The following is a 56,578-nucleotide window of genomic DNA, read 5'->3' as shown; positions in this document are numbered from 1 at the left end:
CAAGGAGAAGAAGCTCACCAACATGCGCTCCTCGACCGGTGACGAGCTCGTCCGCCTCGTGCCGCCGCGCAAGCTCAGCCTCGAGCAGTCGCTGGAGTTCTGCCGCGAGGACGAGTGCGTCGAGGTGACGCCGACCGCCGTGCGCATCCGCAAGGTGATCCTCGACGCGACGACGCGCGGCCGCAACCGCGGGCGCCAGTCGAAGGCGAACGCCTGATTTCTCGCTCCGGCCTCGCGGCAGCGAGTGCCTGAGTCAAGCATCACCCGCGCGTGCAGGCCGTCGTCCTCAGTTGGGACGGCGGCCTGCCGACTTGCAGGCGTGGACAGCTCCTTCCTTCCGCCCGACCTGTCGGCGGCCGAGGTGACAGGGCTGGGCCGCGCCCGTGCCCTCGAGCTGCTCGGCGCCTACACGGTCGCCCTCGACCCCTACGCCCGCGAGTCCACGCTCCGCCGCGTCACCGACGACATCACCGGTGACCCGCGCGGCACGCTGGCCTTCGTCCGCGCGCTCGTCGAGTACGCCGCGACGCTGGCCGAGGCGGCGGCGGCCGCCTCCTGCAAGGACGGCGACATCGAGGCGTCCGACTTCGTGCGCACGCTCGCCCGCGTGGACCTCACCGTCCCCCGCGGCGACGGCCCCTGCGCCTCTCGCTAGCGCGCCGGCCAGACGAGCCATGACGAGGCCATGACGACGAACGGGCCCGCCCCCCTGCTGGGGAGCGGGCCCGTCGTCGGTCCTGCGCTGGTTCGCCCAGCGCCGGGTCAGCGGCTGGTCGTGATGAGGACCGGCGAGTTGCCGATCGTCACGGCCTGGCCGGCCTTGCGCGCCGCCTTCTTGCCCTGCAGGTCGAAGACGGCCGTGGTGGCCGCGGGGGCCTTGAAACGGACGTTCTTGCGCGGGGTGTCGGTCCACTTGACGTAGCCGAAGCCCTTGCCGCGCTTGAGCGTGCAGGTGTAGACCCCGGCCTTGTCGCGGGCGCACTTGTCCAGCGGGCTGCTCATCCAGCCGCGCGTCACGCTCCAGGCGGTGCCGGCGCGGGTGATGCTGACCTTGCCGGCCGCGTTGGCCGTCAGCTCGATGCCGAGCACGTTGGGCGAGACGTCCCAGGCGTACCAGAAGAGCTTGGCGATGCCGTTCGCCCGGGCGAGCATCAGCATCCGCGAGACGTACGCCGCCTGGTACTCGGGGGCGATGACCTCGGCCTTGTTCTGCGACCCGCCGACGGCGCCGCCGAAGCTGACCTCGGTCACCCAGATCGGCTTGGTGCCCAGCTTGTTGGCGGTGAGGTTCTTGCGGACCGTCGCCAGCTGGGTCATGGTCGACTCCGGCGTCTTGCCGGGGTTCGGGTAGAGGTGCAGGCCGATGACGTCGGCGAAGCGGGCGTTCTTCTGGGCGTAGTACTGCCGGATCCAGGAGATCTGGGCCGGGCGGCGGCTGATGAGGCCGGGGCTGACCAGGACCGCGCCGGGGTACTTCGCGACCTTGACCTTCCGCGTGACCGTCTTGCCCTTGACCTTGACCTTCTTGGCCTTGATCGTCGTGGCGTGGACGACCTGGTAGGCGGCCAGGTTGAGGTCGGCCATCTCCTTGACGCTGCCGGTCCAGTAGAAGCCGCCGTTGGGCTCGTTCCAGGTCTGGAAGGAGCGGACGCCCTTCTTGTAGTAGCGGTCGACGACGTACTTGACGTAGTTCGTCCAGTACGCGGTCGAGCGCGGGGCGACGCTCGAGCCGGCCGCGACGGGCGCCTGCAGCGTGGGGTTCTTGCTCGCCCACGTCGGCGTCTGGCCGAGCACGAGCAGCGGCGCGGCCTTGCGGGACTTGGCCTGGGCGACAGCGGTGTCGAGCTTCTTGACCGCGGCGGTGTTCCAGGTGCCCTGCTGGGGCTGGAGCTCGGCCCAGGTGGTGCCGATGTCCCACAGCCGGACCGAGCCCAGCGCGGCCTTCGTCGGGTACGCAGCCCCGGCCGAGCCGGCGCTGAGGACGTGCATGCCGAAGAAGTCGGCCGGGGTCGGCTTGGGGGCGGCGGAGGCGGTCCCGCCGGCCTGGGTCAGCGTGGCCGCCACCGTGACGGCGACGGCAGCCGCGCCGAGGCGGCCGATCCGGGTAACACGCATGAGTCGAGAGGTCCTTTCGCGGGGCAGCCGACGTTCCTCACTCGGGAGGAGACGCCGGAGGCTGCGGTCCGTTCAGTGGCGGGTGGGGTGGATGTGACTCGTGTGACGACCGCGAACGCGTCGTGGTGCCGCCGGGAGTCCTCCATCCGGGTGATGCATCGTCCGGAAGCGCAACGGCCTTGAGCGCCGTGCGCGTTCCCGTCGCGCCCCAGGCTAGCCCGATCGAGCCTCACCCGTCCGGGGCAATACCGGGCATGCCCCCCGCCGGGCCCGGGTGCCCGGTTTGGCGGAATGCGGCGGCGTGGTGCACCGTTGTCACGGGTGCCGCGCTGGGGCATGACCCCGGGCTCCATCATCAGCCGCTTCGAGCGGCCGTTCGCCGAGAGGCGTCTCCCAGCGCGGTACCTCTTGCGCTCACGCCCGCAGGGCGCGCGCCTCCAGCCGCAGGTCCTCGACGAGCGCGTCGACGTCGCGCCGCTCGCGGCGGCGGGCCAGCGCCAGCCGCAGCGCCCCGGCCGCCCGCACGAGCTCGTCGGCCTGGGCCAGGGCGCCCTGGGACCCCTGTCGGCGTACGTGCGGGTCACGCTCCCGGCCGAGGAGCGCGAGCTCGGCGTCCAGCGACGCGGCCGCGACCCGGAGCCGCGCGAGCAGCGAGGCCGTGTCGCCCACGGGGCGGGAGGCGGCGTCGCAGTGGCGCAGCAGGTCGGCGGTGGCCTCGACCTCGGCGGCCAGCCGGCGGCGGGCACGGGCCACGTCGCCGCGGGGGCCGGGGGTGAGCGACTCGGCCCGCAGCCGGGCGAGGTCGGCCGCGCGTCGGCAGCGGCGGGCGGCGCGGACCGTCAGGAGGTACGACCCCCAGCCGGCGGCGCCGGCGGCCGGCGCGGCGGCGGCGAGCACGACGAGCGGCTCCATCCCGTCACGGTACTGCCTGAGCCCGGTCGGCGCGTAGCCCCCGACGCGCGCGGCGCCGCCGCCGCGCCAGCGCCGCGGACTGCCGTCCGTGCGCCTCGGCGCTCGCCCGTCCGGGCTACTCCCAGCCGAGCTCGTGCAGCCGGTCGTCGTCGATGCCGAAGTGATGGGCGACCTCGTGCACCACGGTGACCAGGACCTCCTCCACCACCTCCTCGCGAGTGGCGCACATCCGCAGCAACGGCCCACGGAACACACTGATCTTGTCGGGGAGCACGCCTGTGTACCACTCACCGCGCTCGGTCAGCGGAGTGCCTTCGTACAGCCCGAGCAGCTCCGGGTCGTCCTCCGGCGGCTCCTCCTCGACGACGACCGCGACGTTGCGCATGAGCCGGCCGAGCTCCTCCGGGATCTGGTCCAGCGCGTCGGCGACGAGCTCCTCGAACTCGGCGGGCGTGACATCGACCACAGCGGGAGCCTACGGCGCCGGGCGCCGGCTCAGGGCGGGTAGGGGACGGCGCACATGATCTCCGAGCAGCCGACCTCCGAACAGCCGCGCCCCGTCCCGCGCTCGCGCCCCCTGCGGTGGGCCGGCGCCGTTCTGCGCTCGCGGGCCGCCCGGTGGGCCGGCGTGGTCCTCGTCGCGCTGGCCGGCGGGTGGCTCGGCCTGGCGGTGGCCGGGCACGTCGACGCCCCGGTGGGCCCGGCCGAGACCCGGATGGCCGTCGCGTGGAACGACCACGGGGACGTGGACGTGCGCATCCCGCCGCTCGGCTCGATCGAGCTGGACACCCACGACGGGCCGCTCGCCGTCGACGTCGACGTGCAGCGGCTCGACGCGGACGCGGCGAGGGCCATCGTCGACGACCCCACGAAGCTGGACGCGCTCCCGGAGCAGGCCACGGCCGACGTCCGCAGCGCCCTGCTACGGCTCGTCGCCGTGACGTGCGCCGCGGCGACCGTGGGGGCCGGGCTGCTCGGCCTGCTCGTCTACCGCCGCAGGCGGCGTGCGCTGGCCTGCGCCGGGCTCGCCCTCGTGGTCATGGCCGGGTCGCTGGGCACCGCCGCCCTGACCCTGCGGTCCGACGCCATCCGTGAGCCGAAGTACTCCGGGCTGCTCGCGAGCGCGCCCGGGGTCGTCGGCAGCGCCGAGGACATCGTCGGCGACTTCGGCCGCTACAGCCAGCAGCTGGGCAAGCTGGTCGGCAACGTCTCCAAGCTGTACGCCACCACGAGCACGCTGCCGGTGCTGAGCGACGACTCGGACGACCTGCGCATCCTCGTCGTCAGCGACATCCACCTGAACCCCTCGGCGTGGAACGTCATCCGCTCCACGGTCGAGCAGTTCTCCGTCGACCTGATCATCGACGCCGGCGATCTGAGCGACCACGGCAGCAAGCTCGAGAACGCCTTCGCCCGGCCGATCGGCAACCTCGGGGTGCCGTACATCTTCGTCAAGGGCAACCACGACTCCGAGACCACCGCAGCGGCCGTGGAGCGCCAGCACAACACCAAGGTCCTCACCGGCGAGCCCTTCGAGGTGGCCGGGCTGCGCCTGCTCGGAGCCGGGGACCCCCGGTTCACCCCGGACAAGGAGACCCGCGACGACTCCGTCGGCAAGGGCGAGCTCACCGCCGAGGACCCGGTCGTCGCCCTGGGCGACCAGCTCGCGGCGACGGCCAGGGCCGCGGTCCCGCCGATCGACATCGCGGTCGTCCACGACCCGGAGACCGCCCGCCGGCTCGACGGCGCCGTGCCGCTGGTCATCGCCGGGCACGTGCACAAGCGCTCCACGGAGGTGATGGAGCAGGGCACGCGCCTCTTCGTCGAGGGCTCCACCGGTGGGGCGGGCCTGCGCGGGCTCGAGGGCGAGGAGCCCACGCCGATCGAGCTGTCGGTGCTCTACGTGGACGAGGAGACCCGGCGGCTCACCGCCTGGGACGACATCAGCCTGGGCGGGCTGGGCCTGGCGTCGGCGACGGTCGAGCGGCACGTGGCCGAGGAGGCGCAGCCGGCCGACGCCGGGCGCGGTAGCGGCGCCGGCCGGGGCTCCCCGGCGCCTGCGGGCTCGGCCGAGCCACCGCGCTGAGCCCACGGCGGGGGCGCCGCCGGAGGGTGCGCGTGGCACCTGCCCGCCGGCGTCCCGTATCGTGATGAGCGCACCCCAGCGGGTGGCCAAGGCGAAGACTTGCCCTCATCGTCTAGAGGCCCAGGACACCGCCCTTTCAAGGCGGCAGCACGGGTTCGAATCCCGTTGGGGGCACGAGCGGTATCCGTATGGAATACTTCTCCTGCACGACGGCCGCAAGGCCGAGCAAGGCCCCGTAGCGCAGTTGGTTAGCGCGCCGCCCTGTCACGGCGGAGGCCGCGGGTTCGAGTCCCGTCGGGGTCGCCTCAGGCGAAGGCCCGGCACCGGTTCCCGGTGCCGGGCCTTCGTGCGTCCGGCCTCATCGCATCCGGGCTGCGTTCCCCGCCGCCGCCTCCGCATGACGACACGTGAGTTAGCGCACATCAGCCGGAGCGACAACGGATCGCCCTCGGCATCGCCTCAGCCCCGCCGCCCTCCGGCCGATGAGATGCCGTGACGTGCGTCGAGGAGGTGGGAACCGTGCCGGGCGAGCAGGAACGGCTCGAGGTGCTGCACGCGTACGGGATCCTCGACCGGCCCGCCGACGCCGAGCTGGACGCGGTCCTCCGGGTCGCCGCGTCCGTCGCCGGGGTGCCGACGGCCACCCTCAACCTCATCGACGAGAGCCGGCAGTGCCAGCTCACGACCGTCGGCTTCGCCGGGACCAACTCGGCCCGGTCGGACTCCATGTGCGCCGTGCGCTTCCTCGAGGGGCGGCCGGTCCACGTCCCCGACGCGAGCCTGCACCCGGACTACGCGGCGAACCCCTGGGTCACCGGCCGGCTCGCTGCCGTGCGGCTGTACGCCTCCTTCCCGCTGATCTCGCCGGACGGGCACGCCCTCGGCACGCTCTGCGTCTTCGACTCCGACCCCGGCGAGCTCACCCTGGGGCAGCTCGACCGCCTGCAGGACCTCGCGACCGTCGTCGTCGCGCTCTTCGAGCGCCGGCGCGAGGCCCGGCGCAGCGCCGAGCTCGCGGCCGAGGCCCAGGAGCAGCGCGACCTGGTCGAGCTGACCATGGGGGTCCTCGAGGAGCGGCAGGAGCTCACCGACGCGGTCCTCGACACCATCGACGTCGCGGTCGTGGCCGCGGACCCGAGCGGACGGCTGACGCTGTTCAACCGGGCCGCGCTGGACTGGCACGGCCTGCCGGCCGATTCCGGCGTCGCCCCCGCCGATCACGCCACGACCTACAACCTGCTGGCGGCGGACGGGACGACCCCGCTCGCGCCCGAGCAGGTGCCGCTGCATCGCGCGCTGGTCGAGGGGGCGGTGCGCGACGTCGAGATGGTGATCGCGCCGCCCGGCCAAGCAGCCACCCGCGTCCTGGTGTCGGGACGTGCCCTGACCCGCGCCGACGGCACGCCGCTGGGCGCGGTCGTCGCGCAGACCGACGTCACCGCCGATCGGAGGCAGCGGGAGGCTCTCGAGGAGGCGCACTCCAGGCTGGCCGAGCGGTCGGCCGAGCTCGAGCGGTCGAACCGCGAGCTCGCGCAGTTCGCCGCCGTCGCCAGCCACGACCTGCGCTCCCCGCTCGCCGTCATCGACGGCTACCTCGAGCTGCTGCTCGACGTCTACGGCGGGCAGCTGGACGAGGAGGCGCAGTCCTGGGTCGGGACGGCGCGCGGGGCCGGCGTCCGCATGCGGTGCCTGATCGACGCGCTTCTGGCGTACGCCCAGGCCGGCGGGAAGCCGTGCGCCCCCCAGCTCGTGGACACCGGCGAGGTGTACGCCCACGCGGTGCTCGACGTCGCGGCCGAGGCGGAGGCCGCCGGCGTCGCGGTCAGCGCCGTCCAGCCGCTGCCGAAGGCGCGCGTCGACGCGGTCCTGCTGCGGCAGTTGCTGCAGAACCTGCTGACGAACGCGATCCGCTACCGGGACCCGGCACGCCCGGGCACCGTCACCGTCTCCGGTGTCGCGACCGGGACCGGGTGGGAGTTCGCCGTCGCGGACAACGGCCTGGGCGTCGCCCCGGACAAGCGTGAGAAGGTCTTCGCCATGTTCGACACCGGGGCGGCGGGGCGCGGGCACGGCATCGGCCTCGCGACCTGTCACCGCATCGTGGAGCGCCACGGCGGCCGGATCTGGATCACGGAGACCCCCGGCGGCGGCACGACCGTCCGGTTCACGATCCCGGAGTGATTCGCGCATGGCGCTTCGCCGAAGTCCTTTTCGACGAAGGCAGAGACGTCAACCGGCGGTCGCGTCGATCGTCAGCGTCCGGCCGACGGCGCTGACGGCGTCGGGCACGAGGCGGTAGTAGACATTCATGCCGCGCCGCTCCTTGTCCACGAGCCCGGCGGCGTAGAGCTGCTTGAGGTGGTGGCTCACGGTCGGCTCGCTCAGCCCCACGGCGGGCGCGAGGTCGCAGGTGCACGCCTCCAGCCCGTCCTGGGCCAGCAGGAAGCTCACGAGCTGCACACGGACCGGGTCGGCCAGCGCCTTGAGGCGGACGGCGAGCGCGACGGCCTCGTCGTAGGACAACGTGCCGCGCGTGCTGCCCAACGGGCGGCAGCAGATCGGGCTCACGTCCTCGAGCACGGGCAGCGTCTTGGGCACGGCGCCAGTCTGCCACTTCCTTGACACACGTCGAAGACCTGCGCGACCCTGGTTCTTAGACACACGTCTAACCCTGGAGGCTCAGGTGCAGGAGACCACGCCCGTCGTCGTCATCGGGGCCGGCCCGGTGGGGCTGGCCGCGGCAGCGCACCTGCGCGCGTACGGGCTGCCGCACATCGTGCTCGAGTCCGGTGAGCAGGCCGGGGCGGCGGTGCGGGCCTGGGGACACGTGCGGACGTTCACGCCCTGGCGGTGGATCGTCGACGACGAGGCCGAGAAGCTCCTCTCCCCCACCGGCTGGGGCCGCCCCGACGGTGACGTCCCGCCCACGGGCGCCGAGATCGCCGACCGCTACCTGGCGCCGCTCGCAGCGGCGCTCGGCACGGTGCGTACGCGCTGCCGCGCCGTTGCCGTGACGCGGGACGGGCTGGACAAGACCCGGACGATCGGCCGGGAGGCCCGCGCCTTCGTGGTCCGCGTGGAGCACGCGGACGGCTCGGTCGAGGACCTGGCCGCACGCGCCGTGATCGACGCGTCGGGCACGTGGGGGCGGCGCAACCCCCTCGGTGCGTCCGGCCTGCCCGCCGTCGGCGAGGCGGAGGCCGCCGCAGCCGGCACGGTCGTGGCCGCGCTGCCGGACGTGCTCGGGGCCGACCGCGCCCGGTTCGCCGGCAAGCGCACCCTCGTGGTCGGCATGGGCCACTCGGCCGCCGGCACGCTGCGCGACCTGGCCCGGCTCGCCCGTGAGGTGCCGGGGACGCAGGCCATCTGGGCCATCCGCTCGCACACCGCCCGCCGGCTCTACGGCGGTGCCGGCGCGGACCAGCTGGCGGACCGGGGGCGCCTGGGGTCGGACCTGCAGCACCTCGTCGAGGCCGGGGAGGTCGAGCTGGTCGCAGGCTTCCGCACCACGCGGCTCGAGCTCCAGGAGCGGGACGGGGAGAGGACGGTGACCGTGACCGGCACGGTGGGCTCGGCCCGGGAGTCCATCGCGGGCGTGCACACCGTGGTCGCCGCGACCGGGTTCCGCCCGGACCTGGAGATGCTGTCCGAGCTCCGCCTCGACCTCGACCCTGGCCTGGAGTCCCCACGCCTGCTCGCGCCGCTCATCGACCCGCAGTTCCACTCCTGCGGCACCGTCCCGCCGCACGGCCACGCCGAGCTCGCGCACCCCGGCGAGCCCGGGTTCTACGTCGTCGGCGCGAAGTCCTACGGCCGTGCCCCGACCTTCCTCATCGCCACCGGCAACGAGCAGGCGCGCTCCGTCGTCGCCGCGATCGCCGGGGACGCGGCGGCGGCCGACGAGGTGCAGCTGGTGCTACCCGAGACCGGCGTCTGCTCCACGAGCGGCGCCGACGCCGGCAGCAGCACCGTTGCCGCTGACCCGGCAGCTTGCTGCGGCGCCAGCGGGCCCGCGACGGTGCAGGGCGCTGGAAGCACGAAGGGTCCCGCGGCCGGGCCGGGGCCCGGGCTCGCGCAGGGCTTCGCGACGGGACAGGGCGGCGGGCTGCTCGCCGGGCTCACCGTCCTCGGGGACACCGGCACCTCCTGCGCGAGCGACGGCGGCGGCTGCGGCTGAGACCCTGCTGCCCGTCACCCGCTCCGCAGCCCACCCCCGGAAGGCCCGACCGTGCCCCGCAAGCCCAGCGTCCTGTTCGTCTGCGTCCACAACGCCGGCCGCTCCCAGATGGCCGCCGGCTTCCTCACCGCCCTCGCCGGGAACGACGTGGAGGTCCGCTCTGCCGGCTCCGCACCCAAGGACGCCGTCAACCCGGCCGCCGTCGAGGCCATGGCCGAGGTCGGCATCGACATCTCCAGCCAGCAGCCGAAGATCCTCACCACCGACGCCGTGCATGCCTCCGACGTCGTCATCACCATGGGCTGCGGCGACACCTGCCCCGTCTTCCCGGGCAAGCGCTACCTGGACTGGGAGCTCGAGGACCCCGCGGGCAAGGGCGTCGAGGCTGTACGCCCGATCCGCGACGAGATCCGCGCCCGGGTTGAGCGGCTGCTCGCGGAGCTGTTGCCCGCCCGGTCGCGAGCGTCGCACAAAGAGCGTTGAGGTGGGTCGCCACGATGCCCCACCGAGACGGCGACGCGCAGGGCGGACCGGGTCGACGAGCCACCGCCGCCGGACCGTCTGAGCCGAAGGGGGCTCGGGGAGCGCCGCGCATGGCCCGCACCCCCGGCACGGCGAGGACGCGGCCCGCGGGCTTCATCGGGCGCGTCGGCACGGTCCAGCACAGGCAGGCCCGTTCCCTCGACCGGCGCGACTGACCGTCGGGGTGACGTGCCACCCCGTGCCGCAACCTCCTGCTGCTGCGGCCATCTGCCGACACGTGGCCCAGCACGGCCCCCCGTCCTCGAGGGCCGTTCCTGGTGCGAGTGAGAAGTACGCAGGGAGTGGTTGACCTGTACCCAGGCCGTAGTACATGCTCAACGCACATCACGATCAACGGGGGATCAACGATGATGTTCCGAAGAGCTCGTACTGGGTGCAGTTCTCCATCGAGCCGCCGCGAGTCGTACGCGTCCTGACCGTGACTCGCTTCATGAGCGCGTGCGCGAAGAATTCGGCTCCGCACCGCTAGGCAACTCGAAGAAACTCAACCCGCGGCCACCTGGTCCTCGTGCCGGGCCCTGCCATGGACCAGGGTTTGCCGAGCCGCCCTTCACGTCTGCCTTCGACGAGCCAACGCGCGTTGGCTCGCTGAATGCGGGTGGATCGAGCCGGGCTGTTCTGCTGATCGACGGCCGCGGCCGAGTTCCGCGTCTCATCACCCCGTTCGGTGGGACGAAGCTGCTGCCCTCGCGGTCGCGTCCGTGGTGGCGACAGGCGTGACTGTGGCGACTGCTCTGCCCGCGTCGGCGGGCGCCCATGTCGTCGGCTATTGCACCGGCGCTCAGGCATTCGTCGGGTATACCAACCCGACGTCTACGGCCGGTGTCGGCTCGGGCGGTGGCACTTACGAGGACGCCAGCGAGTGCAACACCGTGTACGTCGAGGTGCAGTACCAGACCGTTGGCGGAGCGGTGTGGTCGGCACGGGTGGGCAACGCTACGCACGCCGTGAAGAACCAGGTGAACACCTCGCGCAGTCGCCACTCCACCTCGCGCGGTGGAACCCCCACCTTGAGCTACCCCTGAGAACGTGCGTGCTGGGGGGGCCGAGTTCTCCCCCAGCACGCGTTCTTCATCACGGGAGCACGCACAGCGCCGATCTGATAAGGATGCACGATGACTATCTGGCAGTCGAAGCTGGCCGAACCGCGGACAGCCGGCACCGGCCCGTCAAGGCGCGCGCGCAGGTCACGCAGCGCGGCGGCCTCGTGTGTTGCGGCTGTCATCGTGGCGACGACCGGGTGCGGAGCAGATGGGGGCTCGACCGCGCAGGATCCGACAGCCGGCCTGTCTGATTCTTCAATGTCAGATGCGCAAAAATCTGAGCTGGCCGACAAGAAGGTGACGGCCGCAGAGTACGAGGCTGCCTTCCAGCGCCTTCAGGCGTGCTTCCGGGCGGCTGGGTTCGACGTGCTGAACGTGTCGAGAACCGCTTACATGAACGACTTCTCCGTCCCGGACGCAGCCATGCAGTCCGGGGTCTACGACGACTGCTACGCGCGAGAATACGGCGCCGTCGACACGGTCTGGCAGTTGGCGCACGAGGACGAGTCACCGACCAATCAGATGTACAAGGAGTGCTTGCGAAAGCGTGGCGTCGAGCCGGCACAGAAGTCGGAGGACGTGAAGAAGCAGATGGACGAGGCGGACCTGTCGGTCCAGGACTGCATCGAGATGGCCGCCGGGGGAACAGGTGGCTGAGCCCAGCCTGCGCCCGGAAGCGCGTCGAGTCTGATGGCGCTCGGTGAGTAGCAGGGAACGGGCTGCGGGTTGGCGGCTGCTGCCGCTCGTCGCCCTGTGGGCGGTGCCGGTAGCCGTCGCAGCGGTCATGCTGCCGACCGCCGGAGCGCGAGAGACCGAGAGCGTCGCGCCTGTTCTGCCGACCCTGGTCCCGGTGGGCAGTAGAAGCACGGACTACCGCACGTCCGTCAAGGTGGTCGCGCAGATGGGCCCCAGCGCCCAGGTGCGCACGCAAGCGAGTGGGATGCTGACCAGCACTCGTGGAGCGGGGCAGGCTGTCCGGCAGGGGCAGGAGCTGTTCACCGTCGACGAGGTGCCCGTCCTCGCCTATCGGGCGGCAGCTCCGCTGTTCCGCGACCTGCACGTGGGCGACAAGGGTGACGACGTCCTCGGGCTCGAACGCTACCTGTCCCGGCTGGGGAAGCTGCCCGCGGACGCGGTCGATGACACCTTCCGCGAGAAGACGGTCGCTGCAGTGAAGGCGCTGCAGGAAGAACGGCTAGGGGTGAGAGCAGACGGGACCTTCCGAGTCAGCTACGTCGCCTTCTTGCCGGAAGGTGTGACCTCGCTCGGCGAGCCAGTGGCGCCAGTAGGTTCTGCGGTGGCCGCCGGTGACCCGGTGCTCGAGACAGCACCCGCGCCCGTCAGCATCGAGTTCAGACCAGCCGACGACGGTGGCCCGTTGACGACGCTGGCTGGCGCCGGCTTGGTGCTGCTCGTCGGAGATGAACGAGTCCCCGTGAGCGGGCTGACGCCGACTGCCGAGGAGCTGGCGGGCCTGTACCGCACCGTCACCGAGGAAGTAGCCATCGGTCGCGCACAGCAGCTTCCGTCCGACATCGGAAGTACGCAGCAGTTCTCCGGGTTGCTGCTCGCCAGGGCCCAGGCCGAGACAAGAGGAGTCGTTCCTGCGACGGCAGTGCACGTTTCCGAGTCGGGAGGGCAGTGCGTCTTCGTCCGAGACGGCGACGGAGCACACGAGTCCTCCACCGCCGGCTTGTCCGCCCGTGCTCTGCCGAAGCTGGAGGTGGCGGTAGGCGAGCTGGGTGCTGCTTTCGTCGACGCGGAGCTCATCGGAGCGCAGGTCGTGCGTGACGCGGCCGCAGTGCCGGCACAGACGAGCGCATCGTGCAGCTAGACGTCCGCGACGCCACCCTGACGTTCGGGGCAGTGACGGTGTTCTCCGGGTTCTCTGCCCACTTCGAGAGCGGTCGGGTGACCGCGCTCGTCGGGCCGTCAGGGAGTGGGAAGTCCTCACTGCTGGCGGCGATGTCCGGGCATCAACCGTTGGCCTCCGGCACGATCGAGCTACGGGCCGCGCCGGACGGTCCTCCGACGGCGCCCTCGCCACAGCTCGTCGCGTGGGTACCGCAGGGCTCGAACGCTCTCGGTCGCCGCTCCGTGCTGGACAACGTCCTCATCGCCGCCCTCGGCGCCGGGCTGCGGTTGCGGGCTGCGGAGACGGCCGCCACGGAGGCCCTGACGATGGTCGGTTTGGCCGATCGCCTCGGGCAGCAGGCGCGCAAGCTGTCCGGCGGCGAGCTGCAGCGGGTGGCCCTCGCCCGGGCTCTGGCTTCAGGCAAAGAGCTCATCTTCGCGGACGAGCCGTCAGCGAACCTGGACGCCGCCAACACCGACCGCATCGCGGGCATCCTGTCGCGCTTGAGCGGCCGGGCGACCATCGTCGTCGCCACCCACGACCCGGTTCTGGTGGCTGCCGCTCACGCCGCCGTCCACATGCGCCGGGAAGCACGGCATGCAGCATGACGGCTGGCGCCTGGGCTACCTCGCTCGGGAAGCGACTCGCAACGTCCTCGGCCGAGGCTCGCGCCTGCTTCCTCTGCTGGCGCTCGCGATCCTGGCGGGTGTCGGCTCGAGCAGCTTCATCGCCTACGAGACGGTGCGCCTGCGCGACGAGATCGCTCAGCTGGACGTCCAGGGTCAGTACGTGCTGGTCTATCGGTCGACGTCGACGAGCGCGCCCGCTCAGATCAGCAGGGCCTCGTGCGAGTCGCTCGCAGGGCAGGACGGGGTGCGACATGCGGGACTGCTCACACCGGTGAGTGACATGGACCTGCTCCCGGTGGGAGTCGGTCTGCCTGCGCAACGCGCAAGCACCACGCTCGTCCCGGAGCTGAGTCGTGTCGACGTGTTGATCGGCCCCGTGCTCGCCGGGTCCGGCGCAGCCTCCGCCGACCGGTCTGCCTCAGCGTTCCGGGTCAAGACCGGCACGTCCGAGACGGCGACCGCTGTCGTTCCGACCGCACGGCCGGAGGCGCTCGCCACCGACTTCTCCGTCACCCTGCCCCTGCTTCCGGCCGACGTCGACGGCCCGCAGTGCGTCGTCGTGCTCCGCGCCTTGTCCGACCCCGCACGAGCCGGCGACCTGCACGGCGCTGCGCTGGCTGTCGAGGGCAACCCCGTCACCGCGACTCGTCCGTTCATCGCCACCAACGACCCGGTCGACACCTACCTCCACCGCCCGGGGCGCTGGCTGCCTCTGCTGCTCGCCCTCGTGGGCGCCCTCGCCACGGGCATCGCATCCCGGCTGCGAGCGAGCGAGATGGCCGTCTACCGGCTGTCCGGGACCTCCAGGACGTCGGTCCTCACCCTGCTCGCTCTGGAGACACTGCTCATTGCCGGGACGGCGGGCCTGTGCGCCGTGGCCGCTGCCCTGGCTCTTCGCGACCGCTACCTCGACCCGCTCATCCCCGTCACCTGGGGCCTCGCCATGGCGGGTGTCTGGGCCGTCGGGGGCCTGCTCGCCACGACCGATCTCGCGCTGCGTCGTCCGACGAACCTGGCCAAGGACCGCTAGCGGGCTCGCGAGGTCTGTGGGTCGGGCCCGTGCCCTGACCCGCCGTGAGCCGTCCCCGGAGGGCACGACGTGAAGGAAACCGGTGGAAGCCGGGAACCTGGCGGACCAGGTCCCCGGGACCACACGTGGTGGGCAGGGGCGGGGTCGAACCGCCGACCTTCCACTTTTCAGGCGGACGCTCGTACCAACTGAGCTACCTGCCCAGGCAGCGGTCCAACTATAACGGCACCGGGCAGCGGGCGTGCACCCCGACCGGGAAGCCGACGGGGCACCGGCCGCTTCATGCCTTCGGCAGCAGCGCGACGAGCGCGTCGGCGTAGCGCTCGACCGCCCCGTCGGAGTGCGGCAGGAACAGCTCGGGCTCGATGAGCTCCAGCTCCATGACCGCCGGCTCGGCGTCCAGCCGGACGAGGTCGACGCGGGCGTACGCCAGCTCGCCGGACGGAGCGACCCGCAGCGCCGCGGAAGCGACCTCCAGCTCGCGCGGGGACGGCTCGTGCGCGAGGACGCGCCCTCCGTAGAACTCCTGCACCCGGTAGTCGCCCTCTGCGGGGACCTTGCGGATCGCGTGGCTGAAGCGGCCGCCGAAGTAGATCAGCGACGCCTCGCCGGCCGACAGCACCGAGGGGTCGAACCGCTGCACCAGTACGTCCTCGTCGGCCGTCAGCGACCGCAGGTGGTCGGCCGCGGCCGCCGCCCCGGCGGGCGTCCGCAGCGCTCCCCACGCGCCCCCGGAGACGGCCGGCTTGATGACGACCTCGCCCGACAGCCGGCCGAGGGCGGCGGCCTGCTCGTCGTCGTCCGCGCCCTGCCGGACCAGCACCGTGTCCAGGACCGCGACGCCGGCCTTCTGCAGGTCGAGCAGGTAGCTCTTGTGGCTGTTCCACTCCAGCACGTCCGGCGGGTTCACGAGCCCCGTCACGCCGGCCGTGTCGTAGGCCCAGCGGACGAAGCCGTCGCGGTCGTCGAAGTAGTCCCACGGCGACTTCACCACGGCGAGCGGGACGTCGGCCCAGGCCGTGCCGCTCTCGCCCACGTCCCCCCACGGCTGGACGGCGACCTCCAGGCCGCGTCCCCGGAGGGCCTCGACGACGAGGGGGATCTCGGCGTCCGGCTTGGGCATGTCGTGTCCCGTGACGAGGACGATGTCCACGAGGAGCGGCTCCTGACGGCGGAAGCGGGTCTGCCGACGCACCCTAACGGCCTGCTCGGACCTCGGTCACCGCAATTCGTTGTATGCATACACTCGGCCCGTGCCCGGGACCCTCGATGACGTCGCGCGAGCGGCGGGGGTCTCTCGGATGACCGTGTCGAACGCGTACAACCGGCCGGAGAAGCTGGCGCCCGCGACGCTCGAGCGCGTCCTGCAGGCCGCCCGGGAGCTGGGGTACGGCGGCCCGAGCGCCGTCGGCCGCAGCCTGCGCCGCGGCCGCACGGGCGTGCTCGGCCTGCTCCTCAACGACGCCCTGCCCTACGCGTTCACCGACCCCGGCGCGGTCGCCTTCATGCGCGGCCTCGCCGTCGAGGCAGCGGCCCGCGACCTGTCGCTGCAGCTGATCGCCGCGACCGGGCCCGCCGCGGCGCGTGCCGTCGCCGACGCGGTCGTCGACGCCTTCGTGGCCCTCGCGCCGGCCGACGACGACCCGGCGCTCGCCACGGTGCTCGCCCGTCGGCTGCCGCTGGTGACCGCCGGCGCGCCGGCTCTGCCGGACGTCCCCTGCGTCACGATCGACAACGTCGCGGCCGCGCGCCGGGCCGCGGAGCACCTGCTCGCCCTCGGGCACACGCGGCTCGCGGTCGTCACCTGGCGGCTGCTCCCGGACGGCCACGCGGGCCCGGCCGGCCTCGACCGGCAGCACGGGTCCGCGTTCGGCGTACGCCGCGACCGGCTCGCCGGCTACCGGCAGGCCGTCGAGCGGGCGGGGCTGGCGTGGGAGGACGTGCGCGTCGAGGAGCGCCCCGGCAACAGCCGGGAGGACGGGTACGCGGCGGGCGACGCGGTCCTCGACGCGCTGGGGGCGCGCGGCCCCCTCGGCGTCCTGGCCAGCACCGACGTGCTCGCGCTCGGCGTGCTGCAGGCCGCCCGCGAGCGCGGCGCCCGCGTACCCGAGGACGTCAGCGTCGTCGGCCTCGACGACGTTCCCGAGGCCGCGGCCAGCACCCCGGCACTGACGACCGTTCACCAGGACCTGTTCGCGCAGGGGCGCGAGTGCGCGCGCCGGGCGGCGGGCGCGCTTCCCGGCCCCGTCCACCGCCACCCCAGCCGCTTGGTGGTCCGGGCGAGCACCGCCCCACCCGGCGGCGGTTGAGCCCGCCCGTCGCGCCCCCGGGCCGAGGGGAGGTGCCTGCGCTGCCGGCCCGGGTAGGACGCCTGCCATGAGGGGGCCGGCGCACGACGGGGACGCGCCGCGCTCCCGGCCCGCGCGCGCCACCGGTGAGCTGGTCGCCCGCGACCTGCGCCGGGTGGACCTGTCCCAGGTCGACCTGCTCGCGGCGGCGCGCGCCGCGTGCGGCGTCGTCGCCGTGCTCGTCGTCGGCCTGCTCGCCGGCTCCCCCGCGTCCGCGGTGAGCGCGGCCGCAGGCGCCTTCTCGGTCGGTATCGCGTCCTTCCAGGGGGTCTACGCCTCGCGGGTCCGCGCGACGCTGCTGACCAGTGCCGGCATGGCGGTCAGCACGCTCGTCGGGGCCACCGTGGTGCGGTCGGAGTGGCTGGCCGCCCCGGTCACCGCGCTCTGGGCGTTCGGCGCCGGGCTGGCCGTCGCGCTCGGGCCGGCGGCCACCGTGATCGGCCTGCAGTGCGGGGTCGCCCTGCTCATCGCCGGCGACTTCCCCATGACACCGCGCGAGGCGCTGACCCGGGCCGGCCTGGTCGCGGCGGGCGGCCTCGTGCAGACCGCGCTCGTGGTGCTCGTCTGGCCGCTGCGGATGTACGCCGCCGAGCGCGCATCGGTCGCCGCGGCGTACCGCGCCCTGGCCGAGTACGCCGACGACAGCGCGCACTCCGGCGACCCGCTGCTGCCGGACGCGACCGCCCTGCACACCGCGTCGGCCACGCTCGGGGACGCGAACCCGCTCGCCCGCGACCTGACGAGGGCGCGCTTCCGGGCACTGGTCGACCTCGCCGAGCGCATCCGGACCGAGCTCACGGCGCTCAGCCTCGCCCGGCGACGGGCCGTCTCCGAGCGGCGGTACGCCGAGGTCGGCCGGGCCGACATCGGCCTGCACGCAGCCGCCCAGCAGTTGCGCGAGGTCGCCGACCTCGTCGATCCCGCGCCGGCGCGCCGCTCCTCCCGGCGATGGCGAGCGGTCGACGACGAGCCTGCTCCCCCGCACCCGCTCGACCGGCTGGTCGCCGGCGCCGCGCTGCCCACGGGGGCGGGAGCCGCGCTGGATGCGCTGTCGTCCCACCTGCGCGCGGCCCGCCGGACGGCGGACCGGCTGCTGCAGGGCGAGGAGCCGGGCCAGGGAGCCGACCCGGCGGTGGTGCTCGCGGACTCCCGGCCCTCCCGGTCCGGCGCCCGCCCGGCCCTGCTCGACAGCGACGCGGTGCTCACGCTGCGGGCCAACCTCAACCTGCGCTCGGAGTCGTTCCGGCACGCGCTCCGGCTCGCGGCCGTGCTCGCCGTCGCGTCCGTGCTCTACCGCGTCGTCCCGCTGGACCGCGGCTACTGGGTCGGCCTCACGGCGCTCGTCGTCCTGCGCCCCGACTTCACCGGCACCCTCACCCGCGGGGTGAGCCGGACCGCCGGGACCGCCGTCGGGGCCGGCGCGGCCACCCTGCTCGCGGCCCAGCTGCGCCCCGGCGAGGCGGCGCTCGCGGCGCTCATCGGCGTCTGCACGCTCGCGGCGTACGCGCTGTTCCGCGCCAGCCAGCCGGCCTTCGCCACGTTCCTCACCGGCTACATCGTGTTCCTGCTGTCCCTGGTCGGGCTTCCGAGCGCGGGGGCCGGGTGGGACCGGCTGGTCGACACCGCCGTCGGCGGCCTGCTCGCGCTGGTCGCCTACCTCCTCTGGCCGACGTGGGAGGGGCGTCGCATCGCGGACAAGCTCGGTGACGTGCTGGAAGCGCAGGCCAGGTACGGCCGCGACGTGCTGGCCGCGTACGCCGCCCCGGAGGGCCGCGGAGTCGCGCCGCTGCGCGCGGAGATGGTCGCGGCCCGGCTCGCGCGCACGGAGGCGGAGGCCTCGGTCGAGCGGCTGCTGAACGAGCCGGCCCGCGAGCGGTTCTCGGCCACGGCGGCGAGCGCGGCGCTCGCCGGGGTGCAGCGCTACGCCCAGGCGATGCTGACCCTGCACGCGCGCCTCGGCGACGCCCAGCGCTCGGCCCCGGTGCCGGAGGCGGCCGCGTTCGGCGAGCAGGTCGCTGCGGCGCTCCGGTCGGCCGCGTCCGGCGTGCGAACCGGAGCGGCGCAGGAGCCGCGGCTCGACCGCCTGCAGGCCAGTGCCCGCGAGCTGCAGGACGCCGTCGCCGACCGGCCGGAGCGGCGCCTGCTCGCGGTCGAGGTCGAGGAGGTCGTCGAGGCGGTCGAGGCCATCGCCCACGCGGTGACGGCAGCGGGCTAGCGGCGGCGAGCCATCGGTGGCGTGCGTCGGCGGTCCCGGTCTTCAGGCCGCCGGCGGGCGGTGCGCGTGCCGGCGGGCGGCGAGCTGGGCCGCGCCACCGGCAGCGAGGACCGCGGCAGGCATCCACAGCGCCTCGACCGCCGCGACGGCGGCGACAGGGGCGTACACCAGCGGCAGCAACGAGGTGCGGTGCTTCACGGACATGACGGTCTCCTGGAGCTGCGGACTAAGCGTTGGTGCGCAGGCGTCGCACGGTGGCCCGACGGGAGTGGCCCGACGGCGGTGACGCCAGGTCGGTGACACGAGGGACGGGACGAGCGGCGGGGGCGGGCGGGGCCGGGCGCCGGCGGCGCGGCGACCGGCCCTGCCGCCCCGCCGGTCAGGTGAGGATGTCCTTGACCTTCTGCACGATCCCGCCGCCCGTGGACGGGGTGCCGTAGTACTGCGGCGGCGCGGGCGGGAGCACCGGCTCCGGCGCCATCGGCTGCGGGTTGTCGACGTAGTTGAACGTGCCCTTGCCGTCCGGGGTCGGGCCGGAGGCCCAGCGGCCCTCGCTCGACTGCGAGCCCTCGGAGAAGTTGAACAGCGTGTAGGCGTACTCGTTGTTCTGGTCGGACTCGGGGAACGCGCTCGGCGACGGGAGGGTCTCCAGGCCGTCGCTCTTGAGCTCCTCGCACGCGGCGAGCCACTGGTTCTGGTGCATCGTGTCGCGGGCGATGTTGAACTTCAGCATCTCGCGCACGCCGGGGTCGTCGGTCATGTTGAAGACGCGGGTGGCCTGCAGCCGGCCCTGCATCTCGACCGCTGCGTTGAGCGAGAAGTCGGCGAAGAGGTTGCCGCTCGCGATGATGTACTTGCCGCTCCACGCCTCGCCCGCGCTGTCGGCGAGCGCCGGGCCGAGGCCGGTCACGATCTTGTGCTGGGGGTTGGTGCCGCCCAGGATCGCGGCGGTCATCGGGTCCTTGGCGGCCTCGACGTACGCGTCCTCGGGGGCGCCCTCGAGCAGCCGGGCGATCATGGTGGCGATCATCTCGACGTGGGCGAGCTCCTCGGTCGCCGTGTCGAGGATGAGGTCCTTGTACTTGCCCGGGACGCGGCAGTTCCAGCCCTGGAAGAGGTACTGCATCGCGACCGTCATCTCGCCGACGGCGCCGCCGAGCAGCTCCTGCAGGTGCTTGGCGAGCACGGGGTCCGGCTTGTCGGGCTTGGCCTCGAACTGCAGTCCCTTGTAGTGGAAGAACACCGCGAGCGCTCCTTCGGTCGTGAATCGCTGACACAGCTGTTCTGCTCCCGGGATGTGACAACGCCGTCGGCAGGCCGTCGCCAGCCGCGTCGCTTCTGCCGTCACAGCTGCGTGACAGCCCCGTCAAACCGGTCGACACGCGTTCAGACCTCATCTGAGCGGGAAGCACGGCGCGAGTCGGCGGGAACGCCGGCCATCGGCGAGGCGTACGGAGGAGCACATGTCGAACCGCCTGAGCACTGCGCCTGCCACGGCAGGGACGTCCATCAACGTGCTCGGCGGGTTCGCGCTCACGGCGGAGGGTGGCCCGATCTCGCTGCCCGCGACGGCGGAGCGGCTGCTGGCCTACCTCGCCCTGGTCGGCAAGCCGGTACGCCGCCAGCAGCTGGCCGGCGCCCTGTGGCTGGAGAGCACGGACGACCGGGCGGCAGCGAGCCTGCGCTCGACCCTGTGGCGGCTGCCCCGGCCCGTACGCCCACTGATCCGCGCGGGCGCGACGCACGTCTCGCTGGCCGACGACGCCCGGGTCGACCTGTGGCGGGCCGAGGCGTCCATCCGGCAGGTCGGTGCGGCCCCCGAGGAGGCTGCGGACCTGCCGGACGAGGCGCTCGGCCTGCTCGACCAGGACGTGCTGCCCGGCTGGGGCGATGACTGGGTGCTGCTCGAGCGGGAGCGGCACCGCCAACGCCGGCTGCACGCGCTGGAACGACTGTGCGTGCTGCACCGGGACTCCGGCCGGTTCGACCTTGCCCTGCGGGCCGGGCTCGCGGCGGTCAGCGGCGAGCCACTGCGCGAGAGCGCGCACCGCCGGGTCATCGAGGTCCACCTCGCCGAGGGCAACCCCGGCGAGGCGCTCCGGCAGTACGAGCTGTTCCGCCGGCTCGTACGCACCGAGCTCGGGCTCAGCCCATCGCCGGCGATCCGCAGCCTCGTCGCAGGGCTGCTGGGGCGTCCGGCCGACGGAGGACGGTAGTGATCATGGTCGGATGCGAGCGTCGAGACAACGGCGCGGATGCCGGGTCGGTCCTGCTCATCCGGGCGTGGCTGGAGGCCGAGCCCTGCAGCGACACGACCGAGATACCCGTGTCAGGAACGGCTCCGCGACCGGACGATGCGGTGCGGGAACGCCGCCCGCGCGCACGGCTGCTCGGCGTCGACGTCGAGGGGGAGCCGTCCGACACCTTCACGACGGCCCAGGGCGTCGACGAGATCTGCCTGGCCGTCCGCGCCTGGCTGACCGGGCTGTCGTCGGACACGGACCCGGATCCGCGATAGTGCGTCCACGTTAGTACGCATGCAGTGGTGGAACACGCCGAGGGGCCCTGCCGCGCTGCGGCAGGGCCCCTCGAGCGTGGCGGCAGCTCCTAGCTGAGCTCGAAGATGCTCCGGTTGCCGGCGAGCGCCCCGACCGTCAGGGCGCCCTTGTCGTGCAGGAGGTACTTGCTCCCGTCACCGGCGAGCTGGAGCTGGTAGCCCTTCTTGGCCGGGATGCGGCGGAAGCTGGCCTGCCCCGCGTACGCGGCCCCCGCCTCGAACGGGTCGATCCGCACCTGCCCGGTCGCCGTGACCCGGACGTAGCGGTCGGGGTAGTTGACCGACTGGATCGACTCCGTGCCCGCACCGGCGAAGCCGGGCACGAACCGGAACTGCGTGTCGCCCAACGGCAGGTCGTCGGTGTCCTCGGCGACGCTGAGCACGAAGGCGAAGTGGCGGACGAAGGTGTGCTTGTCGTCGGTCGGCGACAGCCGCACGATCGGGCCACCCTTGCCGACGGGAACGCCGAACAGCGGCATCCCGTCCCGGCTCCAGTAGAGCTTCTGCACCCGCGCGTGCCGGTTGGGGTCGTAGAGCGGGTCCGAGCCGATGTAGCCGGTGTAGTCGCGGGCGTGGTAGACGAGGACGTCGGTGCCGTCCTCGGCCACCGTGAACGAGTTGTGCCCGGGGCCGTACTGCTTGGTCTGCTCGTTGGTGACGAACACGGGGTTCGGCGACTTGTTCCACGACATCTCGTCGAGCAGGTCGGCGTCCTCGTCGGCCCAGAGCAGGCCCATCGCGTAGCGGTGGTCGGTCGCGCTGGCGGAGTAGGTCATCCAGACCCGGCCGTTGCGGATGATGACCGCAGCCCCCTCGTTGACCGCGAAGCCCTGCCGCTCCCACGCCAGCGTGGGCGTCGAGATGCGGCGCGGCTCGCCCTTGATGGCCCACGGCGAGGCCATCTCGGCGATGTAGAGGCTGGTGTTGACCGAGATCTCCGGCTCGGCCTGCGCCCACACGTAGTAGCGCTTGCCCCGGTGGGCGAAGGTGGTCGCGTCGAGCTTGAACGACCCCCACGGCGTCGTGACCTCGCGCGGGGCGCCCCAGCCGGCCGGGTCGCGCGGGTCGGCCAGCGTCGACTCCATCGCATACATCTTGATGGCGAAGACGTTGTTGGAGTCCCCGGCGGCGAAGTAGATGTACCAGCGCCTGTCGATGCGGTGCAGCTCGGGCGCCCAGATGTGGCCGCCCATCGTGCCGGTCGTCGGACGCCGCCAGATGACCGACTCCGGCGCGTCGCTCAGGCCGGCGATCGTCGAGGAGCCGCGCACCACGAGGCGGTCGTACTCCGGCACGGAGCCGGTGAAGTAGTACATGCCGTCGGTCGGGACCGTGATGAACGGGTCGGCCCGGTTGAGGACGAGCGGGTTGGTGGTCGGAACGCCGTAGACCTCGGCGTCCGTCGGAAGCGGTGTGGCGGCGGTCGCGGAGTGCGCCACGAGCGGCACTCCCCCGAGCAGCGTCACGCCGCCCAGGCCGAGCCCGCCGCGCAGCAGCGCGCGACGACTGATCTCGAAGCTCATGTCGGCTGCCCCTACTTCTTCGGGATGCGGATGAAGGTGACGGAGTTCGGGTCGAACGTCCGGTAGAACTGCGACGGCACGTCGATCTGCGTCGTCACCGGGCGGATCGGCTGCGCCGACCGGGTGTTCTGCTGGCCCGGGTCCCCCGAGATGACGGTCATCGTCGCCTTCTTGGCGACCTTCAGCTTGCCCAGGTCGATCTTCGTCACGGCCGGGGTGTTCTGCGCGTTCACGACCTTGACGATCGTGTCGCCCGTGGCGTCGTCGTGCGTGACGACCTGGGCGAACGGCTCGATGACGGTGTTGTCGTCGAAGCTGAAGAACTCCTGGCCGTCGAGGAAGAGCGTCACCTTGGTGCCGCGTACCGAGATCTTGACGTCGTAGGCCTTGTTCGTGGTGATCGAGTGGCCCTCGCGCGCGACCAGGGTCTGCTTCGCGCCGCTCGTGGCCTTCTCGACGACGCTGCGGGTGTTGTTCCAGCCGCCGAGGTTCCACCAGTAGTAGTTGCCGGAGTCCTTGACCCCGAAGCCGATGAGGAAGCCCTCGGCGCCGGCGGTCTTCGTGGCCTTCATCGTCACGTCGTAGTCGGTCGCGGCCACCGCCGGCCCGGCGACGAGCGTGTCCTCCGCCGTCGTGTTGGTCTGGACGAACTGACCGTCGGTCACGGCCCACGTCCCGCGGTTGGCGAGCGGGCGCCACCCGTCGGCGTTGCCGTCATTGAAGTCGTCGCTGAACAGCGTCGTGCCGTCGGGCGACGTCACCTTGACGTCGTCGTACTTCGCGGCCGTGCGCCAGGTCGACAGGCCGACCGCGCCCGTGATCGGGGTCGGCTGCATGACCTTGCCCGAGGCCGTGCTCGGCACGACGCGGTCGCCGACGTTGTTCATGAACAGCTTCTGGACCTCGTAGCTCGTCGAGCCCCACGACTGGTGGTTGTCGAACCAGATCATGTCCGGCCGCCACTGCACGTTGTCCACGTTGGCCAGCAGCGGGGCGTACGACGCCAGCTTCACGATGTCGGCGTTGCGCTCGAGGCCCGTCATGTAGGCCGCCTCGGACAGCGAGTTGAACCACTTCGCGTCCTGCGAGGCGTACTCGCCGAGGAAGACCTTGGGCCCGTTGCGGTCGTAGGAGTCGTAGCGGTCATTGTTCTGCAGGAACCAGGTCGGGCTGTTGTAGTAGTGCTCGTCGACCATCTCGACGTTGTTGGCCCGGTTCTGCGCCCAGTGCTGCTCGAACGTCGTGCCCTCGTCGTCCGGGCCGCTGTTGCTGATGACCGTGATGTTCGGGTACTTCGCCTTGATCGCGTCGCGGAACTGGACGAAGTTCGTGATGAACTGCGCCGGGAAGTTCTCCTCGTTGCCGACGCCGATGTGCGTCAGGCCGAAGGGCGCCGGGTGGCCCATGTCGGCGCGCAGCTTGCCCCAGGTCGACGTGACCGGTCCGTTGGCGAACTCGATGAGGTCGAGCGTGTCCTGGATGTGGCGCTGCAGCTCGTTCTGCTCGTTGGCCCGGAAGCCCTGGCCGCAGCCGTTCAGCACTGCCGGCACGACGGGCAGCGGCATGGCGCCGATGTCCTCGGCAAACGTGAAGTACTCGTAGTAGCCGAGGCCGTAGGACTGGTTGTAGCCCCAGAAGTTGGCGTTGGTCGGGCGCGTCTCGACGGGGCCGACCGTCTCCTTCCACTGGTAGGACCGCGCCCGCGGGAAGTTGTTCGCCGCGGTGTAGGCCCGGTGGCTGTTGACGTTGACGATGCAGCCGCCGGGGAAGCGGACGAAGCCCGGGTCGAGGTCGGCGATCTTCTGCGCCAGGTCCTTGCGCAGGGTCGACAGCCCGTTCTTGCCGACCCAGCGGTCGTGCGGCATGAGCGAGATCATGTCCAGGCCCATGACCGACGCGGCCCCGCCCGTCACGGCGAGCCGCGCGTCGTTGACGGTCGCGTTGGCCGTGAGCGTCAGCTCGTACTTCTTCCAGGCGTCCGAGCCGTCGACGGCGACGGTGCCGCTCGCGTACGTGACGGTGCCGTTCGCGTTCGTGAGCGCGAACGTCACCGTCTGCGCGGTGGTCGAGCGCGCCCAGACCGAGCCGTCGTACGTCGCGCCGGCCTTGAGCGCGAACCCGGTGTTGTAGCCGAGGTTGCGCACGCCGTCGCCGGGGCCGTCGGAGGTGAGGCGCAGGTGGTTGCGGTTGTTCTCGTTGAGGCGCGTCGCGTCGTTGACGACCTGCGCCGTCGGCGCCGCGCCGCCGCCGTTCACGACCTGCCACGCGGTGAGGCCGGTGAAGCCGCTGGCGTCCGTCGAGTTGAACTCGAACGAGCGGTTGCGGACGAGCTCGGCGTAGAGGCCCCCGTCAGCGGCGTAGTTGATGTCCTCGAAGAAGACGCCGTACATCGTGTCGTCGATGGCGGCGCCCTGGGCGCTGTCGTCGACGGTGATGGTGTAGTCGGGGACGGGCTTGGCCGCGCCGGCGTCGGCCGCCATGCCCAAGGGCACGACGAGCAGAGCGGCTGCTGCCAGGCCCTTCATTGCACCTGGTCGGGACATGCATGTCTCCTCGGATACGGAAGAACGCAATAGGGGCGGACGAAGAGCCCCCGGGAGCACGTCACAAAGGACGGGCACGAAGAGCGGGCGGCGCGAGGTCCAGCGCGCGCTCGGGTGCACCCCGGTCTTTGTGAGCGATAACACGAGTAGTGTCGACGCGTGTGACAGAGGCGTCAAGGGCCGTCGATAACGGTTCGGTAGCGCCTTCTCGCGGCCGTTGTCGCCGTGGTTCCGGCCGGACACGACAGCGCCCGGGTGCTCGTCGAGCACCCGGGCGCCGCCGGCTCCGGTGCGCGTGCGCCGGAGCCGAGACCGGGGGCGGCCGCCTCTCGCGCAGCCGCCCCGGCCTCCGCTCAGCTGCCTGGTGACCGCCGGGCGAACACCAGCCGCTGCAGCAGGATGAACGCGAAGAGCAGCAGGCCGATCGTGATGCGGGTGAAGTACGACTCGAGGTTCGCGAAGGTGATGATCGTCTGGATCAGGCCGAGCACCAGCACGCCGATGACCGACCCGAGCACGAAGCCCGACCCGCCGATGAGCAGCGTGCCCCCGATGACCACCGCGGCGATGGCGTCGAGCTCCAGCCCGATCGCCGTGTTCGGCGAGCCGGACAGGGCGTAGAACGAGAAGAGGATGCCGCCGAGCGCCGCGCAGAAGCCGCTGATCGTGTAGACGGCGATCGTGGTCCTCGCGACCGGCAGGCCCATGAGCATGGCCGACTGCTTGCTGCCGCCCATCGCGTAGACGTTGCGGCCGAGCCGGGTGTAGTGCAGGACCATGTAGGCCACGAGCACGGCCGCCAGCGCGACGATGACGCTGTAGGTGATCACGACGCCACCGCCGAGCGGGATGGTCTTCAGCGCGATGTCGCTGTAGAGCCCGTCGGTGATGGACTGCGAGTCGGTGCTGATCACGTAGCAGAGGCCGCGTGCGAGGAACATGCCGGCGAGCGTGACGATGAACGGCTGGATCTCGTAGTAGTGGATGACCGCGCCCATCAGCCCACCGAGGGTGCACCCGATGAGAAGCACCACCGGGATGACGAGCAGGGCCGACCAGCCGCGGTCCTCCAGCAGCGTCGACGCCACCATCGTGGAGAGCCCGACGACGGCTCCCACCGAGAGGTCGATGCCCCCGGTGAGGATCACGAAGGTCATGCCGACCGCGACGACGATGAGGTACGAGTTGTCGATGAAGAGGTTCGCGACGCCCTGGCCGGAGGCGAAGCCCTCGTACTGGAAGGTCCCGAAGAGGTACATCAGGACGAGCAGGAGCAGCGTCGCCAGGACGGGGAAGTAGCGCTGGGAGACCCGCGGGAGCCCGGTCGGCCGCTTGTCGAGGACGGCGGTGCTCATGCGGGGACCCTCACGTGCTGCTCCTTGGAGGCGGGGGCCGCGGGCGGTGACGCCGGGCGTTGCCGTCGGCGGAAGACCTTCGCCCGGAAGGCCGGGGACTGGATGAGGCACATCACGAAGACGACGAAGGCCTTGAAGAGCAGGGTCGCGTTCGGGTTGATGCCGATGGTCAGGATCGTGGTCGTGAGCGTCTGGATCGTGAGCGCGCCGACCAGCGTCCCGACGAGGAAGTAGCGGCCGCCGATCAGCGCGGTGCCGCCGATGACGACGGCGAGGATCGCGTCGAGCTCGTAGAAGAGGCCGGTGTTGTTGGCGTCGGCGCTCGAGACGTTCGAGCTGATCATGAGGCCGGCGAGCCCGGCGCAGAAGCCGGAGAAGACGTACGCCAGCAGGATCAGCCCGCGCGAGCGGATGCCCGCCAGCCGGCTCGCCTCGGCGTTGCCGCCGACCGACTCGATCAGCATGCCGAGCGCGGACCGCCGGCTGATGACCGCGGCGAACACGAGCACGGCGATCGCGAGGAAGATCGCGAACGGCAGGGCGAGCTTGTAGCCGCCGCCGATGAGCTTGTAGGCCGGGCTGTTGACCGTGATGATCTGGCCGTCGGTGATCCACTGCGCCACGCCTCGACCGGCGACCATCAGGATGAGCGTGGCGATGATGGGTTGGATGCCGACGACGGCGACGAGGATGCCGTTCCACAACCCGAGAAGCAGACAGAACCCGAGTGCCATCCCGACGGCGGTGAGCACCCCGGCGGTGCTGTCCTGGTTGCTCAGCCCCGCGATGTGGTGCGTCGCGACCGCCCCGGAGATGGCCATCACCGCGCCGACCGAGAGGTCGATGCCGCCGGTGGCGATCACGAACGTCATGCCGACGGCCACGATCAGCAGCGGAGCGCCGTTGCGGACGATGTCGATGAGGCTGCCGTAGAGATGCCCGTCCTGCATGCGCAGGTTGAAGAAGGTGGGCGTGAAGAAGACGTTGCTGACGAGCAGCACGAGCAGGAGCACACCGGGGTAGAAGAGCCGGTGCCGGGTGATGCTCATGCGCGCACCTCCTCGCGGCTGTCGCCGGCGATCGTCTCCACGATCTTCTCCACGGTCATCCCTTCGTCGTTCGCGAGCTCGGCGATGATGCGGCGGTCGCGCAGCACCTCCACCTTGTGGCTCAGCCGGAGCACCTCCTCCAGCTCCGCGGAGATGAAGAGCACCGACATGCCCTCCTCCGACAGCGAGACCACGAGCTTCTGGATCTGGGCCTTGGCGCCGACGTCGATGCCACGCGTCGGCTCGTCGAGGATGAGCAGCTTGGGCCGGGTGATGAGCCAGCGGGCCAGCAGGACCTTCTGCTGGTTGCCGCCGCTGAGGTTGCGGACCTGCTGCTCGGGGTTGGCGGGGCGGATGTCGAGCGCCTTGATGTACTCGTCGACGAGCTCGTCCTGGCGCTTGCGCGAGATGGGCCGCGTCCAGCCGCGCGCGGCCTGCAGCGCGAGGATGATGTTCTCCCGGACCGTCAGCTCGCCGACGAGCCCCTCGGTGCGGCGGTTCTCCGACGTGAAGGCGATGCCCTGGCTCGTCGCCGCGCGCGGTGTGCGCAGGTGCGTCGGCTTGCCGTCGACGAGGAAGTCGCCGCTGTCGGCGCGGTCGGCACCGAACATCAGCCTTGCGACCTCGGTGCGGCCGGAGCCGAGCAGGCCGGCCAGGCCGACGACCTCGCCGGGGTAGACCGACAGGTCGAAGGGCTCGACGCTCCCCTTGCGGCCGACGCCCTTGGCCTGGATCACCGGGGTGGCGTTCTCCAGGGCGGTGAGCGTCCGCTTGTTCTCGCCCTCGAGCGCCTCGAGAGTCGCCAGGTCCCGGCCGATCATCTTCGACACCAGCTCGACCTGGGGCAGCTCGCTCGTCATCCACTCGCCGACGAGCTGGCCGTTGCGCAGCACCGTCATGCGGTCGGTGATCTCGTAGATCTGCTCGAGGAAGTGCGACACGAAGACGATCGCGAGCCCTTCGGCCTTCAGCTGGCGCATCACGCGGAAGAGCTGCTGCACCTCGCCCTGGTCCAGGCTCGAGGTCGGCTCGTCGAGGATGAGCACCTGGGCCGAGATGTCGACCGCTCGCGCGATCGCGACCATCTGCTGGATGGCGATGGAGTAGCTCGACAGCGGCTGCGACACGTCGATGTGCAGGTCGACGCGCTCGAGCGCCTCCCGGGCACGGCGGCGCATCTCGCGCCAGTTGATGGCCCCCATCCGGCGCGGCTCGCGGCCGATGAAGATGTTCTCGGCCACGGACAGGTTGGTGCAGAGGTTGACCTCTTGGTAGACCGTGCTCACACCGGCCTGCTGGGCCTGGAGCGGGCTGGAGAACAGCACGGGCTCGCCACCGAGCCGGATCTCGCCGCCGTCGATCGTGTAGACGCCGGTGAGGACCTTGATGAGGGTGGACTTGCCGGCCCCGTTCTCGCCCATGAGCGCGTGCACCTCACCGGCGAACAGGCGGAGATCGACGCCGTCAAGAGCCTTGACGCCGGGGAACTCCTTGCGGATGCCGGTCATCTGCACCACAGGACTGGATGCGGCAGACGCCATGGGACTGGGACCTCTCTTCGTCGCAGTGCTCGTACCGGCACGGGGCCGCTCCTGGAGTTGCGGAGCGGCCCCGTGCCACCTGCTGCAAAGGCTCAGTACGAGGCTGGGCTCAGTACTGGCGCGTGGGGAGCGCGGCCTTGGCCTGCTCCTGGGTGAACGTGGTCTCCTCGGTCTCGATCCGCGGCGGGATCTCCTCGCCGGCGACGACCTTCTTCACGGCGTCCATCAGCTGCGGGCCGAGGAGCGGGTTGCACTCGACGATGAAGTTGATCTTGCCGTCCGCGAGCGCCTGCATGCCGTCCTTGACCGCGTCGACCGTGATGATCTTGATGTCCTCGCCCGGCGTGAGGCCGGCCGCCTCGATGGCCTCGATCGCGCCCAGGCCCATGTCGTCGTTGTGGGCGTAGAGCACGTCGATGTCCTTGTGGGCCTGGAGGAAGGCCTCCATGACCTGCTTGCCACCGGCGCGGGTGAAGTCGCCGGTCTGCGAGGCGATCATCTTGAACTTCGACTCACCGGCGATGGCGTCGGCGAAGCCCTGCTGGCGGTCGATCGCCGGCGCGGCACCCGTGGTGCCCTGGAGCTCGACGATGTTGACCGGGCCGGCCTCGTCGGCGTACTCCTCCTTCAGCCACTCGCCGGCCTTCTGGCCCTCGAGGACGAAGTCGGAGCCGAGGAAGGTCTTGTAGAGGCTGGTGTCCTCGGAGTCGACCGCGCGGTCGGTGAGGATGACGGGGATGTTGGCGCGCTTGGCCTCGTTGAGCACCGCGTCCCAGCCGGACTCGATGACCGGCGAGAAGGCGATGACGTCGACCTTCTGCTGGATGAACGAGCGGATGGCACGGATCTGGTTCTCCTGCTTCTGCTGCGCGTCGGAGAACTGGAGCTCGATCCCGGCCTCCTCGGCCGACTTCTTGATCGAGTCGGTGTTGGCCGTGCGCCAGCCGCTCTCGGCGCCGACCTGGGCGAAGCCGAGCGTGATCTGCTCGCTGCTGCCGCCGCCTCCGCCACCGGCTGCGCTGCTCGACCCCGGGGATGCGGTGTCGTCCGAGTCGTCGCCGCACCCCGCCAGCAGCAGTGCCGCGGCGCTGGCGAAGGCGACGAGAGATGCCTTCTTGAACACGTAGAACTCCTTCTCTGCAGTCCACGGTCGGCATGACCGGGGTGTAGCTAGCCGGAAAGCTGGCACCACGGGAAGACGGGGAAGTCGATGGGTTCTCCCGAGGCCGGCAGGCCGCCGTCGACGGCGGCCGGCGTCGTTCGGAACGGGCGCCGGGACGGGGGTCGCACCCGCCCGCGAAATAGCGGCGACGGCCGGGCCCCGGCCCGCCCCGCTCCCTTCGGCATCCTTGCCAAAGCGCTTCTCCCCGCAACGTTCGAGGCGACCGGCCCCTCGTGGCGGGGGCTGCGTCACCGTCGATGTGAACGCTAACTTTCGCAGTCAGTCTCTGCCTGCCCACCAAGCCCGTCAAGAGGTCTTGGTAACGGTTCCATAGCAATGACGGACCCGAGACTTCCGAACGCGAAAGAGCATGCCGGAGTCCCCCGCGCTTCACAAGCGCCGGGGTGCTTCCGACCCGCAAAAGACGCGGGACAAGGCAGGAGCTCCGACCCGACCTGCCTGTTTTGTCCGGATACTTCAGTGGTACGCCGGGGCGGGCGCCGCGTACAGGCCCGCCCCACGCGGGGTTTTCTTCCTCGGTCACAACTTCGTCACGGACTCGCTGCGAGCCGTTCGCTCCCGCCGTCCCCGGCGGCCGTAGGCTGCCCGTCCGCCTTGCCGCCGGCGGCCGGCACCCCGTGACCGGCCGCCTGGCGACGGCCCGTGGCCTCAGAAGCCGCGGGCGAGCCGGTAGTACGCGGCGTTCCAGCGCAGCTCCTTGCTGAGCCCGCGCACGGTCGTGTCCGCGTCGATGAGGACGAGCTCGGTCGACACCATCTCGGCGAAGTCGGCCAGCGCCTCGACGTCGACCGCCGAGCTGAGCACGGTGTGGTGCGGGCCGCCGGCCGTCAGCCAGGCCTCGGTCGAGGTCTTCAGGCTCGGGCGCGGCTTCCACACCGCCCGGGCGACCGGGAGGTTCGGGAGCGGCTCGTCGGCGGGGACGACGTCGATCTCGTTGGCGACGAGCCGGAACCGGTCTCCGAGGTCGCTCCAGCCCACGACGAACGCGGGGCCGGGAGCGGCGTCGAACACCAGGCGGACCGGGTCCTCCCGGCCACCGATGCCGAGCGGGTGGATCTCGCAGCTCGGCGTGGCGCTCGTGATGGTCGGGCAGACCTCGAGCATGTGAGCGCCGAGGATCTTCGGCTCGCCCGGCCCGAGGTGGTAGGTGTAGTCCTCCATGAAGGACGTGCCGCCCGGCAGGCCCTCGCCGATGACCTTCATGATCCGCACGAGGGCCGAGGTCTTCCAGTCGCCCTCACCGCCGAAGCCGTAGCCGTCGGCCATGAGGCGCTGCACGGCGATGCCGGGCAGCTGGCGCAGGCCCCCCAGGTCCTCGAAGTTCGAGGTGAAGGCGTGGAAGCCGCCCTCCTCCAGGAACGAGCGCAGGCCGAGCTCGATGCGGGCCGCGTAGCGCAGGGACTCGCGGCGCTCGCCCCCCGGCCGCAGGGACGGGTCGACGTCGTAGGCCTCGTCGTACTCGGCCGCGAGCGCGTCCACCGCGTCGTCGGCCATCGCGTCCACCCGGGCCACCAGGTCGTTGACGCCGTAGGTGTTGACGGAGACGCCGAAGCGGATCTGCGCCTCGACCTTGTCGCCCTCGGTCACCGCGACGTCCCGCATGTTGTCGCCGAAGCGCGCGAGCTTGAGGGTGCGCGCCTCCTGGCGGCCGCGGGCGGCCCGAGCCCACGTCGCCACCCGGTCCGCGACCGCAGGGTCGGAGGCGTGCCCGGCGACGGTCGTACGGCTCACGCCCATCCGGCTCTCGATGTAGGCGTACTCGCGGTCACCGTGCGCGGCCTGGTTGAGGTTCATGAAGTCCATGTCGATCTCGGCCCAGGGCAGCGAGACGTTGGACTGGGTGTGCAGGTGGAGCAGCGGCTTCTGCAGGGCGTCGAGCCCGGCGATCCACATCTTCGCCGGCGAGAACGTGTGCATCCACGTGATGACGCCGATGCAGGTGTCGGAGGCGGAGGCGTCCAGGCACACCCGGCGGATCGCGTCGGCGGTGGTGAGCACCGGCTTCCACACGATGCGGACGGGGATCTGCTTCGAGCTCGCGAGCGTCTGGCAGATCTCCTCCGACTGCTCCGCGACCTGGCGCAGCGTGTCGTCGCCGTAGAGCGATTGACTGCCGGTGAGGAACCAGACCTCGTATCCCTCGAATGCCGACACCGTCATTGTGTTGGTCCTTTCACCTGCAGGAGGAGTCGCATGGCGGCGCCCGCGCGGACGGGCGCCCGGCTCAGCGCTGGCCGTAGACGTTCTGGTAGCGGTCGTAGAGTCGGTCGATGTCGCCCTGCGCGATCGGCAACGGTTCGCCCAGCTGGCGGGACACGTGCACGGTGCGGGCGACGTCCTCGCACATCACCGCCGCCTTGACCGCGGCGCGCGCGTTCTTGCCGATCGTGAAGACGCCGTGGTTCTGCATCAGCACCGCCGGGGAGCGGGAGCCGCGCAGGGTCGCGACGATGCCCTGGCCGATGGAGTCGTCGCCGATGAGGGCGAACGGCCCGACGGGGATGGGCCCGCCGAACTCGTCGGCCATCGCGGTCAGCACACAGGGGATCTCCTCGCCGCGCGCGGCCCACGCCGACGCGTACGTCGAGTGCGTGTGGACCACGCCACCGATCTCGGGCATCGCCCGGTAGACGTAGGCGTGGGCGGCCGTGTCGCTCGAGGGCGAGTGGTCGCCTTCGACGACGTTGCCGTCGAGGTCGCAGAGGATCATGTTCTCCGGCGCCAGGGCGTCGTAGTCGACGCCGCTCGGCTTGATGACGAAGAGGTCCTCGCCCGGCACCCGCCCGGACACGTTGCCGGCGGTCCACGCCACGAGGTTGTAGCGGACGAGCTCGGCGTGCAGCGTCGACACGTCCGCGCGCACCGCGTCGACGGCCTGCCGCGACGGGGCCGACAAGGTGGTCTCGGTCATCGCACAGCCTTCCGCTTGATGTCTCGCAGCCGGTGCATGACGTCGTTCTCGCCCCGGCCGAAGTAGTCGTGGAGCCGCGAGTACTCGGCGTAGAGCGCGTCGTAGGCCTGCGCGCGCTCCTCGTCCGGCACGTACGCCGCCTCCTCCTTGCGCCCCATCACCGCTGCCGCGGCGTGGATGTCCGGGTACGCCCCGGCCGCCACCGCCGCGTGGATCGACGAGCCGAGGGCCGGCCCCTGGGTCGAGCCGAGCAGGGACAGCGGGCGGCGCGTCACGTCCGCGTACATCTGCATGAGGAACGCGTTCTTGAGCAGGCCGCCCGCGACGACCAGCTCGGTCACCGGGACGCCGGCCGCCTCGAAGGACTCGATGATCTTGCGGGTGCCGAATGCGGTCGACTCCAGCAGCGCGCGGTAGACCTCCTCGGGCTTCGTCCCGAGCGTCAGGCCGAGGACGAGGCCGGAGAGCTCGTGGTCCACGAGGACGGAGCGGTTGCCGCTGTGCCAGTCCAGCGCGACGAGCCCGTGCTCCCCGACGGCCTGCTGGGAGGCGAGCTCGGTGAGGTACTGGTGCAGGTCGAGGCCGCGCTCGGCGGCCCGCTCCGCGTACGACGCCGGAACGCTGCTTCGCACGAACCAGGCGAAGATGTCACCGACGCCCGACTGCCCGGCCTCGTAGCCCCAGAGGCCCGGGGTGATGCCGTCGCGGACGACGCCGCACATGCCGGGGACCTCGCCGAGCTGGTCGCTGTTCATCACGTGGCACGTGGACGTGCCCATGACCGCGAGCATCTGGCCCGGGTCGACCGCCTTGGCCGCCGGGGAGGTGACGTGAGCGTCGACGTTGCCGACGGCGACGGCGATGCCCGCGGGCAGCCCGGTCCAGGCGGCGGCCTGCTCCGTCAGCCCCCCGGCGCGCGCGCCGAGCGGGGCGAGCGGCTGCTCCACCTTCGCCTCGAAGAAGTCCACGAACCGCTCGTCGAGGGCCGCGAGGAACTCCTTCGACGGGTAGGCCCCGTCCTGGTAGACCGCCTTGTAGCCGGCGGTGCAGGTGTTGCGCACGTAGGTGCCGCAGAGCTGCCAGATGATCCAGTCCGCGGCCTCGACCCAGTGGTCCATGCGCGCGTAGACCTCGGGGTCCTCCTCGAGCAGCTGGAGGCCCTTGGCGAGCTCCCACTCGGAGGAGAGCTTGCCTCCGTAGCGGGCGATCCACGGCTCGGACCGCTCGTGAGCGAGGGCGTTGATGCGGTCGGCCTGGCCCTGCGCGGCGTGGTGCTTCCACAGCTTCACGTAGGCGTGCGGCCGGTCGCGCAGCTCGTCGAGCTCGCAGAGCGGCGTCCCGTCGGCGGTCGTCGGCAGCACGGTGCAGGCGGTGAAGTCCGTCGCGATGCCGATGACGTCCTCGGGGCTCACCCCGCTGGCCGCGATGGCCTTCGGGACGGCGTCCTTGAGCACGTCGACGTAGTCCGAGGGCACCTGCAGGGCCCAGTCGTGCGGGAGCCGCTTGCCCGTCGCGGGCAGCACGTCCTCGAGGACCGCGTGCGAGTACTCATGAACGGCGCTTCCGAGCTCGGCTCCGTCGGAGACCCGCACGACCACGGCGCGCCCGGACAGGGTGCCGTAGTCGACCCCGATCACGACGCTGCGGTCGTCGGCCGAGCTCGTCGTCGCGGTCATCGCGCGCCTCCCGACCGGGCCGTCCAAGCCCCGTGCCGGGCCTGCTGCGGGCCGGTCCTTCGCTCCGCTGCGGGCCGCCAAAGCATCGCTCCGCACTCCTTCCGGGCCGTTCTCGAGGCCCCGCTCAAGCGCAATTCGTCCGACGCGGTGATGTTAACGTTCACACCTCAGCCGTCAAGAGGGCGTGGCTAAATCGTGACCCGCGGGCGGGCGCGGACGACCCGGAGTGACCCCCTCGTCGGGCGCCCACCCAGCGCCCGAGCGCCTGGCCCGGCGCGGCACCGGTGCGAGCGAGCTCTGTCGCACGACGAGCGTCGGCGGGAGGACCGCTGCGCCGCGACCGGCGGTGCCCGCCCCCTCCACCTGGTCCACGAGGGACCCGATGCTGTGCCTGCCGACGCCGGCGAAGTCCTGCCGCACGGACGTCAACGGGGGGCTGTAGAACGCTGCCTCCGGCACGTCGTCGTACCCCGCCACGAGGATGTCCTCCGGGACCCGGACGCCGGCCTCCGCGAACGCCCGCAGCAGCCCGAGCGCCATTCGGTCGTTGGCGACGAAGACCGAGCGCACGTCCCCGCGCCGGGCGAGGTCGAGCCCGGCGGCGTAGCCCGACGACGGGCTCCACGTGCCGGGCAGCGGATCCGGCGCTCGCACCCCTGCGTCGGCGAGCGCGGACCGCCATCCCACGACCCTCTGCTGCGCCTCGACCCAGTCGGCGGGACCGGTGACGTGCCAGACCGGTGCGCCGGCACCCTGCTCGAGCAGGTGCTCGGTCACCGCGCGCGCCCCTGCCACCTGGTCCACGCTCACCGAGGCGAGCCCCGTCGAGGTCGCGCCCTCGACGAACACGACCGGCATCTCCTCCCACAGCTCACCGAGCTTCGCCGCGGTCCCGAGGAGCGGGGCGAGGACGACAAGCCCCTCGACCGGCCCCTCCTCCAGCCAACGAAGCGCCTCCGTCAGCGCGTGGCGCTCGAAGCCGCTGATGGTGGCCACCCGCACGAAGTAGCCCGCCTCCTGCGCTGCGAGCTCGATCGCGTGCAGCGTGCTCGCCGGGCCGTACAGGGTCGCGGGCATCGTGATGACACCGAAGGTCCGCGAACGCCGCGTGACGAGCGCGCGCGCCGCCGAGTTGCGGCGGTATCCGAGCTCCTCGATCGCACTGAGCACCCGGTCCCTCGTGTCGGACCGAACAGCCGAAGCGTCGTTCAGCACTCGCGACACCGTCTGGTGCGACACGCCGGCTCGGCGGGCGACGTCGCGCATGTTGGGCGGCCGCACGGCCGAGGCGCCGTCCTCGTCGGACCGGCCGACCGGGACGGTGCTCACGACGTACGCCACCCGCTCGCGCGCCCCGATCCCGGCCGCAGCCGCGGGCCCGCAACTCCTCGCACGTCGGCTCCTGCACATTCTTCGGTCACGGACGGATAACGGGTCGGCCCCATTCCGTCAGCCAATCTGTGAGCGCTCACACTAGGCCGATCACCTGCGGTGAGGCAACGGGCGAGCGCTCCGGTCAGCCTCCGCCGGCGCTCGTCACGACCGCCGCCACACGTCTCCGAACGGATCTCTGGAGCCCCTGGCCCGGCGCATACAGCAGAAGACCACTGTGCGAACCACTGTTCGCCTGTTGCCGGAGCGGGTGGAGGCCGCCCTAGCGCTTGGCCGGACGGGAGCGCAGGTGCTGCCGCTGCATCGAGGAGCGCACCGAGCTCTGCCGGACGATGAGCTCGACCGGCACCACCGCGTGGCTCTCCGGGCCCGGCCCCTCGCCGATCTGCTCGAGGAGCAGCTCGATGCTCCGCCGGCCGACCTGGGCGAAGTCCTGGCGGACCGTCGTCAGCGGCGGGGTGTAGTAGGCGGCCTCGGGGACGTCGTCGAAGCCGGCGACCAGCACGTCCTGCGGGACACGGATGCCCTCCTCGTGAAAGGCCCGCAGGAGCCCGAGGGACATCTGGTCGTTGGCCACGAACACCGCCGACACGTCCTTCATGCGCGCCAGCTCGCGTCCCGCGGCGTAGCCGGACGACGGGCTCCACGCCCCCTGCAGCAGCTCCGGCGGCTCGAGGCCGGCCTGCGCCAGCTCCTCGCGCCACCCCGCGATCCGGCCCTCGGACTCGAGCCAGTCGGCCGGGCCCGACACGTGGTGGACGTTCTGCGCCCCTTGCTCGAGCAGGTGCCGGGTGGCGAGCCGCCCGCCGTCGACCTGGTCCACACTGACCGAAGCCAGGCCGGGCGCGCTGCCGCCTTCGACGACGACGACCGGCAGCTTGCCGCGCAGCTCGGCGAGCGCGTCGCCGGCCTCGCGCAGCGGGGCGATGACGACGAGGCCGTCGACGGACTGCTCGGCGAGCCGCTCGAGTGCGTCCCGCATGCTCACGACGTCGATGGACTTCAGGCTGGCGACGCTCACGAAGTAGCCGGCCTCGCGGGCGGACTGCTCGATGCCGTAGAGCGTGCTGGCGGGGCCGTACAACGTCGTGTCGAAGCTGACGACGCCGAGAGTCTGCGATTTGCGGGTGACGAGGGCTCGCGCGGCGGGGTTGCGCCGATAGCCCAGCTCGTCGATCGCGACGAGCACCCGCTCGCGCGTCGCCGGGCGCACGGACGGGGAGTCGTTGAGCACACGGGAGACCGTCTGGTGGGACACGCCCGCCGCCTTCGCGACGTCCCAGATGTTGGCCGGGCGACCGGAGACGCGGACGCTGTCGGCGGAGGAGTCACGGCCGCCGGAAGCGACCACGTGGACCACCTCCGCCTGCGCACGCCGTTGATCGCGCAGGCTATACCAAACGCTCGGCGCTGCGCCGGACCGTCCGCGCCGGCCGGCCGGTCGTCCCGCGGCGCCCGACCGGCGAGCTGGACTTCGCCCTACCCGGCACGCCCGGGCGAGCGGTCCAACCGGTCGAGCACCGCGGCCAGCACGGTCTCGACGGCGATGTCGGCCATGCACTGCGGCTCCTCGCCGAACGGGCAGCTCGCCTCCCACCAGCACTGCTGTTCGGTAATCGCCGACGGCAGCCGGACCGGGCACCCCGGCCACCCCTGCAGGCTGGTGCCGGTGTCGGGGCGGAGGCCATAGCGGCCGGCGGAGGTGGGACCGTACAACCCGACGGCAGGCGCTCCGACGGCGGCGCCGAGGCGTACCGGCCCGGTGTCCCCGCCGACCACGACCCCGCCGCGGCTGCCCACGGCCGCCAGCCGCGCCGCGAGCTCGCGCAGGCCGCCCGGAGGCAGTGGGCGCGTGCCCTCCACCGCCGGCGTCGTCCGGTCGACGGCCGACAGCACCGGATGCCCAGCGGCCGTGAGCGCCTCGGCCAGCCGCGCCCACCGCGTCGCGCCCCACTCCTTCACGGGCATGCCGGAGCCGGGGACCAGGACGACGGGCGGCCTGCCCCGGCCGGCTCCGCCGAGCACCGCGTCGACCGCCTCCCGGCCCGTCGAGAGCTCGGTCGCAGTGAGCTCCACGCGCAGCGGCGTCGCGACGTGCTCCGGCGCGACCACCCCCGCGTCTGCGAGGAGCCGCACGAACCGGCAGTCCACCAGCTCGCCGTCCGGAGCCCCCTGCCAGAGGTTGGTGACCGACCGCGGCGCACGCTCCCGGCACAGCTCGCCGATGCCGTCGTAGGTCGTGGTGGTCACGACGAGGTCGTACGCCGCCCCCTCCGCCTCCGCCGCGTCCAGCGCCGCCGCCACCGCCGCCCGCGGCGCGCCCTCCGAGTGGTCGCTGAGCGGCAGCACCCGGGCCACGAGCGGGTCCGCCGAGAGCAGCACGTCGCCCGGGGTGAAGGTGAGGACGTCGACGCGTGCGCCCGGCTGCGAGCGGGCCAACGCGTGCACGGCGGGGAGCGCGAGCAGCACGTCGCCGAACCCGCCGAGCAGCTCGACCACGAGCACCCGGGCGACCGGGGCGGTCATGCGCGCACCGGGTCGCCGGCGACGGACGCGTAGAGCTCCGCGTGGCGTGCCGCGAGGACGGGCCACGTGCGCCCCTCGGCCAGCGCGCGCCCACCGGCGGCCACGCGGCTGCGCAGCGCGTCGTCGTCGAGGGCACGGCGCAGCGCCACGGCGAGCGCTTCCCCGTCGCGCCGGGCAGCGACCGTCACGACGTTGACCCCGTCCACGAGCTCCGGGCTGCGGTCCGCGGGCCGCTCCGGCAGCGTCATGACCACCGGGGCGCCGTGGTCGAGGGCGGCCAGCAGCGCGCCGCTCTTCGCGGTCACGCCGTGGGTCAGCGGCAGCACCGCGAGGTCGGCGGCACGCAGCAGCCGGGACACCTCGCGGGCGGGCGTGTGGCCCAGGAAGGACACGGCGTCGGTCGTCCCGCGCTGCGCCGAGTGCTCCTCGAGCTCGGCGCGGAAGGCGCGCGCCTCGTCCTCGGGCAGCGCCAGTGAGGTGAAGCCGCCGGCCACGACCACGTGCAGGTCCGCGTATGCGGGCTCCGCCCGCAGCTGCGCGAGCGCGTCGATCAGGTAGCGGACCCCCTTCACGGGGTGGACGAAGCCGAAGAACACCAGCAGCCGCGCTCCGGCGGGCAGGCCGTAGCGGGCGGCGGCCTCCGCCCGGGCCGCGTCCCGCTCGTCCCCCGCGTCCTCGACGTTCGGCCCGAGCGGCACCACCTGCGCCTCGCGGCCCAGCCGCGAGCGGACGGTGGCCGCGTGACCGGCGTTCGTCGTGACGAGCGCCGCGCTGCGGGGCGCGAGCGCGAACGTCTCACGGTCCCAGGCCCGCGTCCGCTCGAGCGCCCGCCAGACGGTGGCCGGGACCCGGCGCGGCCACGACCACCAGCCGTACTCGTGCAGGGTCGTGACGACGGGCGCGGACGTGTGCCGGCGCAGGAGCAGCGGCAGCAGCCCGACCGCGGGCGACCAGCCGTAGGCGGAGGGCGCGAACTGCACGTGCACCACGTCCGGGGCGAGGCCGGCGATCGCCCGGGCGGCGGCGCGTACGCCCTGCAGGTCCCAGCGGTCGCAGACCCGCACGCACTCCGCGGTCGCCGTAGCCGCCGACACCACGACCGGCTCGACGCCGGGGACCGCCGCCAGGCCGGAGGCGAGCCGGGCCACGTAGTCGGCGACGCCGTCGCGGTCCGGGGAGAAGCTGCCGCAGACCAGCGCCACCCGCATGGGCATCCTTCCGCCGCCGTCGCCACCCCGGCGGCAGCGCGCAGCCGAGGGTACGGACCGCCGCGCCCGGCGGGCCGGGCAGCCCGAGCGGCGGGTCGCGCAGGGTTGATCGACAACGCGCCGGGGTAGCGCTGAGCGGTGCCGCGATCCCTGCCAGCTAGCGTGCCGTTCGTGGCCGGACCCTCGAACACGCCGCCGGAGCCCCGGCCCGCGCCGGGCCCTGCCCTCGGCGAGCACCCCGGCGCGCTCGCCGGCCTCCCGCTCGACTGGGCGGGGCTGCGCCGGGTCCTCGTGGTCCGCCCGGACAACGCCGGGGACGTGCTGATGCTCGGGCCGGCCCTGCGCCTGCTGCGGCACGCGGCCCCCGCGGCGCAGCTGGACCTGCTCGCCTCGCCGGGCGGCGCGGCGGCCGCGGCCCTGCTGCCCGAGCTGGCCGGCTCGATCGTCACGTCCCCGTCCTGGCAGCGCGCCGGCGTGGCCCCGCCGCCCGACCCCGCCGCGGAGCAGGAGCTCGTCGCCCGGGTCGCTGCGGGCGGCTACGACGCCGCAGTCGTCTTCACCTCCTTCTCCCAGTCGCCGTGGCCCCCGGCCTACGTGTGCTGGCTCGCCGGCGTGCCGGTGCGCCTGGGCATGTCGAAGGAGTTCGGCGGGGCGCTGCTCAGCACCTGGGTCCCGTCGCCCGAGGACGGCGTGCACCAGGTTGACCGCGCCCTGCACCTGCTCGAGCGCGCCGGGGCCGGCGTGTCCGACGGGCACGACCTGCGCGTACGCGTCCCCGCCGAGGCGGTCGAGTCGGCGCCGCGAGCGCTGCGGGCCGCCGGAGTCGACCCGCACGGGCCGTACGCCGTGGTGCTGCCCGGCGCGTCGTGCTCCTCGCGCCGGTGGGAGCCGGCCCGCTTCGCGGCGGCGTCGCGGCTGATGGCCGACGCCGGACTGCCGGTCCTCGTCGTGGGGACCGAGGGCGAGCGCGAGCTGGTCACCGAGGTGGCGTCGGCGGCCGGGCCGGGCGTCGTGCCGCTGGCCGGCGTGCTGTCGCTGACCGAGCTCGCCGCGGTCCTGCAGGCGTGCACGGTGGCCGTCACCAACAACTCCGGCGGCATGCACCTGGCGGACGCGGTGCGCGCGCCGCTCGTCGCGCTCTTCGCGGGGACCGAGGAGATCGGGCAGTACGCCCCCCGTTCGACGCGGGCCACGGTCCTCAACCGCCCGACGGCGTGCTCGCCGTGCCGGGCGTTCCGCTGCCCCTTCGCCCACGAGTGCCTTGACGTCGCGCCGGCCGAGGCCGCAGGGGCGGCGCTCGCCCTCGCCGAGAGGAGAGCCGCATGACCGGGCAGCGCTGGGAAGGGCTGCTCGCCCGGTTCGGGCAGCTGACCGTCGCCGTCGTCGGCGACTCGTGCCTCGACGTGTGGCTCGACGGCCCGGCCCGCGGGCTGGCCCGCGAGGGCGTCGTCCCGGTCGTCAAGGTCGAGCAGGAGGCGTACGCCCCCGGCGGCGGCGCGAACGCGGCCCGGGGCGTCGCGGCGCTCGGCGGCCGGGTCCGCTTCGTGTCCGTCGTCGGGGACGACGAGGAGGGCCGCCAGGCGCGGCGGCTGCTCCTCGCGCAGGGCGTGCCCGACGACCTGGTCGTGACGGCGCAGGACCGGCGCACGGTGGCGAAGCGGCGGCTCACCTGTCGCGGCCAGCTCGTCGCCCGCTTCGACTCCGGTGACACGGACCGGCTGTCCGAGGAGGCCGAGGAGCGGGTGGTCGAGGCCGTGCGCCGCGCGGTCGACGGCGCCGACGCCGTGCTGGCGGCGGACTACGCCTGCGGCCTGTTCACCCCCCGGGTGCGCGAGGAGCTGGCCCGGGCCGCCCGCGAGCAGGGGGCGCTGCTCGTCGTCGACGCGCACGACGTGCGCGACTGGGCGGGCCTGCACCCTGACGTCGTCACGCCCGACGCGGAGGAGATCGAGCTCGTCCTCGACCTCGACGGCAAGACCGCCTTCACCCGCGACCGGCTCGGCTTCCTCGAGGCGGCCTCGGCGCAGCTGCGCGGGCTCAGCGGCGCGGGCGCCGTCGTCGCCACGCTGGACCGCGACGGCGCCCTGGTGCTCCCCCGCGACGGCGCGCCCTGGCACGTGCCGACCGAGCCGGTGGCCGCGGCCGTCGGGGCCGGAGCGGGCGACGCCTTCGCCGCCGCGCTCGTGCTTTCGCTGGCCGCGGGGGCCCAGCTGCCGGACGCCGCCCAGGTCGGGTGCGCCGCCTCCGGCGTCGTCGTCCGCCGTCCGGGCACCCCGGTCTGCCGGGCGGTCGACCTGCGCGCGGCCCTGCAGCACGCGGCGCCGCTCCACCTCGGCCGGGAGCGGCTCGCCGCGCTCGTCGAGGACGCCCGCGCGCTCGGCAAGCGCATCGTCTTCACCAACGGCTGCTTCGACGTGCTCCATGCGGGCCACGTCGCCTACCTCGACGCAGCGCGCAAGCTCGGCGACCTGCTCATCGTCGGCGTCAACGGCGACGAGAGCGTCCGCCGGCTGAAGGGCCCGGACCGCCCGGTCAACGGGGTGGAGGACCGGGTCGCCGTGCTCGCCGGGCTCTCCGCGGTCGACTCCGTGGTCGTCTTCGACGGCGACAGCCCGACCGACCTGCTGCAGGTCATCCGCCCCGACGTCTACGCGAAGGGCGGCGACTACACCGAGGACATGCTGCGCGAGGCGCCACTCGTCCGGGAGCTCGGCGGGGAGGTCCGCATCGTGGACTACGTCGAGGACCGGTCGACGAGCGAGCTGCTCCGCCGCGTACGCCGCACCTCCCCGCCCTCGGCGGAGCAGGCGTGAGCGCTGCCGCGCCGGAGTGGGAGCGCCTACCGGTCGACGTCCTTCTCCCCACCGCAGGCCGTCCGGGGCCGTTGGCCGTGACGCTCGCGGGACTGCTCGCGCAGGGCCTGCGGTTCCGGCTCGTGGTGAGCGACCAGACCGACGGCGCCCCGGCGTACGAGAGCGAGGAGGCCGCGGCGACGCTGCGGGTGCTGCGCCTGCGCGGCATCGAGGTGGAGCTGCACTGGCGGCCCGAGCGCCGCGGCGTCGCCGAGCAGCGGGACTTCCTCTTGTCCTGCGCGCGCTCCGACTACGTCCTATTCCTCGACGACGACGTGCTCCTCGAGCCGGGGACGCTGCGCCGCATGACCGACGCGATTCAGGAATTGAGCTGCGGCTTCGTCGGCATGGCCCCGAGCGGGCTGACCCACCTCGAGGACGTCCGGCCGCACGAGCAGGAGGCCTTCGAGCTCTGGGACGACAAGGTCCTTCCCGAGCGCGTGCGCAAGGGAATGCCTGAATGGGAGCGCTGGCGTCTGCACAACGCGGCGAACGTCGTGCACCTCGGGCAGCGGGTCGACGTGCCGGACCGCGGATGGGTGGCCTACAAGGTCGCCTGGATCGCCGCGTGCGTGCTCTTCCGCACCGACGCGCTGCGGGCCGTGGGCGGCTACGGGTTCTGGCGTGAGCTGGGGGTCAACGGCGCCGGCGAGGACGTCGCCGTGCAGCTGCTGATGCTCGAGCGCTTCGGCGGCGCGGGGCTGCTGCCGTCCGGCGCGCACCACCTGCAGGTCGAGACGACGCTGCCGGAGCGGGACACCGACGGATACGCGCTCGTCGTGGAGGCGGCCGACCGCCGCTGACGGCTCCCAGCGACTGCCCAGCCAACGGGCAGGGCATCACCAGCGGCACGTCAGCTCCGGCTCAGGGGGCGGGGCGAGTCTTCTGGGCATGACGCCGATGACCTTTCCCGCCCCGGTTGCCGTCCTCGTCCAGGACGGCCGCACCGACCGCCTCCCGCTGCACGGCCAGAGCCAGGAGCCCCCCGTCCGCGCGAGCGTGACCGCCCTGCCGGCCGCGACCGCCGAGACCACCCGGGTCACGAGGTTCAGCTGGCGCGGCGACGGCCGCTACACCAGCCAGCCCGCGTGACGGACGCCCTTCCCGGCCCGGGAATCCGCGGGCTCGGCCGGCCGGTTGCCCAGGGCATGAGCCTTCTCTTCTCGCCGCTGACCCTGCGCGGGACGACACTGCGCAACCGCGCCTGGGTCGCCCCGATGTGCCAGTACTCCGCCGTCGACGGGATGCCGAACGACTGGCACCTCGTGCACCTGGGCGGGCTGGCCCGCGGGGGCGCGGGGCTCGTCATCAGCGAGGCGACCGCGGTGACGCCGGAAGGGCGCATCTCCCCCGCCGACACCGGGATCTGGAACGACGAGCAGGCCGCGGCGTGGCAGCGGGTCAACGCCTTCGTCCGCGAGCAGGGCGCCGTGCCGGGCATCCAGCTCGCGCACGCGGGCCGCAAGGCCTCGACGCAGCGCCCGTGGGAGGGCCGCGGCTACGTCGAGCCCGCGGACGGCGGCTGGCAGACCGTCGGTCCGTCGCCGCTCGCCTTCGGCGACTGGCCGGCCCCGCGCGAGCTCTCCCGCGAGGACATCGCCGACGTGGTGCGGGCCTTCGCGGAGGCTGCGCGGCGGGCCGACGCCGCGGGGTTCGAGGTCGCCGAGCTGCACGCCGCGCACGGCTACTTGCTCCACCAGTTCCTCTCACCGCTGTCGAACCAGCGCACCGACGAGTACGGCGGGAGCCTGGAGAACCGCAGCCGCATCGTGGTCGAGGCCGCCGACGCCGTACGCGCGGTGTGGCCCGAGTCGCGCCCGCTCCTCGTCCGGTTGTCCGCGACCGACTGGGCCGAGGGCGGCTGGACCGTGGAGGAGACCGTCCAGCTGTCCAAGGAGCTGGCGGCGCACGGCGTGGACCTCGTCGACGTGTCCAGCGGCGGGCTCGCCCCGCATCAGCGGATCGAGGTCGGGCCGGGCTACCAGGTGCCCTTCGCCCGAGCGGTGCGCGAGGGCAGCGGGCTCCCGACGGCGGCGGTCGGCCTCATCACCGAGCCGGCGCAGGCCGAGGCCGTGCTCGCCGAGGGCGCAGCGGACGCCGTCCTGCTCGCCCGCGCCGTCCTGCGCGACCCGCACTGGCCGCTGCGCGCCGCCGCCGAGCTCGGTGACGAGGTCGCCTGGCCGGTGCAGTACGAGCGGGCCAAGCCGGCCTGACCCGGCCTCGGCTCGCTCTCCCGACCGACGGGGCCGGCCCTCAGCCCTCCTCCATCGCGGCGCGCGCTCGCTCGAGCGCGCGCCGCGCGCGTTCGACGGCCGTACGTCCCTCCCGCAGCGCCGACTCGGCGGACCGGCCGTCCAGGCTCGCCTCGGCCGCACGCCGCTCCAGGTCGCGGACCTGCTCCCGGGCGCGGGCCAGCTCCTCGCCGAGCTCCTCGACGGTCCGGGCCGCCTCGGCGGCGGCCTCCTCCCGCCCGGCGAGCTCCTCCTCGGCGGCCGCGAGTGCGCGCTCGGCGCGGGCTACGGCTTCGGCCTGCCGGGCGGCTTCTGCGCGGCGGGCGGCCTCCTTTCGGTCCGCTTCCGCCTTTTGTGCGGCCGCCCTCGCCGGGTCTTCCGCCCTGGTCGCCGCGGATTTCTTCTGAGCCTTTCGGCCCGGCTCATTAGGGGAATTCGGCGCCGTCGCCCGCCCGGATGGGCCATGGCCGGATAATTCTTCCGGGGCCGGCCCGAAGCCCGCGTGCTGCAGGCCGTGCGCGAGCGTGCCGCGGCGTACCAGGTCTGCGGCGGCGGGGTCGGCGAGCGCGGCGGCCAGGGTGTCCTGCGCCTCGGACTCCGCGGTCGAGTCCACGCGCAGGCCCGCGGCGGCGGCGAGCCGGTGGGCCTGGGCGACCAGCGCCGAGAGCACGCGGTTGCGCTGGGCCGAGAGCGCGCGCAGGTCCTCGGCGGACAGCGTGGCCGCCGCCTCCTGCAGCGCGGGGCCGAGCGCCAGCAAGTTCTCAAGATCTTCTGCCCGCTCGCGGGCGAGGGCATTGACCATCCAGGCGCCCGCCGTCGGGCGGCGAAGGGCGGCCAATTGGCGGGCGAGCTCGCGGTCCTTCTCGCGCCGGGCCGTGGAGATCAATTCGTCACGCGCTGCGACGAAATTCGCCGGCAGGAGCGCGTAGAGCTGCTCGACGACTACGGAGCGCGTCGGGTCATCGACGGGGCCACCGGCCGTGTCCGAGCCGTCCGTACCGGTCGACGGGCCGTCGACGACCGCGCCGGCGGCCTCGCCACCCGCATCGCCCGACGCCGGCGCCGACCGGCTCCCAGGCCGGCGGCCGGGGTCCTTGCGCGCTGCCACGCACGCATCGTGCCGCACGCGCAGGCCTGGCGGTCCAGGCCCCGACCCGGACGCGGGCCGAAGGAGCAGGCCCCGGACGCAAGAGCGCCGCGCCCCTCGACGTGCCTCGGGGGCACACCAGGTGACGCGGCGCGACACGCAGCTGTCGGGAGAGGGGGTCAGCCCTCCGCGCGAGGCTGCGGGACGCTGCCGAGCAGCGCCCGGACCTCGGTCTCGCGGTAGCGGCGGTGGCCGCCGAGGGTGCGGATCGAGGTGAGCTTGCCGGCCTTGGCCCAGCGCGTGACCGTCTTGGGGTCCACGCGGAACATCGTCGCCACCTCGGCGGGGGTGAGCAACGGCTCGGACTCGGGCGTGCGAGCGGACATCCACGACCTCCTGTTTCCACGAGCCGACTTGCTCGACCCGCTAGATAGATAGTGCGCGCCGCGACGGATGTCCGAAATGGCTCGTCCGGACTATTTCGAAGACTACGCGACGGGCTACCCCGATCGAGTGGCAACGGAGCGGTCCGCCCGACAAGGTCCCGCTAGTTCGCCCGCTCCAGGGCCGAGACCGCCTCCCAGCGCCGTTCCAGCCGGGCGTACGCGGTGGCGGCGGACGCCCCGTCACCGGCCGCCAGCTGCCCGAGCACCTCGGCGGCGTCGCGGGCGGAGTGGTCGTCGGTCAGGGCGTCCGGGGGCAGCAGGTCGACCAGGCCGCAGTAGTCCAGCTCCACCCAGCTGCGCGGGTGGAACTCCTCCAGCCAGCGTGCCACGTCCTCCACGTCGGCACAGAGGTCCAGGTCGGCCGGGAGCGCCACGGGGCCGTCCTCCCCCGGCTCCCAGCGCCCGGCGGGCTCATCGGCGCGCAGCGTCGCCGCCCAGAGCTCGTCCGAGGTCCTGCGCAGCGTGCGCAGCGCCCGGGCGGCCGAGCGACGGGCGGCGGCCATGGGCGTGCGGTAGCGCAGGAAGCGGTCGGGCTCGAGGCTCAGCTCGCGGTCGGCGTCGGCGACCAGGACCAGCCAGGCCAGCGGGACCTGCCACCCGGCGGTGCGCACGTGCGGGCGGACGTCGGGGTGGACGGTCCGCCACCGCGCGTGGTCCCGCTCGGCCTGCTCGAGCACGAGGGGCGGGACGAACGCCTCGACCAGCCGCTGCGGATAGCCCGCGCGCAGCTCGGCCAGCGCCTCCCAGGCCCGCAGCCGGGGCTGCTCGGGGCAGACGTGGACCAGGCCGGAGAGCACGAGGACGTGCGCCTCGTCGGACTCGCGCGCGGGGACGACCACCGGCGGGGTAGCGGCCAGACCGGCCAGCCGCAGGGAGCGCCCGTCCGCCCGGGCGGCCTCCCGGGCGTCTGCGCTGCGGTCGGCGTACGCCGCCCAGCGCGAGCGCTCCGGCTCGGCGAAGGCCGCGAGCGGCTCGTAGACGCGCAGTGCCGCCGTTCGGGGTAGGGCGGCGCGCACGCGGGCATCCTGCGCCGGGTTGGAGCGGCGCGCAAGGGGGGCGCGCGTGATGATCGACAGCTGATCGAGTCGCTTCCGGTGCGGGTCGCCCTGTACCGTGGGAGCCACGACAGAGACGCACCTGCTGGGGCCGCTCCGAGGGGCCGCCCCGCCATCGCATGAGGGGGTCGAGCCATGGGGCGTGGCCGCGCCAAGGCCAAGCAGACCAAGGTTGCCCGGGAGCTGAAGTACTCGAGCCCCAACACCGACTACGACGCCCTCCAGCGAGAGCTGACAGGTGGAACGTCCTCGGTTGTGAGCGCGCCGACTACTGCTGCGCCGGACGACGACGACACCGACGAGTTCGACGACGACCGCTGGTCGACCGCTCGCTGAGCACCGCTTCTCCCTGGCCCGGCCCCTTCGGGGGCTGGGCCGGTGGCGTTGTGGCCACGGACAGGCCTGCCAGTGCGTCCGTGACTGACCCGCACCCGCAGCCCGATTCCGCCGGCTCGGTCGTCCGAAACGCTGCCCATGTGACCTGCGTCCGCCGCCGGTGACGCGGTTCAGCGCGGTGAGGGCCGCAACCTGCGCGCGTGCCCGGGCCGATCCTTCTCGGCGCCACGTCGCGCGCTGAGAACGCCGGGACGTGCCGGCTGTGGCGCGTGCTCCCGCAGGCCAGGTTCAGGAGCGCGCGCCGGAGCGGGCCGCGTCGTCACCCTCGCGGGAGCGCGCCGCGCCGCCGCACAGCCGCGCGCGAGCGCGGCGCCGGCGGATCCGACCGCGTCGCGCGCGCGAGCGCGTCACCGGCTAGCCGGAACGCGTCAGGACGCGTACGCGCCGACGAGCTCGGCCCGGGGAGCGGCCGGCCCATGCGCCGCCACGACCTCACCGGCGACCCAGGCGGACACGCCGCGGTCGGCGAGCAGCGCCACTGCAGCGTCCGCCGACTCCGCCGGGAGCAGCGCGACCATGCCCACGCCGGCGTTGAGCGTGCGCTCGAGCTCGGGCTGGGCGACCCCGCCGACCTCGCCCACCAGCGCGAAGACGGGCGGCAGCGTCCACGTCGACCGGTCCACTCGCGCCGTCAGCCCCGCGGGCATGACGCGCGCGAGGTTGGCCGCCAGCCCACCACCGGTGATGTGGGAGTAGGCGTGCACGGGCAGCGCCCGGGCCAGCGCGAGGCAGTCCAGGGAGTAGATCCGGGTGGGCTCGAGCAGCTCCTCGCCCAGCGTGCGGCCGAGCTCGGCCACCTCCGCGTCGAGGCTCAGCCCGGCCCGCTGCCCGGCCTCGCCGAGCAGCACGTGGCGCACGAGGCTGTAGCCGTTGGAGTGCAGCCCGCTGGACGCGATGGCCACGACGGCGTCGCCGGCCCGCACCCGCTCGGCGCCGAGCAGGGCGTCCGCCTCGACCACGCCGGTCGCCGCGCCCGCCACGTCGTACTCGTCCGGGGACAGCAGCCCCGGGTGCTCGGCGGTCTCGCCTCCGAGCAGCGCGCAGCCGGCCAGCACGCAGCCGTCGGCGATGCCCTTGACGATGGCGGCGATGCGCTCGGGCACGACCTTGCCGCAGGCGATGTAGTCGGTCAGGAAGAGCGGCTCGGCCCCGCACACGACCAGGTCGTCGACGACCATCGCCACCAGGTCCAGCCCGATGGTGTCGTGCTTGTCCAGGCGCTGGGCGATGGCGACCTTGGTGCCGACGCCGTCGGTGCTGGTGGCCAGCAACGGCCGCTTGTACGACGCAAGCGCGCTCGCGTCGAACAGCCCGGCGAAGCCGCCGATGCCGCCCACGACCTCCGGGCGCTGCGCCCGGCCCACCGACTCGCGCATCAGCTCGACCGCGCGGTCGCCCGCGGCGATGTCGACGCCGGCCGCGGCATAGGTCGAGCCGCTGACGCCGTCCGGCCCTGTCGTGACGAGGTCGTCAGCCGTGCCGCTCACGGGCGCGTCAGCGCGTCGGCCGCGCCCCCGGGCAGGCCGACGGGCACGCCCTCGACATCGGTGCGCGCCGCAGTCGAGCCGTCGCCGTCCCGACGCACGCGGGACGCGAGCCCCTCGAGCAGGTGCTTGCCCAGGCCGGACTCCTCCGGCAGCGGCACGGGGTACTCCCCGGTGAAGCAGGCGGTGCAGAGCCGCTCGGGCGCCTGCTCGGACGCCGCGATCATGCCCTCGAGGGAGACGTAGGCGAGGGAGTCGGCGCCGATGGACTGGCGCACCTCGTCGATCGACAGCCCGTTCGCGACGAGCTCGGCCGGGCTGGCGAAGTCGATACCGTAGAAGCACGGCCACTTCACCGGCGGGCTGGAGATGCGCACGTGCACCTCTGCCGCGCCGGCCTCGCGCAGCATCCGCACGAGCGCGCGCTGGGTGTTGCCGCGCACGATCGAGTCGTCGACGACGACGAGGCGCTGGCCGGCGATGACCTCGCGCAGCGGGTTGAGCTTGAGCCGGATGCCGAGCTGGCGGATCGTCTGGCTGGGCTGGATGAACGTGCGGCCGACGTAGGAGTTCTTGACCAGGCCGACGCCGTAGGGGATGCCGCTGCCCTGGGCGTAGCCGATCGCGGCCGGGGTGCCGGACTCGGGGACCGGGATGACCAGGTCGGCCTCGACCGGCGCCTCCTTGGCCAGCTGCTTGCCGAGCGCCACGCGCGCCGCGTGCACGCTGCGGCCGGCAATGCGGGTGTCCGGGCGGGCGAGGTAGACGTACTCGAAGACGCAGCCCTTGGGCTCGGCGGGGGCGAAGCGCGAGGAGCGCAGGCCGTGCTCGTCGATGACCAGCAGCTCGCCGGGCTCGACCTCGCGGACCAGGCTCGCGCCGACGATGTCCAGCGCGGCGGTCTCGCTCGCGACGACCCAGCCGCGGTCCAGCCGGCCCAGCACGAGCGGCCGGATGCCCTGCGGGTCGCGGGCGGCGTACAGCGTGGTCTCGTCCATGAAGACGAGGGAGTACGCCCCGCGCAGCTGCGGGAAGACGCGCGCCGCCGCCTCCTCGAGGGAGAGGTCGGGGTCGGACGCGAGCATCGCCGCGATCAGATCGGTGTCGTTGGTGGCCGAGATCGCCGTCTCGGGCCGGCGCGGGTCGGCGTCCGGCTGGGGCAGCCCCGACACCACACGGGCGAGCTCGGCGGTGTTGGTCAGGTTGCCGTTGTGCGCGAGCGCCAGGTGCCCGTCGGCGGTCGACCGGAAGGTCGGCTGCGCGTTGGCCCAGGTGCTGCCGCCCGTCGTCGAGTAGCGCGTGTGCCCCACCGCCAGGTGGCCGCGCAGCGTCTCGAGGTCGGACTCCTTGAAGACCTGGGACACCAGGCCCATGTCCTTGAGCACCACGATGGAGGAGCCGGTGCTGACGGCGATGCCCGCCGACTCCTGCCCTCGGTGCTGCAGGGCGTAGAGCCCGAAGTACGCCAGCTTGGCGACCTCCTCGCCGGGGGCCCACACGCCGAAGACGCCGCAGGCGTCTTGCGGCCCCTTCTCCCCGGGGAGGAGGTCATGGCTCAACCGTCCGTCGCCACGACCCACCGCGCCAGTCTAGGGGCAGCGCGGCGGCCGGCCGACCGCGCGGGCGATCATTCGCCCGTGCGGCGCTCCAGCAGGACCGCCGCGAGCGCGCCGACGACGCCGCCGATCGTCGCGAAGAGCGCCCCGAGGTAGACCAGCGCCGTGCCGGCCCCGAACCCCTCGCCCGAGCGGACGAGGGCGAGCACGAAGGCCAGGGCCAGGCCGGCCAGGACGCCGGTCCAGATGAAGCGGGCGTAGCGGGGCGTACGCGGGACGGGGCTCACGGGACCGACGGTACGGCCTCCGGCAGGTCCCCTCCTCCCGGAGGGCGAGCCGGGCCCTCCGCCAGGACCAGGACCGGGGGTTCTCCCCACCCCCCTCCGGCAGGAGAGCCGGACCCGGAGTTCGGCGGTCAGCAGGAGAGACGCGGGCCCCTGCCGGGCGGAAGCGTTGAGGGCGTCCGCACGAGACCCACCCGCAGCCGCCGGACGCGGCCCGCGACCTTCTGGAGAGGCCCCCATGGAACGCACGACCTCGTCCCCCGCCGGCTCCGGCGGCGTCCCCGCGCAGCCCTCGCGGCGCGCCACCTCCGCCGTGCCGCGCGGCCGCGTGGCCCGGGTCGCCGCGTGGAGCGCGGCCCACCGCAAGACGGCGCTCGTGGCCTGGATCGTCTTCGTCGCGCTCGCCATCGTGCTCGGCGGTGCGGCCGGGACCAACACGCTGGAGGGCTCCGAGGACGGCAACGGGCAGTCCGCCCGCGTCGACGCCATCGTCGAGGGCACGTCCTTCGGCGAGCGCCCGACCGAGAGCCTGCTCGTGTCCGAGCCGGACGGCGGGCAGGTCGGCGCCGAGGCGGAGCAGGCCGCGGCCGCCCTCCGCTCGCGCGCCGGCGCGCTCTCCGAGGTGACCGAGGTCGAAGGGCCCATCCGCTCCCCTGACGGCACCACCCTGCTCGTCCGCGCCGTGCTCGCGGTCCCGGCCGACGCGGACTCCGAGCAGGTGGACGAGATCGCGCACGACGCGGTGCCCGCCGTCCAGGCCGTGACCGCCGCGGTGCAGGCCGACCACCCCGGCTTGCGGGTCGAGCAGGTCGGCGGGGCGTCGTTGGGCCGCGCCGCGGACGAGCTGATCGGCGAGGACTTCGAGCGGGCCGAGCTGACGAGCGTCCCGGTGACGCTGCTGATCCTCGTCGTCGTCTTCGGCGCCCTCGTCGCGGCCGCCGTGCCGGTGCTGCTGGCGCTCTCGGCGGTGGGGGCCGCGATCGGGCTGTCGGCGCTCGCGTCGCACATCGTCCCGGTGGGCGACCTGCTCTCCAGCGTCATCCTGCTCATCGGCATGGCCGTCGGCGTCGACTACTCGCTCTTCTACGTCCGGCGAGAGCGGGAGGAGCGGGCACGGGGAGCGAGCCCGCGCGACGCCATCGTCCGGGCCGCCGAGACGGCCGGCCACACCGTCGTCGTCTCCGGCATCGCCGTGATCGTCGCGATGTCCGGCCTCTTCCTCTCCGGCTCGGGGACGTTCGCCTCCTTCGGCATCGGGACGATCCTCGTCGTGGCCGTCGCGATGCTCGGCTCCGTCACCGTGCTCCCGGCCCTGCTGGCCCTGCTCGGGGACAAGCTCGACCGTCCGCGCATACCCTTCCTGCACAAGCGGGCGGGTCGCGCCGCTCGGATCGAGGCACGGCGTACTCGTGAATCCCGCTTCTGGGGTCTGCTGCTCCGCCCCGTCCTCGCCCACCCCAAGGCCGCTCTGGCGGCCGCCGGCGGCGCGCTCCTCGTACTGGCGATGCCCGTGCTCGGCCTGAAGCTCGGCAACACCGGCATGGAGGACCTGCCCCGCTCCGTGCCCGAGGTCCGGGCCTACGACCGGCTTGTCTCGGCCTTTCCCTCGGAGCACGACGCGCACACCGTCGTCGTTGCGAGCACCTCGGGCCAGCCGCTCGACCGAGCCTCGGTCTCTGCCGCGCTGAGCGACCTCGCCAGCACCGCGTCGCAGGAATCTGACTTCGCCTCTCTGGAGGCGGACGACCGACCGCAGGCCGAGTTCTCCCGGGACGGCGAGGTCGCGCGCATCGACGTCCCCATCAACGGCAGCTCTCAGGACCGCGAGGGCAAGGACACGCTCGAGGCGCTGCGCGACCGGCTCGGGCCGGCGAGCCTGGACAGCCTGCCCGGGACGACGTGGGGAGTCACCGGCGACGCCGCCTGGACGGTCGACTTCATCGAGGTGCTCAAGGAGCGGCTGCCGATCGTGCTGGTGTTCGTGCTGGCCCTGACCTTCCTCGTGCTCGTGGCGAGCTTCCGGGCGCCTGTCGTGGCGGCCGTCGCGATCGGGCTCAACCTGCTCTCGGTCGGGGCGGCGTACGGCGTGCTCGTCCTCGTCTTCCAGAACACCTGGGCCGAGGGGCTCCTCGACTTCCGGTCGAACGGGTCGGTCGTCTCCTGGCTGCCGCTGTTCTCCTTCGTGATCCTCTTCGGCCTCTCGATGGACTACACGGTGCTCGTCGTCAGCCGCGTGCGCGAGGCCCTGCAGCACGGCGCCTCACCGCAGGAGGCGGTCCGCACCGGCATCGTCCGCACGGCCGGGGTCGTCACCAGCGCGGCCGCCATCATGATCGCGGTGTTCGCGATCTTCGGCACGCTGCACCTGCTCGAGTTCAAGCAGCTCGGGATCGGCCTGGCGGCGGCCATCCTGCTCGACGCCACGGTCGTCCGCGCGGTCCTGCTCCCGGCCGCGCTCGCCCTGCTCGGGGACCGCGCGTGGGGCGGCCCGCGCTGGCTGGGCGCCAAGCCCGTCGCCCCGCGGCCTCCCGCCGGTGGCGCCGAGCGCGAGCCGGAGCTGGTGCCGGCGGGCGCCTGACCGCCCCCCACGCCCCTGACCCCCGCGCTGATCATGCACATGTGGCGAGTTGCCCACAGGCCCCGAAGGCTGTGGACAACTCGCCACCTGTGCATGATCGCGCCCGAGGTGGGGGTCACAGATGTCGAAGGCACCCGGACGTGGGGTCAGAGCAGCGGGAGGTACGCCCCGAGGTCGCTGCGCTCCCCGCTCGCGGACACCGCCCCGCCGGCCACGGCGTCCGCCCACGCGAGGCGCCCGGTGGCGAGCGCGACCCACGTCCGGGCGTCGGTCTCGACGACGTTCGGCGGGGTGCCCCGCGTGTGTCGCGGGCCCTCCACCGCCTGCACCGCACCGTACGGCGGGACGCGGACCTCGACGGTGCGGCCGGGGGCGCGGGAGGCGAGCTCCTCGAGGAGGAAGCGCGTGGCCACCTTCAGGTCGGCGGGCGTGGGCTGCTCGGCGGCGAGCACACGGTCGACGGCGGCTCGCCCGGCGTCGGGGTCGGTACGTCGGCGCGGCGGCACGGCGAACGAGGCTACGCGCCGCCCCGGCGCCCGCGCCCCGGCACCCGCCCCAGCGGCAGCGGCAGCGATCCGATGAACGTGAACGGCAGTGCGGCCGCCAAGACCACGCATCCGACGTGACACGCGACGCGCGCCCCCCGCCGGCGCGCGACGCCTTGACGGGCGCCACCGGTCCTCGTACGTTTGTTGAGAGTTCAACTGTCAGGAGGCACCGTGACCGCGACGACCGTGCCGCAGCAGGGCCCGTCCGGCCCGATGCCTGCGCTCTACCTCGGCCACGGAGCGCCACCGCTCCTCGACGACGCACTCTGGTGCAGCCAGCTCGCGGGCTGGGCGGCGGACCTGCCGCGTCCGGCGGCGATCCTGATCGTCTCCGCGCACTGGGAGTCCGCGCCGCTGAGCCTCAGCGCCACGGCGGCCGGCACGCCGCTCGTCTACGACTTCGGCGGCTTCGACGCGAAGTACTACCGCATGACGTACGCGACGCCCGACGCGAGCGCGTTGGCGCAGCGGGTCGCGGCGGCGATGCCGGACACCGTGCCCGTCCACCAGCACACGGACCGCGGCCTCGACCACGGCGCCTGGGTGCCGCTCAAGGTCATGTTTCCGGATGCAGGCATTCCTGTTCTGCAGATGTCGCTGCCGACGCTCGAGCCGGAGCGGCTGCTCGAGCTCGGCCGTCGGCTGCGCCCGCTGCGGGACGAGGGCGTCCTGGTCGTCGGGTCCGGCTTTCTGACGCACGGCCTGCCGTTCCTGCGCGACTGGCGGGTGGACGCGCCCGCGCCCAGCTGGTCCGCTGAGTTCGACGCGTGGGCGGCCGAGGCCCTCGCCCGGGGCGACGTCGACGAGCTTGCCGCCTTCCGCGACCGCGCTCCGGGGATGCCCTACGCCCACCCCACGGTGGAGCACTTCGCGCCGTTGTTCGTGACACTGGGCGCAGCGGCTGCGGCGGACGAGGCCCCGCGCACCACGGTCGAGGGCTACTTCCTCGGCCTCGCGAAGCGGTCGTTCCAGGTCGCCTGAGAGGCGTCGAGCGCTGCCGGGCGGGGAGAATTGCCGCCCGCACGGGGGTCAGCCAGTAGTCGTGGCTGCTGCCACGGCCACAACCACAGGCTGACTCCGCAGACACCGCCCAGCAACGCCCGGAGCCGGACTCGCTTTCGCCGGTGCACTGCGGCCGGGAACGCCGCAGGGCGCCACCGCGGTCGCGGTGGCGCCCTGCGGACGCGGAGGTCAGATGCGGAAGCGGGAGACCGCCGTCTGCAGCTCGCCCGACAGCCGGGACAGGCCGGCGGCGGCGTCGCGGGTCGACTCGACCGTCGTGGACGTCGTCTCGGTCGCCGCCGCCACGCCGCCGACGCTGCGCGCGATCTGCGTCGTGCCGTTCGCCGCCTCGGCGATGCTGCGGCTCATCTCGCTCGTGGTCGCGTTCTGCTCCTCGACCGCCGACGCGATCGTCGCCTGGTAGTCGTTGACCTGCGCGATGATCGCGCTGATCTCCTCGATCGCGGAGACGGCGCCGTGGGTGTCGGCCTGGATGGCCTCGACCCGCCGGGAGATGTCCTCGGTCGCACGGGCGGTCTCCTGCGCGAGGTCCTTGACCTCGTTGGCGACGACGGCGAAGCCCTTGCCGGCCTCGCCCGCCCGGGCGGCCTCGATGGTGGCGTTGAGCGCGAGCAGGTTGGT

At 73.2% G+C, this 56,578-nt stretch carries 51 protein-coding genes and 3 tRNA genes (1 of these 54 cut by a window edge); 25 read left to right on the top strand and 29 right to left on the bottom strand.

Features of this window, described 5'->3' with window-relative positions:
* Window positions 1-217, top strand: partial view of a translational GTPase TypA gene (typA, locus tag G9H71_RS12130; protein WP_166282143.1) — the 3' portion only. 1,667 nt of this gene lie to the left of the window's left edge; only the last 217 of its 1,884 coding nucleotides appear in the window; the start codon falls outside the window, past its left edge; its stop codon occupies window positions 215-217.
* 102 nt (window positions 218-319) lie between these two features.
* Complete coding sequence (locus G9H71_RS12125) at window positions 320-655, top strand: hypothetical protein (RefSeq protein ID WP_166282141.1); 336 nt, start codon at window positions 320-322, stop codon at window positions 653-655.
* A gap of 107 nt (window positions 656-762) precedes the next feature.
* Here G9H71_RS12125 and G9H71_RS12120 read toward each other — a convergent pair whose 3' ends face one another.
* From G9H71_RS12120 to G9H71_RS12110, 3 genes are all read right to left on the bottom strand, one after another.
* Complete coding sequence (locus tag G9H71_RS12120; protein WP_166282139.1) at window positions 763-2,115, bottom strand: glycosyl hydrolase; 1,353 nt, start codon at window positions 2,113-2,115, stop codon at window positions 763-765.
* 414 nt (window positions 2,116-2,529) lie between these two features.
* Window positions 2,530-3,027 carry a hypothetical protein gene (locus G9H71_RS12115; RefSeq protein WP_166282137.1) on the bottom strand — a complete coding sequence of 166 codons (498 nt, stop codon included), beginning with the start codon at window positions 3,025-3,027 and terminating at the stop codon, window positions 2,530-2,532.
* A gap of 115 nt (window positions 3,028-3,142) precedes the next feature.
* Window positions 3,143-3,493, bottom strand: coding sequence for a metallopeptidase family protein (locus G9H71_RS12110; RefSeq protein WP_166282135.1), 351 nt, complete (start codon window positions 3,491-3,493; stop codon window positions 3,143-3,145).
* A gap of 54 nt (window positions 3,494-3,547) precedes the next feature.
* On the opposite strand from G9H71_RS12110, the gene G9H71_RS12105 reads away from it, so the two are divergent.
* The 4 genes from G9H71_RS12105 to G9H71_RS12090 all read left to right on the top strand — a co-directional run bounded on the left by G9H71_RS12105 (window position 3,548) and on the right by G9H71_RS12090 (window position 7,294).
* Complete coding sequence (locus G9H71_RS12105; RefSeq protein ID WP_166282133.1) at window positions 3,548-5,113, top strand: metallophosphoesterase family protein; 1,566 nt, start codon at window positions 3,548-3,550, stop codon at window positions 5,111-5,113.
* Between the two features lie 101 nt (window positions 5,114-5,214).
* Window positions 5,215-5,287: transfer RNA gene (locus G9H71_RS12100), tRNA-Glu, on the top strand.
* Window positions 5,288-5,342: 55 nt separating this feature from the next.
* Window positions 5,343-5,416: transfer RNA gene (locus G9H71_RS12095), tRNA-Asp, on the top strand.
* A gap of 189 nt (window positions 5,417-5,605) precedes the next feature.
* On the top strand, window positions 5,606-7,294 hold the full coding sequence (locus G9H71_RS12090; protein ID WP_331272939.1) for a GAF domain-containing sensor histidine kinase: 1,689 nt from the start codon (window positions 5,606-5,608) through the stop codon (window positions 7,292-7,294).
* Window positions 7,295-7,342: 48 nt separating this feature from the next.
* Here G9H71_RS12090 and G9H71_RS12085 read toward each other — a convergent pair whose 3' ends face one another.
* Window positions 7,343-7,711, bottom strand: a complete 369-nt coding sequence (locus tag G9H71_RS12085) for a metalloregulator ArsR/SmtB family transcription factor (RefSeq protein ID WP_166282129.1) — start codon at window positions 7,709-7,711, stop codon at window positions 7,343-7,345.
* 85 nt (window positions 7,712-7,796) lie between these two features.
* Here G9H71_RS12085 and G9H71_RS12080 point away from each other — a divergent pair, with 85 nt between their 5' ends.
* The 7 genes from G9H71_RS12080 to G9H71_RS12050 all read left to right on the top strand — a co-directional run bounded on the left by G9H71_RS12080 (window position 7,797) and on the right by G9H71_RS12050 (window position 14,390).
* On the top strand, window positions 7,797-9,290 hold the full coding sequence (locus G9H71_RS12080; RefSeq protein WP_331272938.1) for an FAD-dependent monooxygenase: 1,494 nt from the start codon (window positions 7,797-7,799) through the stop codon (window positions 9,288-9,290).
* Between the two features lie 51 nt (window positions 9,291-9,341).
* Complete coding sequence (locus tag G9H71_RS12075; RefSeq protein WP_166282127.1) at window positions 9,342-9,773, top strand: arsenate reductase ArsC; 432 nt, start codon at window positions 9,342-9,344, stop codon at window positions 9,771-9,773.
* 782 nt (window positions 9,774-10,555) lie between these two features.
* Window positions 10,556-10,858, top strand: a complete 303-nt coding sequence (locus tag G9H71_RS12070) for a hypothetical protein (protein ID WP_166282125.1) — start codon at window positions 10,556-10,558, stop codon at window positions 10,856-10,858.
* A 90-nt stretch (window positions 10,859-10,948) separates the two neighbouring features.
* Entirely contained in the window at window positions 10,949-11,533 is a 585-nt protein-coding gene (locus G9H71_RS12065; protein WP_166282123.1) for a hypothetical protein, read from the top strand.
* Between the two features lie 127 nt (window positions 11,534-11,660).
* The gene (locus G9H71_RS12060) at window positions 11,661-12,710 is read left to right on the top strand and encodes a peptidoglycan-binding domain-containing protein (RefSeq protein ID WP_166282121.1); all 1,050 of its coding nucleotides are present in this window, start codon (window positions 11,661-11,663) and stop codon (window positions 12,708-12,710) included.
* A 32-nt stretch (window positions 12,711-12,742) separates the two neighbouring features.
* Window positions 12,743-13,339 carry an ATP-binding cassette domain-containing protein gene (locus G9H71_RS12055; protein ID WP_331272937.1) on the top strand — a complete coding sequence of 199 codons (597 nt, stop codon included), beginning with the start codon at window positions 12,743-12,745 and terminating at the stop codon, window positions 13,337-13,339.
* Window positions 13,329-14,390, top strand: coding sequence for a hypothetical protein (locus tag G9H71_RS12050; protein ID WP_166282117.1), 1,062 nt, complete (start codon window positions 13,329-13,331; stop codon window positions 14,388-14,390). Before G9H71_RS12055 ends, G9H71_RS12050 begins: the two co-directional genes overlap by 11 nt.
* Window positions 14,391-14,516: 126 nt before the next feature.
* Here G9H71_RS12050 and G9H71_RS12045 read toward each other — a convergent pair.
* Window positions 14,517-14,593, bottom strand: a tRNA-Phe gene (locus G9H71_RS12045).
* Window positions 14,594-14,670: 77 nt separating this feature from the next.
* Window positions 14,671-15,543 (bottom strand): ATP-grasp domain-containing protein, encoded by an 873-nt coding sequence (locus tag G9H71_RS12040; RefSeq protein WP_331272936.1) that lies wholly within the window; start codon window positions 15,541-15,543, stop codon window positions 14,671-14,673.
* 100 nt (window positions 15,544-15,643) lie between these two features.
* Between G9H71_RS12040 and G9H71_RS12035 the strand changes: the two genes are divergently transcribed.
* Together G9H71_RS12035 and G9H71_RS12030 are read left to right on the top strand one after the other, a co-directional pair.
* A complete protein-coding gene (locus tag G9H71_RS12035; protein ID WP_166282115.1) occupies window positions 15,644-16,699 on the top strand; it encodes a LacI family DNA-binding transcriptional regulator in 1,056 nt (351 codons plus the stop codon).
* A 67-nt stretch (window positions 16,700-16,766) separates the two neighbouring features.
* Complete coding sequence (locus G9H71_RS12030) at window positions 16,767-18,953, top strand: FUSC family protein (RefSeq protein WP_166282113.1); 2,187 nt, start codon at window positions 16,767-16,769, stop codon at window positions 18,951-18,953.
* A gap of 42 nt (window positions 18,954-18,995) precedes the next feature.
* Here G9H71_RS12030 and G9H71_RS12025 read toward each other — a convergent pair whose 3' ends face one another.
* Together G9H71_RS12025 and G9H71_RS12020 are read right to left on the bottom strand one after the other, a co-directional pair.
* Window positions 18,996-19,157, bottom strand: coding sequence for a hypothetical protein (locus tag G9H71_RS12025; RefSeq protein WP_166282111.1), 162 nt, complete (start codon window positions 19,155-19,157; stop codon window positions 18,996-18,998).
* 175 nt (window positions 19,158-19,332) lie between these two features.
* Complete coding sequence (locus G9H71_RS12020; RefSeq protein WP_166282109.1) at window positions 19,333-20,196, bottom strand: manganese catalase family protein; 864 nt, start codon at window positions 20,194-20,196, stop codon at window positions 19,333-19,335.
* A gap of 220 nt (window positions 20,197-20,416) precedes the next feature.
* On the opposite strand from G9H71_RS12020, the gene G9H71_RS12015 reads away from it, so the two are divergent.
* Window positions 20,417-21,169, top strand: a complete 753-nt coding sequence (locus tag G9H71_RS12015; RefSeq protein ID WP_166282107.1) for an AfsR/SARP family transcriptional regulator — start codon at window positions 20,417-20,419, stop codon at window positions 21,167-21,169.
* A gap of 5 nt (window positions 21,170-21,174) precedes the next feature.
* Window positions 21,175-21,471, top strand: coding sequence for a hypothetical protein (locus G9H71_RS12010; RefSeq protein WP_166282105.1), 297 nt, complete (start codon window positions 21,175-21,177; stop codon window positions 21,469-21,471).
* A gap of 89 nt (window positions 21,472-21,560) precedes the next feature.
* Here G9H71_RS12010 and G9H71_RS12005 read toward each other — a convergent pair whose 3' ends face one another.
* From G9H71_RS12005 to G9H71_RS11945, 13 genes are all read right to left on the bottom strand, one after another.
* The gene (locus G9H71_RS12005; RefSeq protein WP_166282103.1) at window positions 21,561-23,033 is read right to left on the bottom strand and encodes a family 43 glycosylhydrolase; all 1,473 of its coding nucleotides are present in this window, start codon (window positions 23,031-23,033) and stop codon (window positions 21,561-21,563) included.
* Window positions 23,034-23,044: 11 nt separating this feature from the next.
* The gene (locus G9H71_RS12000; RefSeq protein WP_166282101.1) at window positions 23,045-25,576 is read right to left on the bottom strand and encodes an alpha-L-arabinofuranosidase C-terminal domain-containing protein; all 2,532 of its coding nucleotides are present in this window, start codon (window positions 25,574-25,576) and stop codon (window positions 23,045-23,047) included.
* Window positions 25,577-25,929: 353 nt separating this feature from the next.
* Window positions 25,930-26,931 (bottom strand): galactofuranose ABC transporter, permease protein YjfF, encoded by a 1,002-nt coding sequence (gene yjfF / locus G9H71_RS11995; protein ID WP_166282099.1) that lies wholly within the window; start codon window positions 26,929-26,931, stop codon window positions 25,930-25,932.
* On the bottom strand, window positions 26,928-27,980 hold the full coding sequence (locus G9H71_RS11990; protein ID WP_166282096.1) for an ABC transporter permease: 1,053 nt from the start codon (window positions 27,978-27,980) through the stop codon (window positions 26,928-26,930). The genes yjfF and G9H71_RS11990 overlap by 4 nt, the downstream gene beginning before the upstream one ends.
* Window positions 27,977-29,521, bottom strand: a complete 1,545-nt coding sequence (locus G9H71_RS11985) for a sugar ABC transporter ATP-binding protein (RefSeq protein WP_166282094.1) — start codon at window positions 29,519-29,521, stop codon at window positions 27,977-27,979. The genes G9H71_RS11990 and G9H71_RS11985 overlap by 4 nt, the downstream gene beginning before the upstream one ends.
* 109 nt (window positions 29,522-29,630) lie before the next feature.
* Complete coding sequence (locus tag G9H71_RS11980) at window positions 29,631-30,644, bottom strand: ABC transporter substrate-binding protein (RefSeq protein ID WP_166282092.1); 1,014 nt, start codon at window positions 30,642-30,644, stop codon at window positions 29,631-29,633.
* A 708-nt stretch (window positions 30,645-31,352) separates the two neighbouring features.
* Window positions 31,353-32,864, bottom strand: a complete 1,512-nt coding sequence (gene araA, locus G9H71_RS11975; RefSeq protein WP_166282090.1) for an L-arabinose isomerase — start codon at window positions 32,862-32,864, stop codon at window positions 31,353-31,355.
* Window positions 32,865-32,928: 64 nt separating this feature from the next.
* Window positions 32,929-33,615: an L-ribulose-5-phosphate 4-epimerase gene (locus tag G9H71_RS11970; RefSeq protein WP_166282088.1), complete on the bottom strand. Its 687-nt coding sequence runs from the start codon at window positions 33,613-33,615 to the stop codon at window positions 32,929-32,931.
* Window positions 33,612-35,291 (bottom strand): ribulokinase, encoded by a 1,680-nt coding sequence (gene araB, locus G9H71_RS11965; RefSeq protein ID WP_166282086.1) that lies wholly within the window; start codon window positions 35,289-35,291, stop codon window positions 33,612-33,614. Before araB ends, G9H71_RS11970 begins: the two co-directional genes overlap by 4 nt.
* A 174-nt stretch (window positions 35,292-35,465) precedes the next feature.
* Window positions 35,466-36,620 carry a LacI family DNA-binding transcriptional regulator gene (locus G9H71_RS11960; RefSeq protein WP_331272935.1) on the bottom strand — a complete coding sequence of 385 codons (1,155 nt, stop codon included), beginning with the start codon at window positions 36,618-36,620 and terminating at the stop codon, window positions 35,466-35,468.
* 325 nt (window positions 36,621-36,945) lie between these two features.
* A complete protein-coding gene (locus G9H71_RS11955; protein ID WP_331272934.1) occupies window positions 36,946-38,034 on the bottom strand; it encodes a LacI family DNA-binding transcriptional regulator in 1,089 nt (362 codons plus the stop codon).
* Between the two features lie 128 nt (window positions 38,035-38,162).
* A complete protein-coding gene (locus tag G9H71_RS11950; protein WP_166282082.1) occupies window positions 38,163-39,209 on the bottom strand; it encodes a glycosyltransferase family 9 protein in 1,047 nt (348 codons plus the stop codon).
* Window positions 39,206-40,417, bottom strand: a complete 1,212-nt coding sequence (locus G9H71_RS11945) for a glycosyltransferase (protein ID WP_231134696.1) — start codon at window positions 40,415-40,417, stop codon at window positions 39,206-39,208. The genes G9H71_RS11950 and G9H71_RS11945 overlap by 4 nt, the downstream gene beginning before the upstream one ends.
* A 171-nt stretch (window positions 40,418-40,588) precedes the next feature.
* Between G9H71_RS11945 and G9H71_RS11940 the strand changes: the two genes are divergently transcribed.
* From G9H71_RS11940 to G9H71_RS11920, 5 genes are all read left to right on the top strand, one after another.
* Window positions 40,589-41,743 carry a glycosyltransferase family 9 protein gene (locus tag G9H71_RS11940; protein ID WP_331272933.1) on the top strand — a complete coding sequence of 385 codons (1,155 nt, stop codon included), beginning with the start codon at window positions 40,589-40,591 and terminating at the stop codon, window positions 41,741-41,743.
* Window positions 41,740-43,230: a D-glycero-beta-D-manno-heptose 1-phosphate adenylyltransferase gene (rfaE2, locus tag G9H71_RS11935; protein WP_166282079.1), complete on the top strand. Its 1,491-nt coding sequence runs from the start codon at window positions 41,740-41,742 to the stop codon at window positions 43,228-43,230. Before G9H71_RS11940 ends, rfaE2 begins: the two co-directional genes overlap by 4 nt.
* Window positions 43,227-44,072 (top strand): glycosyltransferase family 2 protein, encoded by an 846-nt coding sequence (locus G9H71_RS11930; RefSeq protein WP_166282077.1) that lies wholly within the window; start codon window positions 43,227-43,229, stop codon window positions 44,070-44,072. Before rfaE2 ends, G9H71_RS11930 begins: the two co-directional genes overlap by 4 nt.
* A gap of 88 nt (window positions 44,073-44,160) precedes the next feature.
* A complete protein-coding gene (locus G9H71_RS11925) occupies window positions 44,161-44,361 on the top strand; it encodes a hypothetical protein (protein ID WP_166282075.1) in 201 nt (66 codons plus the stop codon).
* 56 nt (window positions 44,362-44,417) lie between these two features.
* On the top strand, window positions 44,418-45,482 hold the full coding sequence (locus tag G9H71_RS11920) for an NADH:flavin oxidoreductase/NADH oxidase (protein ID WP_166282073.1): 1,065 nt from the start codon (window positions 44,418-44,420) through the stop codon (window positions 45,480-45,482).
* Between the two features lie 40 nt (window positions 45,483-45,522).
* Here the strand turns inward: G9H71_RS11920 and G9H71_RS11915 are convergent, their stop codons facing one another.
* The 3 genes from G9H71_RS11915 to G9H71_RS11905 form a co-directional block, all read right to left on the bottom strand.
* Window positions 45,523-46,608 carry a hypothetical protein gene (locus tag G9H71_RS11915; protein WP_166282071.1) on the bottom strand — a complete coding sequence of 362 codons (1,086 nt, stop codon included), beginning with the start codon at window positions 46,606-46,608 and terminating at the stop codon, window positions 45,523-45,525.
* Window positions 46,609-46,766: 158 nt separating this feature from the next.
* Window positions 46,767-46,973, bottom strand: coding sequence for a developmental transcriptional regulator BldC (bldC, locus tag G9H71_RS11910; protein ID WP_166173952.1), 207 nt, complete (start codon window positions 46,971-46,973; stop codon window positions 46,767-46,769).
* A 161-nt stretch (window positions 46,974-47,134) separates the two neighbouring features.
* Window positions 47,135-48,049: a hypothetical protein gene (locus G9H71_RS11905; protein ID WP_166282069.1), complete on the bottom strand. Its 915-nt coding sequence runs from the start codon at window positions 48,047-48,049 to the stop codon at window positions 47,135-47,137.
* A 174-nt stretch (window positions 48,050-48,223) separates the two neighbouring features.
* Between G9H71_RS11905 and G9H71_RS11900 the strand changes: the two genes are divergently transcribed.
* A complete protein-coding gene (locus G9H71_RS11900; protein WP_166282067.1) occupies window positions 48,224-48,424 on the top strand; it encodes a DUF3073 domain-containing protein in 201 nt (66 codons plus the stop codon).
* A gap of 428 nt (window positions 48,425-48,852) precedes the next feature.
* Here the strand turns inward: G9H71_RS11900 and purM are convergent, their stop codons facing one another.
* From purM to G9H71_RS11885, 3 genes are read right to left on the bottom strand one after another with little or no spacing between them, the layout of a single operon-like run.
* Window positions 48,853-49,971, bottom strand: coding sequence for a phosphoribosylformylglycinamidine cyclo-ligase (purM, locus tag G9H71_RS11895; RefSeq protein WP_166282065.1), 1,119 nt, complete (start codon window positions 49,969-49,971; stop codon window positions 48,853-48,855).
* Window positions 49,968-51,548 carry an amidophosphoribosyltransferase gene (gene purF, locus G9H71_RS11890; RefSeq protein ID WP_166282063.1) on the bottom strand — a complete coding sequence of 527 codons (1,581 nt, stop codon included), beginning with the start codon at window positions 51,546-51,548 and terminating at the stop codon, window positions 49,968-49,970. The genes purM and purF overlap by 4 nt, the downstream gene beginning before the upstream one ends.
* A 47-nt stretch (window positions 51,549-51,595) precedes the next feature.
* Window positions 51,596-51,811, bottom strand: coding sequence for a hypothetical protein (locus tag G9H71_RS11885; protein ID WP_166282061.1), 216 nt, complete (start codon window positions 51,809-51,811; stop codon window positions 51,596-51,598).
* A 235-nt stretch (window positions 51,812-52,046) separates the two neighbouring features.
* Between G9H71_RS11885 and G9H71_RS11880 the strand changes: the two genes are divergently transcribed.
* Window positions 52,047-54,386: an MMPL family transporter gene (locus G9H71_RS11880; protein WP_166282059.1), complete on the top strand. Its 2,340-nt coding sequence runs from the start codon at window positions 52,047-52,049 to the stop codon at window positions 54,384-54,386.
* Between the two features lie 146 nt (window positions 54,387-54,532).
* On the opposite strand, the gene G9H71_RS11875 is transcribed toward G9H71_RS11880, so the two are convergent.
* Window positions 54,533-54,892, bottom strand: a complete 360-nt coding sequence (locus G9H71_RS11875) for a sterol carrier family protein (RefSeq protein WP_331272932.1) — start codon at window positions 54,890-54,892, stop codon at window positions 54,533-54,535.
* A 255-nt stretch (window positions 54,893-55,147) separates the two neighbouring features.
* On the opposite strand from G9H71_RS11875, the gene G9H71_RS11870 reads away from it, so the two are divergent.
* Window positions 55,148-55,915, top strand: coding sequence for a dioxygenase family protein (locus G9H71_RS11870; RefSeq protein ID WP_166282222.1), 768 nt, complete (start codon window positions 55,148-55,150; stop codon window positions 55,913-55,915).
* 210 nt (window positions 55,916-56,125) lie between these two features.
* Here G9H71_RS11870 and G9H71_RS11865 read toward each other — a convergent pair.
* Window positions 56,126-56,578 (bottom strand): methyl-accepting chemotaxis protein (locus G9H71_RS11865; protein WP_231134695.1); only part of this gene is annotated, 453 nt, incomplete at its 5' end.

The organism is Motilibacter deserti, assembly GCF_011250635.1.
In the GTDB taxonomy this organism is placed as follows: domain Bacteria; phylum Actinomycetota; class Actinomycetes; order Motilibacterales; family Motilibacteraceae; genus Motilibacter_A; species Motilibacter_A deserti.
Note: the sequence above shows the minus strand (reverse complement) of the source record. Positions and strands in the feature narration are given on the sequence as shown.

Excerpts from the sequence above, each read along its gene's own strand:
- G9H71_RS12030 (WP_166282113.1), top strand. The coding sequence starts at position 16,767 with ATGAGGGGGCCGGCGCACGACGGGGACGCGCCGCGCTCCCGGCCCGCG.
- bldC (WP_166173952.1), bottom strand. The coding sequence starts at position 46,973 with ATGTCCGCTCGCACGCCCGAGTCCGAGCCGTTGCTCACCCCCGCCGAG.
- G9H71_RS12005 (WP_166282103.1), bottom strand. The coding sequence starts at position 23,033 with ATGAGCTTCGAGATCAGTCGTCGCGCGCTGCTGCGCGGCGGGCTCGGC.
- G9H71_RS11920 (WP_166282073.1), top strand. The coding sequence starts at position 44,418 with ATGAGCCTTCTCTTCTCGCCGCTGACCCTGCGCGGGACGACACTGCGC.
- G9H71_RS12050 (WP_166282117.1), top strand. The coding sequence starts at position 13,329 with ATGCAGCATGACGGCTGGCGCCTGGGCTACCTCGCTCGGGAAGCGACT.
- G9H71_RS11945 (WP_231134696.1), bottom strand. The coding sequence starts at position 40,417 with ATGCGGGTGGCGCTGGTCTGCGGCAGCTTCTCCCCGGACCGCGACGGC.
- araB (WP_166282086.1), bottom strand. The coding sequence starts at position 35,291 with ATGACCGCGACGACGAGCTCGGCCGACGACCGCAGCGTCGTGATCGGG.
- G9H71_RS12105 (WP_166282133.1), top strand. The coding sequence starts at position 3,548 with ATGATCTCCGAGCAGCCGACCTCCGAACAGCCGCGCCCCGTCCCGCGC.
- G9H71_RS11950 (WP_166282082.1), bottom strand. The coding sequence starts at position 39,209 with ATGACCGCCCCGGTCGCCCGGGTGCTCGTGGTCGAGCTGCTCGGCGGG.
- G9H71_RS11990 (WP_166282096.1), bottom strand. The coding sequence starts at position 27,980 with ATGAGCATCACCCGGCACCGGCTCTTCTACCCCGGTGTGCTCCTGCTC.
- rfaE2 (WP_166282079.1), top strand. The coding sequence starts at position 41,740 with ATGACCGGGCAGCGCTGGGAAGGGCTGCTCGCCCGGTTCGGGCAGCTG.
- G9H71_RS11900 (WP_166282067.1), top strand. The coding sequence starts at position 48,224 with ATGGGGCGTGGCCGCGCCAAGGCCAAGCAGACCAAGGTTGCCCGGGAG.
- G9H71_RS12000 (WP_166282101.1), bottom strand. The coding sequence starts at position 25,576 with ATGTCCCGACCAGGTGCAATGAAGGGCCTGGCAGCAGCCGCTCTGCTC.
- G9H71_RS11970 (WP_166282088.1), bottom strand. The coding sequence starts at position 33,615 with ATGACCGAGACCACCTTGTCGGCCCCGTCGCGGCAGGCCGTCGACGCG.
- G9H71_RS12010 (WP_166282105.1), top strand. The coding sequence starts at position 21,175 with ATGGTCGGATGCGAGCGTCGAGACAACGGCGCGGATGCCGGGTCGGTC.
- G9H71_RS11880 (WP_166282059.1), top strand. The coding sequence starts at position 52,047 with ATGGAACGCACGACCTCGTCCCCCGCCGGCTCCGGCGGCGTCCCCGCG.
- G9H71_RS11870 (WP_166282222.1), top strand. The coding sequence starts at position 55,148 with ATGCCTGCGCTCTACCTCGGCCACGGAGCGCCACCGCTCCTCGACGAC.
- G9H71_RS12025 (WP_166282111.1), bottom strand. The coding sequence starts at position 19,157 with ATGTCCGTGAAGCACCGCACCTCGTTGCTGCCGCTGGTGTACGCCCCT.
- G9H71_RS12015 (WP_166282107.1), top strand. The coding sequence starts at position 20,417 with ATGTCGAACCGCCTGAGCACTGCGCCTGCCACGGCAGGGACGTCCATC.
- G9H71_RS12120 (WP_166282139.1), bottom strand. The coding sequence starts at position 2,115 with ATGCGTGTTACCCGGATCGGCCGCCTCGGCGCGGCTGCCGTCGCCGTC.
- G9H71_RS12060 (WP_166282121.1), top strand. The coding sequence starts at position 11,661 with ATGCTGCCGACCGCCGGAGCGCGAGAGACCGAGAGCGTCGCGCCTGTT.
- G9H71_RS11985 (WP_166282094.1), bottom strand. The coding sequence starts at position 29,521 with ATGGCGTCTGCCGCATCCAGTCCTGTGGTGCAGATGACCGGCATCCGC.
- G9H71_RS12115 (WP_166282137.1), bottom strand. The coding sequence starts at position 3,027 with ATGGAGCCGCTCGTCGTGCTCGCCGCCGCCGCGCCGGCCGCCGGCGCC.
- araA (WP_166282090.1), bottom strand. The coding sequence starts at position 32,864 with ATGACGGTGTCGGCATTCGAGGGATACGAGGTCTGGTTCCTCACCGGC.
- G9H71_RS12065 (WP_166282123.1), top strand. The coding sequence starts at position 10,949 with ATGACTATCTGGCAGTCGAAGCTGGCCGAACCGCGGACAGCCGGCACC.
- yjfF (WP_166282099.1), bottom strand. The coding sequence starts at position 26,931 with ATGAGCACCGCCGTCCTCGACAAGCGGCCGACCGGGCTCCCGCGGGTC.
- G9H71_RS11925 (WP_166282075.1), top strand. The coding sequence starts at position 44,161 with ATGACGCCGATGACCTTTCCCGCCCCGGTTGCCGTCCTCGTCCAGGAC.